The sequence below is a fragment of the Prevotella sp. genome, assembly GCF_036570325.1.
In the GTDB taxonomy this organism is placed as follows: Bacteria; Bacteroidota; Bacteroidia; order Bacteroidales; family Bacteroidaceae; genus Prevotella.
Genome location: NZ_DATCYK010000055.1, coordinates 1 through 57,671, shown reverse-complemented (window position 1 = coordinate 57,671; position 57,671 = coordinate 1). Strand labels below are relative to the sequence as shown.

The window sequence follows — 57,671 nt, the reverse complement described above, 5'->3', positions numbered from 1 at the left end:
CCACGACCCGCAGGGGCTCATCAACCTCATGGGGGGCGATGAAACCTTCAATCAGATGATGGACTCCGTATTCATCGTGCCTCCCATTTTCGACGACAGCTACTACGGCGGTGTGATTCATGAGATACGAGAAATGCAGATCATGAACATGGGTAACTACGCGCATGGCAACCAACCCATACAACACATGATTTATCTCTACAACTACAGCGGCCAACCTTGGAAGACCCAATATTGGCTCCGTGAGGTTATGGACCGCTTATACTCGGCCAATCCCGACGGATATTGTGGCGATGAGGACAACGGACAGACCTCGGCGTGGTACGTGTTCTCGGCCATGGGCTTCTATCCCGTGTGTCCCGGAAGCAACCAATACGTCATCGGAACGCCTTATTTTAAGCACATGACCCTCCATTTAGAGAACGGTAAGAAGGTAACCATTGACGCTCCACGCAACAGCGAGGCCAATCGTTACATCAACCGATTGACGATGAACGGGGCGGAATACGACAATACGTTCATCGACCATCAGGAACTGCTGAAAGGCACCAGCCTTGTCTTCGACATGACTGTCACGCCCAATCAACAGAGAGCTACCGCCAAGGAGAACCGACCCTACAGCATGAGCCGCTGATAGGCCGGAGGTAAGAACATAAGAGTGGCCCTTTTGCCCGGTCAAAGCAGCCCTTTCACGTGATGAAAGCAGGCGTTTGACGAGGCAAAAGGGCCACAATTGTTTTATAGAAGTAAAGCCTTGATGGTCAGGCTTTTGTGCTTATACCAAGAACATGACGATGATTTGGGCGATAATCACTCGGATAAACATGCCCAAGGGATACACCGTGGCATAGCTGACCGATGGCGAATCGCCGTCAATCGTGTCGTTGGCATAGGTCAGGGCCATGGGGTTGGCCATGCTGCCGCAAAGGATTCCGCAGATGGTTCCGAAGTCAAACTTGCGCAACCGCAGCGCTATGTAGCCCACGATGAGCACCGGCAGGATGGTCAGCAGGAAGCCTATGCCCACCCACATAAGGCCTTCGGGGCGCATGATGGTGTCGAAGAATTGGCCGCCGGCGTCCACACCGAGGCATGCCAAGTAGAGGGCGAGGCCCAGCTTGCGCAGCATGAGGCCGGCGCTACGGGTCATATAAGTGATGAAATGCACCCGCGGACCGAGGGCGCCGATGATGATTCCCATGATGATGGGGCCACCCGCGATACCCAAGCGCACGGGGGCTGTCATGCCGGGAATGGAGATGGGAATGGTGCCTACGGCCACGCCGAGCAGCATTCCCAAGAAAATGGCGCCCAAGTTGGGCTCGTTGAGCGTCTGGACGGCGTTGCCCAAGAAGGCCTCCACGTGGTCGATGTCCTCCGGTGGGCCCACGATGGTGAGGCGGTCGCCGTACTGTAAGCGCAAATCATCGGTGGCCAAGAGCTTTATGTCGCCACGGGTGATGCGGCTCACGTTGACGTCAAAGGTGCTGCGGAGCTGCAATTGAGCGAGTCGTTTGCCGTTGAGCGCCGTCTTGGTCATGACAATCACGCGGCTCTCTACCTTGGAATCAATGGCGTTCCAGTCTATTTTGGCCTTGTTCCAATCCTTTTCCACCTTCTTGCCGAATAGGATTTCCATGGCCGGAACTTCCTCCTTGTGGGTCACCACGAGCAAGTTGTCCTCCACTTGCAGCACTGTCGTGGCATGGGGCATGATGACTTGACCGTCGCGCCACACACGGCTGATGATGAAATGCCTATGAGTCATCTGCGAAATGGCCGCTATGGTCTTGCCCGAGAGGGCCGGATTGACCACGATAAACTGCCCCACGTAGGTATGATCCTCATCGCTTGGCGAGTGGGTGAGCAGGTGGTGGGGCTTTACGAAGAGCTTTCGCATGATAACCATGGCAATGATGACGCCCACGACGCCCAACGGATAGGTCACGGCACAGCCCAAGGCAGCCCGCCCGCTGGGCAACCCCATCTGTTGCAAGGCCTGCTGGGCCGCGCCAAGTGCCGGCGTGTTGGTCGTCGCGCCGCACAGAATGCCCACCATGTCGGCCACGTTCAACGGGAAAATGTAGCAGAAAGCAATGGCCAGCAGTGTACCGGTGAGGATGACGGCGAGGCCCCATAGGTTGAACTGAATGCCCTCGTGGCGCAGCGAACCAAAGAAGTTGGGACCTACATACAGTCCTAAGGCGTAGACAAACATCGACAATCCGAAGCTCTCGGCGAAGAGAAGAATGTCATGATCGACCGTAAAACCGTAATGACCGGCCACGATTCCGATGAAGAAAACAAAGGCTATACCCAAGGATATGCCCCTATAATGGAGTTTGCCAAGCGCCAACCCCAAGGTGCAAACGGCCGACAGAACCGCTACGGCCTGCACGGCAGAGTGAATACTGAATAAAGAGTCAAGCCACATAAATAAGAAATGATTGACCGATAAAGGGCCGCGCGGCTTGTCAGACATGCCGTGGCGGCCTCCATCTTACTGATTGAGAACGTCGAGGTATTGCTCTAATGGAATACCGCGGTTCTTGTCTTCGTTGTCCTTATTGAGATTAATAAAAGTGTAGACAGCGTCCATGGCTTTGCGGGTGCTGTCCTTCAGGGGCTCGTCATCGAGCAAATGACCGATGAGAACGGCTGAGAATATGTCGCCGGTGCCGGGAAAGTGCACCGGAATTTCGTCGTAGGGAAGTTGGAAATACTCCTCTGTAAGGTGGTTGAAGCCCATCACCGACGGCTGACCGTCGACCGTTATGCTGGTGATAAGCACCGACTTGGGGCCTATCTTGCGTAAATGATTGAGCAATCGCAGGGCTTCGTCGCGGCTGACGCCCTCCTCTCGGTAGGTGGTTTCCGTGAGATAGCAGGCCTCCGTGTAGTTAGGATAACACAGATGGGCCACACTGAGCATGGCCCTCATCGAGTTGATGGCGGCCGGAGTTACGCCGTTGTACAGCTTTCCCTCGTCTCCCATGATGGGATCGACGAAGATGGTGGTGCCCTTGGCGGCCTCTTGCAGGCAGTAACGGGAGATAATGTCGGCTTGAAGCTCGGAAACGATGAAGCCGGTGGCTATCGCGTCGAAAGAGAAACCTAACTGTTCCCAAACGGGGAACACGCCTTTGATGTACTCTGTCGTGTCAAGTATGTTGAACTTTCCGTAATCCAACGTGTTTGAAACTAACGCTGTAGGAAGGTTATACGTAGGATGTCCAAAGTAAGAAAGTATCGGAAGCATGGCCGCCGTGGCCACTTTACCATAGCCTGCCATGTCATTGATCAGGAGAATCTGCTTCTTGCTCATGTCGTTTAAACTAAAATTGCGCCGTATCTATGCCGATATTGTATCATATTTCTACTGATATTGTATCGTATCTATACTGCTTTTGTTTTGTATCTATACCCAAATCACACATTATTTATATATACTTCTCGCGGTGATGATACGCTATTAACCTTGTCTCTCTATAATTATCATGCCGCAACTCTATAAATTCCGTGTCGTAACGATACCAAAACTACGCTATGACTATACAAATTTGCGCTGCAAAGGTAGTTCAATTAACACACAAACCAAAGGGAAACGGGTTTTTATTTAAAAAATCATTAATTTTCTTTTTCGGCCCATTGAATTGCAGTAACTTTGCCAATCATTTTATAATTGTAAGCAAGAGATAATGGAGAAGTTACCCAACGACCCTATGATTTTATTCAGTGCTGTTAACATGTTGCTGCGTGACGACTACCGTTCGCTCGACGATTTGTGCGACGATATGGACGTTAATCGCCACGATTTAGAGCAGAAACTGGCAGCGGTTGGCTTTGAATACAGCGAGGAAAACAATAAGTTTTGGTAAATATATAGTGTAAAGCTCTCACCGACCGTGAGAGTTTTTTGTTTCCCATGCGCCAATAGTGCTTTCATTTTTCGTATATTTGCCCTCGTAACACGATATTACACACATTTAAAACAATAGAATTTATGTCGAACTTGAGATTTGAAGTCGTAGCAGAAGCCTTCAGAAAGCGTCCCATAGAGGTTCCCGAACCTACCCAACGCCCATCGGAATACTTTGCGAAGTATGTATTCAATCGTCAGAAAATGTACAGGTATCTGTCGGCCGACGTGTATAATAAGCTGATAGATGTCATCGACAACGGTACACGACTTGACCGTAGCATAGCCGACGCCGTAGCGAAAGGCATGAAGCAGTGGGCCGAGGAAAACGGTGTTACCCACTACACGCACTGGTTTCAGCCACTGACGGAAGGCACGGCAGAGAAGCATGACGCCTTCGTGGAGCACGATGGAAAGGGCGGAATGATAGAAGAATTCTCAGGAAAGCTGCTCGTTCAGCAGGAACCCGACGCCTCAAGTTTCCCCAATGGCGGCATTCGCAACACCTTCGAGGCCCGCGGCTACAGCGCATGGGACCCTACCTCGCCGGTATTTATCATTGATGATACGCTCTGTATTCCCACCATCTTCATATCCTATACGGGCGAGGCGCTCGACTATAAGGCGCCTTTGCTGAAGTCGCTCCATGCCATCAACGTGGCAGCAACCAATGTTTGCCACTACTTCGACAAGAAAGTGAAGAAGGTACAGACCAACTTGGGTTGGGAACAAGAGTATTTCCTTGTGGACGAGAGTCTTTATTCGGCACGCCCTGACCTCATGCTCACGGGCCGAACGCTCATGGGTCACGACTCCGCCAAGAACCAACAGATGGACGACCACTACTTCGGTACCATTCCGGAGCGTGTTCAAGCCTTCATGAAAGACCTTGAGACACAGGCCTTGGAGTTAGGTATTCCCTGCAAAACCCGTCACAATGAGGTGGCCCCGAATCAGTTTGAGCTGGCTCCTATCTATGAAGAGTGCAATCTGGCGGTAGATCATAACATGTTGTTGATGAGCCTTATGAAGAAGGTTGCCCACAAACACAGCTTCAGGGTGTTGCTTCATGAAAAGCCGTTCGACGGCGTCAATGGGTCGGGAAAGCACAACAACTGGAGCCTTACGACCGATACGGGCGTGTTGCTCCATGCCGCCGGCAAGACGTCGGAGGACAACCTGCGCTTCGTGGTGTTCATTGTGGAGACGCTCATGGGTGTTTATCGCCACAACGGACTGCTGAAAGCAAGTATCATGAGCGCCACCAACGCCCACCGCTTAGGGGCCAACGAGGCGCCACCCGCCATCATCTCATCTTTCTTGGGACGCCAACTGACCGACTTGCTCGACCATATTGAGAAGGCAGACAAGGACGAACTGTTCAATGTGGCTGGCAAAAAGGGCATGAAACTCGACATTCCGGAAATACCGGAGTTGATGATTGACAACACAGATCGTAACCGTACAAGTCCGTTTGCGTTCACCGGAAACCGCTTTGAGTTCCGTGCCGTGGGGTCAGAGGCCAACTGTGCCAGCGCTCTTATCGTGCTTAACACGGCCGTAGCTGAGGCCTTGACCGATTTTAAGCAGCGAGTGGACGCGTTGATAGCCAGCGGTGAGGACCAGACAAGCGCCATTATTGACGTCATTCGTGAGGATATAAAGCGTTGTAAGCCCATACGCTTCGACGGGAACGGCTATAGTGAGGAGTGGAAAGCCGAGGCTGCTCGCCGCGGACTCGACTGCGAAGCCGCTTGTCCCATCTGTTTCGATCGCTATCTCGACGCAGAGAGCATTTCGATGTTTGAAAAGATGAACGTCATGAGCCACAGTGAGCTTGAAGCCCGCAACGAAGTGAAGTGGGAAACTTACACCAAGAAGATTCAAATAGAGGCCCGCGTGATGGGTGATTTGAGCATGAACCACATCATACCCGTGGCCACCCACTACCAAAGCAGGCTGGCCAAGAACGTCGAGGGCATGATAAACATCTTCGGAAGGGAGGAAGGCAAAGCCCTCACCGCACGCAACGTGAAGATTATTCGTGAGATAGCCGAGCGCACACAGATTATCGAAACGGGCATAGAAGAGCTGGTCAACGCCCGCAAGGTGGCCAACAAGATAGAGAACGAGCGCCAAAAGGCCTTGGCTTACCACGACACCGTGGCCCCAAAGATGGACAGTATTCGCTATCAGATAGACAAGCTCGAGCTTATCGTGGCTGACGAACTGTGGACGCTTCCCAAGTATCGGGAGCTGCTCTTTATACGCTAAAAAAGCGCAATTGGGCGCCAACGAAAGTGCCCATTGATGAAAACGAAACAATAGAAAGCCCTTTCCGCACCCTGCGGGAGGGGCTTTTTAAATGTTCTCATTTATCATTTTTCCTTGGGATGGAGCAAAAAGAAACCTGCCAAGACATTATGATAAGAAAATCATAGCTTAGTTGCGAATTTAACATTGTGTGCGAACACAACGCTTGATATAGGTCAAGAATAATAAGGTTTTCGCACGAAAGCGAAAAAAATACATTGCGTTATGGCCGAAATGTGCCTATCTTTGCAATGTCAAAAAGAAACAAGGGTTAGTTACTCTTAAGGTTGACAAATAGAGATTGTTATAAAAGATCAGGACGATAGGTTTAGTTAAGGTAAATAAAAGATTGTTTAGGTAACGAATAACGACATAGGATTAGTTTAAGGTAAAGAAAAGATTGTAAAGGAAACGTTTATATAGGATTAGTTCAAGGTAAAGAAAAGATTGTTTAGGTATCAGGATATAGGTTATTAGTTAAGGTAATAAAAGATTGTTATAAAAGGAAACATATTTATTCATGTTTTTGTTTTTAGGTTTTTAGTTATTAGGTATAAGATTGGTTAGAGTAAATGGTGGAGCCGAAAGGCGGCCCCACCTGATGATCGGAGGGACGTGAGTTTCTGCGATTTTTTTTACCCTTTAAATTGTCATTTTATCGCTCCAATGCTTCAAAAACACGCCATCAGCCGTTTATTTTTAGGCATTTTATTGATTAGATGAGTAGTTGTTAAAAATCGGACGAGTCGGACCGGTCAGACCGATACGTTGTTTCAGATTTTTTAGTGGGCAATGTGGCGGCTTAATTTATCTATGGTTTCTTGAGCATTGGTTGTTGCTGTAGTTTTTTAGCGGGTAATGTGGAGGCTCAATTTGTCTATGGTTTCTTGACCATGGGTCGTTGCTATAGTTTTTTAGCGGGTAATGTGGAGGTTACAGCTCTGTGGACTGGTAATCTACATGGTTGTCTTGGATTTTACCAAAGTTATTCTTCGGATAAATCATTGTGGGCTTTTGGTCGGGTGAAAGCGGGCTTTTGACCCCATCAAAGCATAGCTATTGCGTGGTCAAAGCAGGCCTTTCACGAGGTGGATGGGCTGCTTTGGGAAAGTGATTATTCCTTTTTATCTATTTTTCTTCAGCGCTTTTATAAGGCATAAAAAAAGCAGCAATCCGCTGGAGGGATTGCTGCTCGATAAGCAGAGGGGTTAGGTTTATGCTTCCAAGCGGCGTGAGCCATCGCCGATGACTACGTCGTAAACCAATGGTTCCTTGCCGAAGCGTGCGTTATATTTCTCCTTGGCCGTGGCGATGAAGCTATCGTAAAGCTCATCTTTCACGAGGTTGATGGTGCAACCGCCGAAGCCGCCACCCATCACACGTGAGCCAGTAACACCACACTCACGGGCAATATCGTTGAGATAGTCGAGCTCGTCGCATGATACTTTGTAATCCTTGCTCAGTCCTTCGTGGGTAAGATACATCATTTTGCCCACCGTCTCGTAGTCACCGCTGTTCAACGCGTCGGAAACGGCAAGCACACGGTCCTTCTCACCCAGCACATATTTGGCGCAACGGTAGTCCTCTTCGGGTATTTCGGCTTTGATTTCCTCGAGCCATTCCCATGAAGCGTCGCGCAAAGTCTCCACTCCGGCATGGCGGGCGGCGATGTGTGCCACGGCATTCTCGCAACTGCGGCGTCGATCATTGTAAGCCGATGAGGCCAACTCGTGCTTTACGCAGGAGTTGAGCAGCACCAAACGATAGCCTTGGGGATTGAAGGGGAAATACTCGAACTCGCCCGAACGGCAGTCGAGGCGCATAAGATGGCCTTTCTTTCCGAAGACAGAAGCGAACTGGTCCATGATACCGCAGTTCACACCGATGTACTTATGCTCGGTAGCTTGGCCGGCACGAGCCAGCTCGAACTTCTCAACTTTGCTCTCACCGAACAGCTCATTGATGGCGAAAGCGAAGCAACTCTCGAGCGCTGCCGATGAAGACATGCCCGCACCTAATGGAACATCGCCGGCAAAGGCCGTGTCGAAGCCTTGAACAGTTACGCCGCGGAGCATCATCTCACGGCAAACGCCATAGATGTAGCGGGCCCAACTGGCCTTGGGACCTTGCTCGTCGTTGAGGTCGAAGGTAGCCGTTTCGTTCAAGTCGATGGAGAAAGCGTTGACAGTGGCGGTGCCATTGACCTTGATAGCGGCTATCATGCCTTTGTCAACGGCGCCGGGGAACACGAAACCTCCGTTGTAGTCGGTGTGCTCACCGATAAGATTGATACGACCGGGCGAGGCATAGAATACGCCTGCGGGTTGATGAAAATGGTTCTCAAAAGCTTCTGCCACGATGGCGGTGGTCAGTGTTGTTGTCTGATTTGTCATATTTCTTCAGGTTTTTGGGTTATAAATTAAAATAAGATTCTATGGTTTTGGGTCGTCTGTCAAAAGCTTCTCAAAGGCCAGACGCATGCCTTTGTCGCCGTAATCTATCTCGCCGCAGGCGGTATATCCCATGCTTTTCATCATGGAAAGCATTTGGGTATTGTCGTAATTGGTGTCAATCTTGATGCTGTTGACGCCCCTTTGACGGCTGTGGCGTTCGGTTTCCTCGATGAAGCGGTGGCCCCATCCCCGTCCTCTTTCGTCCACGCTGACGGCCAATCGATGGATAACGAAGTAGTCGCCGTGGCTCAGCCAATGGGCCGAGGGCTGACTGTAGGCCGGTTCGGCGTTGATGGCTATGACGCCATAGGTCGTTATTTTCCCCTCGTTTTCGATGACGAAAGCGTGTCCTTGGTCGATGTCGTGGCGGATGATGTCGGGCGATGGATAGTCGGATGTCCATTGGCAACGCCCGTCACGAATCATTTTCCAGCGGGCTTCATCGATGAGTTGCCAGCAGGAATCAAAGTCTTCGGGAGTCGCTTTTCGGAACGATGTCATGTAAAAAATCAATCGGTTAACAACATGTCGGCCATTTCATCGGCGGTATTGAACGGCATACCGTCGCTAAGTTCGTCGTCGGTGAAGCCCTTTAGCAAGGTTTGGGCTTCTGATTCCTCTATAATCGGATTGCCATTGGCGTCGGTTTTGGTAATCATAGCTTGGAGCACGGCGGCCCGATAGTTGTCAATTTCTTCTTTGGAAAACATGGTTTTGGGTTTAATGAGTTACAAATATCTGTATTTTTGTTGATATAGCCAAGCGAAAAGGGTCAATTTATGGTAAACCATCAGAAATCGGGCGGGCAATCGATCGTTATACTTTCGCCCGTCAGGGGATGGGCGAAGCTGATTCGGGTGGCATGAAGATACATGCGGTTGGCCTGCTGATGGCCGTAGAGAGGGTCGCCGAGGATGGGCGCCGACAGCCCTTCGGTGTGGGCACAGTGCATGCGCAGCTGGTGAGTGCGGCCCGTCAGCGGTTGCAAAGCCAAGCGGTAGAGTGGCCGCCCCTCGGCGTCTTGCTCCCGGCTGATGACCTCGTAGCGGCTGATGGCTTCCTTTCCGTGGTCGCGGTCGACCCGTTGGCGCGGTCGGTCGAGGTAGTCGGGCGATAAGGGAAGGTTGATGGTGCCTTGGCTGTTGCCCCGGAGCAGCGGCGAATGGGGCTGCGGCGATACCACGGCTATGTAGGTTTTATGGATTTGGTGGTGCAGGAACAACTCTTGCAGGGCATGAAACATGCGGTCGTTCTTGGCAATGAGCAGAATGCCGCTGGTCGACATGTCGAGCCGATGGGGCAGAAGCGGGCCTTCGGCCTTGGGAAACATGCGGCGGGCGATGGCATATACCGATTCGGCAGCTTGCTTTCCGGGCACGGAGAGCAGGCCCGCGGGCTTGTTGATGGCGGCCAGCGAGGAGTCATCGTAGAGCAAGGGAAGTGAAGATGTGGGCTGTGGAGCGGATGGCGGCGGGCCTTGCTGTATCTCATGGGGCCGTACGAGGGTGTCGGGAAGCAGGTTGCCAAGCATGAACCGCAGGATGGGTTTGCACTTGCCGTTGCAGGCCGGATAGTAATGGAGGTGATGACGAATTTCGTCTTTCGGGCTTTTGCCCCACCAAAACATGGCCATTTGCATGGGACGAAGGTTGTGGGTGAAAGCGTATTGCAGCAGTTTGGGCTCACAACATTCGCCGCTTCCGGCCGGCGGAATGTCGGTTGGCGTGTCGGCTGTGGCCCAAATGGTGAGCAGGTCGGCCACGTTGCCGTCCTTATTGCGCATGCGGAATTGGCTGAAGAGCCATTGTTGCAGGCTGTCAGAGAGCTGTCGGCGTAGTTGGCGCAGGCGTTTCAGGTTGTCCTCGTACTGTCGGTATTCCGTTTCCAAGGGCGTCGGCTCGTTCAACGATAGCTTCAGCCGGCGCAGTTCGGCCTTCATGAACTGGCTCTCCCTGATGAGTTGTTGCTCTTCTTCGGGCGTGAGCGGACCTGCTTTTCTTCGGGCGTCACGGCGGGCCTTGGCCTCTTTTATTTGTGATTGATAGTTGTGGAGGGTCTGTCGGCGGGTTTCGTCAAGTTGTTGGATTATCTTCTTGGCCTCCGTCATGGGCCGGTGGTGCTCCAATTGGTCTATGGAGCGGTTGATACGGCTGATTTCTGCCTCGTGTAGTTTGAAGTAGCCATCGGGTTGGAGGTAGTCGAATACGGGTGGAACGAAGCCTTCCCAGTTGGCCCTACCGCCCACTTGTCCCGAGTAAGCGGCCAAGTAGCCTACTTGTTGGGTCGTTTCGTCGGCCACGATCAGCACGCCGAACATCTTGCCTTGGGCTATCTCCTGCCTAAACTCGTCATTGATGGCGTATTCATGGCCCTCATAGGCATGGCTTAAAGCCTGCTGCAAAAGGGCGGCGGCCGCTTTGCAACAGGCTTCGGGTTCGTAATCAAAGGGATTATTGAACTGTGTGGGATAGGGCGCTTCGGTGCGCAGGGGATGGAACATCACGACTCCGGCAGTGTGGTTTTGCCACTTTTAGAGCTGTGAAGTTTTGTTTTGAAGCGATCGAAGCCCAAGCCGTAGACGCCGATGACCGCGCTTTGCGAGACGAAAGCCGTGGGGTCGATGTCTTGTATCAGTCTGAAAATGGTGGAAGACTCGCTTTGTCGGGCCAGCACAAAGAGTATCTTGACGTCCTTGCCGCTATAAAATCCGTGGCCGTCGATGACGGTGCAGCCTCTCTCCGCGTCGACATTGATAGCTTTTCCTATCTCCGCGCTCTTGTCGGAAATGATAAAGAACTGGACGGAACGGCGCATCATATTGACTACCTGATCGACAAAGAGCGACGCGATAAACAGAAAAACATAGCCGTAGATGACCGTTTCCCAATCGCGTAAGACGAAGTAGCTCGATGTAATGATGATGAGGTCGCATACCAAGATGATGCGACCTAAGGATAGATGGTAGTACTTGTTGAGCATGGCCGCTACCGTATCAGAGCCTCCGGTGCTGGCATTCGAGGCCAGTCCCAAGCCCGAGCTGGCACCCATGAAGCACGCACCGACCACGGTAGCCATGAAAGGTTGGTCGCTCAAAAACTGTCTGTCGCCCATGTAGTGTTGCACTACGGTGAGCGTTCCGGCGAACACGGCGACGGCATAGATGGTCTTTGCGCAGAATCTCCAGCCTAAAATGCGCAGTGCCACGGCCAATAACGCAAGATTAACGATTAAGTAACTGACGCTGACGGGAATCTTAAAGCCCCAATAAAGGATGGAAGCTATACCTCCTACGCCGCCCATTGTGATGTGGTTTGGCAATAAAAAGACGCCAAGCCCCACACTTCCCATCATCATGGCCAAGGCTATCACTACGTAATCGAGCCACTCTTGATGTTTTCTCTTTTTACCCATATATCATCAATTTGGGACCAAAGTTACAAAAAAGTCATGAAATCATGGAGGTGTCGTGCAGGATTTCGCCCAAAGTGGGGTGGATATGGACCATATCACGCAGTTGTTCTATCGTGACACCCATGCACATGAGTGAGCTTATTTCTTGTATCATGTCGGCGCTATGGGCACCGAAAGCGTGACAACCCACCACTTTGCCGTCGCTATCGGCTATCAGTTTCACCATGCCTTCGGTCTCTTCCATGGCCATAGCTTTGCCATTGGCTCGGAAAAAGCCTTTTCGGCAGGTGTATTCCATGCCTTTCGCCTCGCAGAAGTCCTCTGATAGGCCTACGGAAGCGGCCTCGGGATAGGTGAAAATGGCTGAAGGCATGATGGAAAGGTCGATATGATCGGTGCGGCCAAGGATGTTGTTCACGGCTATGATGGCCTGCATGGAAGCGGCATGGGCCAACATGGTTTGCCCGTTAACGTCACCTATGGCGTAGATTCCTTGACAAGAAGTGCGCATTTGCTCATCCACGGTGATACCTTTGGCCGTGAACGCTATGCCTGCGGCTTCCAACCGGAGGTTTTCCAAGCAAGGTTTGCGTCCCGTGGCTATCAATATGGCTTCGGCCGAAACGGTCTGTTGTTTGCCTTTGCGCTCAAAAGTAACGCCGTTAGCGGTGATGGCTGTCACGCCGGCTTGCATGTGGAAGTCTATTCCCCGCTTCTCCATGGACTTGCGAAGGCGCTTGGCGATGTCGCTGTCGAGCGTGGGTAGGCATTCCTTCAGGTATTCGATGACCGTTACTTTGCTACCAAAGGTTTGGAAAATACTGGCAAATTCCATCCCGATAACGCCGGCGCCGATGATGACAAGGCTCTCCGGAACATGGTCAATGGCCAAGAGCTCGGTAGAAGTCATGACCCTTTGCGTGTCCGTTATGGCTATGGGAGGCATTTTGGCTTCGGAACCTGTGGCGATGATGATGTGCTTTGCCTCGAATGTTTCCTCATCGGTAGCCACCGTATGTGCATCGATGAAGTGGGCTTTGCCCTTGACTAAGCGGATGGAGGGGGCTGATAGTAGGGTCTCCACGCCGTTGCGGAGTTGTTCTATCACTTCTTGTTGGCGCCGACGCACCCGTTGAAAGTCAATGGTTGCGGTCGGATCAGCCGTTCGGCGTGCCCGTAGAATGTCGGCTTCGTGGCTCCATGTCTTGGTAGGTATGCACCCCACGTTGAGGCATGTGCCACCCACGGACGCTTGTTCTATAACAATGACGTCGAGTCCAAGCCGTGCGGCGTACCCGGCAGCACCATAGCCGCCGGGTCCGCCACCTATAATAATAAGGTCGGTTTTTGTCATAAAATGATGAAATCAGTCTTTATCATTCAGAAGTTGTCGATAAGTGACAACCGGATGTTTGGCAGCCAGCACGTCATCCACTCGGCCAATGGGCGTGTGATGAGGTGCGTTTTTCACGAGGTCGGGCTGCTCCGACGCTTCATGGGCTATCTGTCGCATGATGGCAATAAAGCTATCCATCGTTTCCTTGCTCTCATTTTCGGGTGGTTCTATCATCAACGACTCATGGAAAAGCAAGGGGAAATAAATCGTTGGCGCATGATAACCGTAGTCCAACAGTCGCTTTGCCACATCCATCGTGGTGACTCCCGTTGATTTATCGGCCAATCCGTCGAAGACAAACTCATGTTTGCATAGCCCGGGAATGGGCAATAAGTACAAGTCTTTCAGTCGTTCTTTGATGTAATTGGCGTTCAGCGTGGCCAGCGGACCTACCTCCTTAACGTGTTCTTTGCCCAAAGAGAGAATGTAAGCGCAGGCTTTTATCAGCACGGCAAAGTTCCCTTCATAGGGACTAACCATGGGAAAGAACGCTTCAAGGCCCTTTCTGACGCCCACGGGACCGGCTCCCGGACCGCCACCGCCGTGTGGTGTGGCAAATGTTTTGTGCAGATTGATGTGCATAACGTCAAATCCCATATCGCCGGGACGGCATGCTCCCAGCATAGGATTGAGGTTGGCGCCGTCGTAATACATCAATCCGCCGTGTTCATGGATAAGTTCGGCAATCTCGGGGATACTCTTTTCAAAGAGTCCTAAGGTGTTAGGATTGGTCATCATCATAGCTGCGACCTCCTCACCTTGCTCGTTCAGTATGGCTTTCAGGTGGTCTACGTCGACCGTTCCGTCGCTTCGGCTTTGCACTTCAATGACTTCGAGTCCGCAAACGGCCGCCGAAGCGGGGTTGGTTCCATGTGCCGAGTCGGGAATAATGACCTTCGTGCGCTTTTCATCATGGCGACTTTCGTGGTAACCACGTATCACCATCAGTCCGGTCAGCTCACCGTGGGCGCCGGCAAAAGGCTTTAGGGTGAACGCATGCAGGCCGGTGAGTTTGCAGAGGAGTTGCTCCAATAGTGTACATACAGCCTTGGCGCCAGTCACGGTGGGCTTTGGTTGCAGTGGATGGAGGTTAGTGAAGGCCGGCATGGCGGCTATTTCCTCGTTGATACATGGATTGTATTTCATCGTACAGCTACCTAACGGATAGAAACCGTTGTTCACTCCGAAGTTATTGGCACTGTGGTTGGTGTAGTGACGCACGATGGTCAGCTCGTCACATTCAGGCAACGCGGCGTCTGTTTGTCGGCAGAGAGACTGTGGAAGGTCATAATCACCCACGTCATTCTTTGGGAGCGAATAGCTGCGACGGCCCTCTTTGGAGAGCTCAAATATCAAATTTCCGTATAGTTTGTTGTTCATAAGGCAGCTATTTTTACAAGATGATCCATTTCTTCTTTCGTTCTTTTCTCGGTGACGGCTATCAACAGCATATTGTCTTCCATCGCTATACCGCCAAAGATTCCCTCTTCCTCGCAGCGTTTCAGTAGTTCGCTGACATCGCCATCGTACTTCAGACAGAATTCATTGAAGAAAGGATGGCGATAAACCTCCATGAATCGGCCCGTCGCCAATAGCTTTTCATGCAGGTAGTGGGCATTGTTATACGATTGGAGGGCAACTTCCTTGAGCCCGTTCTTACCCATCAGCGCCATGTAAATGGTGACAAAGAGCGCCATGAGCGACTGATTGGAGCAGATATTTGACGTTGCTTTCTGCCTACGAATGTGCTGTTCGCGGGCCTGAAGGGTCAGTACGAACGCCCGCTGGCCACGATTGTCCTTGGTCATACCTACAATACGTCCCGGCATTTTTCGGATAAGTTTTTCCTTGCAGCACATATATCCGATGTACGGACCGCCAAACTGCATCGGTATTCCGAGGCTTTGTCCGTCGCCAACGGCAATGTCGGCGCCCCATTCCCCGGGCGTTTTCAAGACTGCCAAGTCAGCGGCGACACTGTTCATGATAAGCAATGACTTGTTGTCATGGCAGGTATCGGCCAATCCGGTGTAATCTTCGATAATGCCGAAGTAGTTGGGTTGCTGCACGATAACGCCCGCAACGCCGCCTGCCGCTAACTTCTCTCGCATTGATTGCATATCGGTGACACCGTCTTTATGGTGTACCAATTCTATCTCAATGTGCTGGAAATGGGCGTAAGTGTTAACTACGGCGATGGTCTTTGGGTCCACCGTGTCGGAAATCAGTATGCGATTGGCCTTCTTTCCTGCGGCAACGGCCATCAGCGCGGCCTCTGCCGTGGCGGTGGAACCGTCGTACAGTGACGCGTTAGATACGTCCATGCCCGTCAGTTCGGCCATCATGCTTTGATATTCAAAGATGTAGTGCAGCGTGCCTTGTGAGATTTCAGCCTGATAAGGCGTGTAACTTGTGAGGTATTCTGACCGAGCTATGATGGAAGGAATCACGGAAGGAGTGTAATGGTCGTACACTCCGGCTCCGGCAAAGCAAACCAACTGTCGGTTCTGTTGCCCAAGTTCGGCGAACAGTTGCCTGAGTTCGAGCTCGCTTTTTTCAGAAGGAATATCATATTCTCCTTGGAATCGAATGCTTTCCGGCACATCGGCATAGAGGTCTTCCAGCCTTTCTACGCCGATGGTAGCCAGCATTTCATGAATATCCTTCTCGGTATGAGGAAAATATTTATAGTCCATTACTTATTTATTACAGAAGTTTTCGTAAGCCGTTGCGTCCATCAGGTCCTCTAATTGAGCCGTGTCTGACAGTTTCACCTTGATAATCCAGTTGGCGAAAGCGTCTTGGTTGATCAGTTCGGGACTGTCTTCCAAGGCTTCGTTTACTTCTACTACCGTGCCACTTACGGGGCATATCAAGTCGCTGGCGGCCTTAACACTCTCTACGGCGCCGAACTCTTCGCCGGCTTCCACGTCGTCATCAACATCCGGTAAGTCCACGTAAACGATGTTGCCTAACTGTTGTTGCGCGAAATCTGTTATGCCGATGTAGCCAAACTCGCCCTCAACTCTTACGTACTCGTGTGACTCTGAGTAGCAGAGTCCTTCTAAAACCTTTGCCATATTGATAAGTATTGATTGTTAAACGTTGTGTAATAGATTTTTATTCGGTTATATATAATAATGTATATAGTTATTTCTTATAATGCTTTTCGTAGAATTTCTTTTTGACAACCCTGCCCGGAAACACTTTCTTACGTATCTGAATGTCGAGCGGCGTGTCGAGTTTGGAGTGCTCAAAATCGACGAGTGCCATGCAAACGCTCTTGTCCGTCGATATGGTATGGTAGCCCGTGGTGACTACTCCCACCTCTTTGCCATCCTTCAGTACGGCATATCCATGGCGTGGAATGGCCTTGTCATTAAGTTCTATGCCAACCAGTTTCTTGGCAAAGCCCTCGGTTTTCTGCTTCACGAGTGCTTCCTTGCCGATAAACTCGGGCTTGTCGAGCTTGCAGAACATACCGAGTCCGGCCATGACCGGTGTTATCTCGTCGGTCAGTTCATCGCCATAGAGCGGCAATCCCACCTCAAATCGCAGCGTGTCACGGCAGCCTAAGCCACACGGTTGTACGCCCGCGGCCATCAGTTGGTCCCAAGCCTGCCTGATATAGTCATGGTCTCCGTAAATCTCAAAGCCATCCTCACCGGTATAGCCGGTACGACTGACGATGATGTTGCCTATGGTTTTCACGGTGTAAAAGGCCAACTCATCGCATGGAAGCTGCAAAACATTCTCCATAACGCTAACCGCTTCCGGTCCTTGGACGGCCAATTGCCCGTAGTTTTCACTGCAATTCCGCAGCGTTATGTTGAAACCATCGGCATGTTCCTGCATCCATGCCCAGTCCTTATCGATGTTTGCCGCGTTGATAACTATGAAAAACTTGGCCTCATCCATTTTATAGACCAGCAAATCGTCCACCGTGCCACCATGCTCATAGAGCATCATGCCATAAAAAATTTTGCCTTTAGGGGCGTTGGTCACGTCATTGGTGAAGATATGGTTCACCCATCGCTCGGCGTCAGGCCCCTCTACGGTCACCTCCCCCATGTGACTCACGTCGAATACGCCGCAGTGTTGGCGCACGGCTTGGTGCTCCTCAATGATGGTGGAGTATTGGATGGGCATGTCGAATCCGCCGAACGGCGAAATCAGTGCCCCTTGTTTCACGTGTCTGTCGTAAAGACAAGTTCTTTTGTTTTCCATAAGCTATTTATTATAAGAGAGATAATGCGTAAGTTAAAAATGACCGTCAGCCGTTTGAAATTAGGCTTCGTCGAGCAACAGACCGATGAAATCGTCTTTCTTCAGGTTCATGATGATGGTGCTGATGTCGTCGGGTAACGCGGCCTCGAGGGCTTCTCGTTCAAGCTGAACGCCGTGAAGTGGTAGGAGCAATTGGTCGTCGAGGGCGCCTGTCAGGAAGTAATCGCCCATGAGGTTGATGTCTTTCACGCAGTTGTTCTTTACTTCCATCCTCACCTCCAGCTCGCCCACGCCGTCTATGCGCTTCTTCCTGATGACGGTATAGCTGGGATTTTTACCATAAATAAATGAGGGGGCGAGGTATTCCTGCTCTATTTCCTCTATACCTTTTATATCATTCTCGGTCAGGACTATCTCGCCGTCGCACAAGTTTTCCTTCACAAAAGCCATGAAATCGGCCAGCGATATGTCAACGTAATCCTTGAGTAAGGCTATTCGTTGGCGCACGCTGCTGACGCCTTTGCTCACGAGTTTGTCGTTACTCGGCGTGATGGCGCCCACCATGTTGCGCATGTCGGTATCGTAAAGCATGGTGCTGTGAACAATGCTTCGCCCCGGTAGGCGGTAGAAAGCCGACCCACTTACCTTGCGATCGCCTATCATCACGTCGTTACGGCCGCTGGCCCTTGCGTCGACACCGAGCTTTATGAGCGTCAGTACCACCATATTTATATAGCGATTGAACGTAAAGTTCACGTTATCTTCGTCGGTAATGTAGGAGAACATCACGTTTTTCCAATCGGCATAAACGCATCCTCCACCGCTTTTTCGGCGAAACGTTTGGATAAGGTTCTCACGGCAATAGTCCAAATTCACTTCGTTTTCGATCAATTGGTTGCGACCGAAAATCACACTTGGCTCCACCTGCCACATAAAGAAACAATCGGGTTCCATGATGTGACGGGCCACGTACTCCTCCATGGCTAAATAAAAAGATAGCCGGCGTACACGTTTTTCAGGTAAGGCTATGTATTTCAATGAAGCAGGTTATTAGTTAATAGATATTGCAAATATAGGAATAAAATATTTACATTCAAAGAAAACAACGGTATTAAGATATGTTATTTTTTCATTAAAAGCAGCTCTTTCGCCACCCAAGATGAGCCCTTTTACCATGGAAAGGGGGACGTAAGGGCATAAAAACCACTTTTTTATGCAAAAGAATACCTACGAATAGGTATTGTAATAAAAGCTAACGAGTGTTAACTTTGCACTCGTCTAATTTTTGTTTAGTAAATAAAATTCCATAATGAAAAAAGTTTTATTGTTCATGATTGGCATTCTGTGCGCGCTTCAAGTGAGTGCTCAGAATACCGACGCTATGCTCTTTGGGGATGTGAAGAGCAAAGAAACCGGAAAACACTTGCCTTATGCCACAATTAAAGTGAAGGGTTCAAAACGTCAAACCATGTGTGATGGCACCGGACACTTTAAGTTGGTGAATCTGCCGGTAGGCAAACTCACCGTCGTAGCTACGATGGTAGGCTATAAGGATCAAGAGTTGGTTGTGACGATGCAGCGCGGTAAGGGTACGGAAGCCTACTTCGAGCTGGATGATGATCAGCTCTCCTTGAATCAGGTTGTCGTGACCGGCACACGTACCCAGCACTATGTAAAGAACGTGCCTATCCGTACCGAGGTGCTCACTTCGCAGGCCATTGTCAATAAGAACGCCCAAAACGTGTTCGAGGCATTGGAGAATACCCCGGGTATCCGTGTGGAGCAGCAGTGTCAGTTCTGCAATTTCTCCATGGTACGCATGCAGGGTTTAGGTGCCGAACATACACAGGTGCTCCTCGATGGTGAGCCTATCTACTCGGGATTGGCCGGCGTTTACGGCTTGCAGCAGATGAATACCAACGACCTCGACCGCATTGAGATTGTTAAGGGTGCGGGTTCGGCCCTCTATGGCAGTAGCGCCGTGGCCGGTGCCATCAACCTTATATCCAAGGAACCCAGCTTTGAGCCCAGCATAAAGGCCGACCTCCAATTTGGTAACTTCGGCTATAAGAATTACAACGCGTCAGGTTCGTGGCGCAATGACCGTATCGGTCTCAACATCTTCGCGCAGCGTACGGAGATGGATGCCATTGACGCGACCATGGACGGAACCACCCGTAAGGAGGTAAAACATAAGGACGGCGTGTCCGACCGTGTGGAAAACAAGGTGAACAACCTCGGTTTCGGCCTCTATTTCTTCAGCCCCTTTGCCAAGAACGATAAGCTGATTCTCCGTGGTAAGGCCACCGATGAAATGCGTCGTGGTGGCGTGCTGACCGATGACCAGTACATGAATCCCTTCACGGAGACCACAGAGAACATCAATACCAAGCGTCTCACATCGGAGCTTACCTATACTTTGCCTATTGGCGAGAAGTCACAGCTCGACTTCGCTTTGGCCTATGTGAACCACCGTCGTGAGGCTACCAACGATACTTACTTGGGTTCTTACAAGGAAACCCATAACGATGAAAGCCCCGCCGTAGAGTCTATGCGTCCCTACTTGGCCAAGGAAAACACGGTGACTCCTTCGCTTACCTTCGGTACAAAGTTAGGAAATCATAACCTGCTGATAGGCGCGCAGGGCTATTTCACACGCTTGCGTGAGACCGGTCTGTACGCTATCACTGGTAAAGAGACCGATCCTTATTATGGCACAGCCTACACCTCTATCGGTAAGAAGCACGCCAACGAGTTGGGATTCTTCCTTCAGGACGAGTGGGATGTTACGCCCCAATTGTGCGTAGTGCCCGGTGTGCGTGTCGACAGCCACAACTCCGGCGAGGAATATACATCGAGCAAGAAAGTCTTTGACGGCAATTTCCCCGAGACAAAGTTCAATGAGACCAGCGTCAATCCTCGTTTGGCAGTGAAATATTCTCCCTCTTCCAACTTCGTGCTCCGTGCCAATGTGGGTACAGGTTTCCGTGCTCCGTACGGTTTCTCTGAGGATTTGCACCTCTGTTCAGGCTCTCCCCGTGTTTGGAAATCGTCTGACCTGAAAGCCGAGAAGTCATTGAGCTTCAACGTGTCGGCCGACTACTATGGCAAGAACTACCAATTGAGCGCCAACATTTTCCGCACAAACCTGAAGAACAAGATAGCCTTTGGCGACGCCGATGAGAAGGTTCGGGGCTTGGGTTACACCTATCAATGGGAAAACAAGGGCGATGCTTACGTGCAAGGTATAGAGCTTGGCGCCAAGGTTAACATCGTTCGCAACCTTACAGCCAACCTTAACTGGACTTTCAACCAAGGCAAGTACAAGGATGTTCGTGACGAGTGGAAGTATGACAACATCATCAGCGACCTTGAAGACGCCATCGTTGAGGCCGGCGACGACGCCGAGGCAGTCAATAAGGCCAAGGCTAATTTGGCCAACGTAAAGGGTCGTGAGGCTGAATACAAAGCCTTCGAGAAAGATAGCAAGCAGATTTCGCGCTTCCCACAGATGACCGGTGACTTCACGCTTGATTACACTCCCGGCACTTGGACCTTCACCCTGACCAGCTCATTGCAGGGCAAAATGTACATCGACTACATGGCCGAGGGCGGCATGCAGGACTCTAAGATAAAGAAGACCGATACCTTCATGCTCTTCAACTGCCGTGTTGCCAAGAAGTTGGGTCAAATGTTTACCCTCTACGCAGGTGGAAAGAACATCTTTAGTTACATACAAGATGAGAAGCATACCGATGATGCGGCCTTCATGTATGCCCCCGTATTCGGCGCTACATGGTACGTTGGTGCCAGCGTTCGCTTCTAATCTCTCGGTTTAAATAAAAACAATAAAGTCCCGACAGCCTATCGGTTGCCGGGACTTTTTACGTTTCATGCCGTTGTCCTCCTATGGAAAGGCCATCTTGGCCTTTAACTTTCTTGTCGTGACGGGGCACAAGCCATGCTTATAGTTTCATGATTCGCTTCATCTCCAAGTTCTCATATCCCTCGGGACAGTGGGTCGATAGATAGACCGTTGGTTGCTTTTTCACGAACTCACGCACACGGTCGAGCGTCTGCCTCGCTGCTTTCAGATCCTCAAAAACTATGCTTAGCTTGTTGGCTTTCAGTGCCGCGTCGCAGTAAGTAACGTCACCATGGAAGAGATAGAACAAGCCCTCGTCCTCCGCTATGACGATACTGTTGCCGTTGGTGTGGCCCGGCGCCTTGATGAAACGCACGCCCGGGACTATTTCCTGCGTCTCGAGAAAATTGTAATAGGGTCCGTCCGAATAGTCGGGACAGATGATGTTGTCGCCCTCGAGCTTCATGGCTTCGGCGTCAGCACGGCCTATATAAATCTTGGCATTGGGAAAATAGCCCAGCGCGGCCGCATGGTCGGGGTGCTTATGGGTCAGGAGAACGCGGGTAACCTGCTCGGGTTTGTAGCCCAAAGCGGCCAGTCCGGCCATGTAGTCCTGCACCTTTTCGCCCATATAGAGCGGCGCTCCATACTTTTTGGCCGGGGCCGAGAAGTCGTCCTGAAAGCCGGTATCGACGAGGATAACCTCGCTTCCGGTGTCGATAAGGAAGTTTTGCAGCGAGCTGCGATAGATGATTTGGTCATCGAAAACTTCCTTGCCCTCTTCACCGCCAAAGGCAAACGCCTGCGTCATGAAGCCGCCGTCAAACATGCGGATAGCTTTAATTTCCATCTAATATAGCTTTTGTGTATCGATTAGAACTTGATGGTTTCCACTTCCTCCATCATCTTGAAGAAGGTGGCAGTGGCGTCCTTGAGGTAGTACATGACACCCTTTTCGCCATTCTCGCCGAGCATGGGCTTCAGCACGGGCATTTTCTCAATCAGCGCCTTGCCTACCTCGGGACGGTTGTCCTCAACGAGTTGGCAGGCTATGCGGAGCGTTTGGCCCTTGAAAGCGCATATCTCTGCCTTGGCATTGGTGGCTATCTGATGGGTGGCATTGGTCTCCCCGAAGGCCATGATGTAGATTTTTCCCTCGAAGAAGAGCATGGCTCCATAGGGGCGTACACGTGGTTGATCGCCCTCAACGGTGGCCAGATAGAACGTCTTGGCGCTTTCCAAGAAATCGTAAACCTTTTGTATAGCTTCCATATCGCTTAAAGTTGATTGTTCAACCAGTTCTGTTTGCCAATCTTCTCAATGAGCTCCAATTGTTCCTGACTCCAGTAAAGGTCTTCCTCTTCGTCGGCAAGATAACCCTTCATGATGTCGTATGTGGTAGGATCTTCGTTGAGAGTGGCCACGCATTTGTAAAGCAATTCCACGCCGGCTTCTTGTATGGTCAGGTCTTCCTTGATGTAGTCTACCGGGTCGTTGACCAGCTCGCGGGCCTCCATGGCTTCTACTTTCACCTCACCGCCGAGGTCGATGATGCGCTCGATAAACTTCTCTACCCAGCCCATTTCCTCCGTGTAGTGGCCGAGATACTTATCGCCCAGCTTGGTAAAGCCCTGCGACTTGAAGATGTGACCTTGTACCTTGTGCACGAACGCGCCTTCTGTCAAACCTGTTACAAAGAACTGCAATGCTTCGATTGATTTTTTCTTATCCATAATTTTTACGTTTTTAATGTTTATACTTTTGTTTTATTTTTCTGTTGCAAAGGTACATATAAAAGGTAGTTAGGGGCAAATCCGCAACAAACCAAAACTTATCCGAGACGAAACAAATTATTTTTTATATATTTGCAGCACGTAAATCTACCTATTATATATATGTATAAATTGACCGATCTCTTACCCGTTGTCATGGGAGTTGACATGGCTGACGGAATGGAACCGGGCCTTTACTGTCAGGAAATGACCTTTGACAACACCTTTGAGGGCAATAGAATCATGGGGCGGTGTGCCTGCAACGTGCTCACATTGGTGGAGCGGGGATGGCTCTCGCTGATTTATGACGGGCGGGAACTGCTCCTTACGGCCAACGATTTCTTCGTTTACACGCCCGGATTTACCAGCCATATCCTCTCGGCGTCGGAAGATTACCATGCGCTTTGCCTACTGGCCGACGAGGATTACACCATTGACACACCGGCCATGCGCACCCTTGTGCGTACGGCTTACATGCCCGCGGTGGGCCGAAGCGAGCCGGTGTTTGCCCTGAAGGCCGACGACGCGGCCTATCTGGCCGAGCTTATGCGGGTCATTATTCGCTATATTCACGCCGACCATCTGTTTAAGCAGGAGACGCTGCGCCATCTTTACTCGCTCTTTTTGCTCGATGTGATGAACGCGCAGGGCCATGTCATGTCGCATGAACGGCTGCCCGAGCGGGTGGAAGAAATCTTTATCGCCTTCATGCGGTTGCTCCCTCATCACTTCGCAAGCCACCATGATATAGCCTTCTACGCCTCTAACCTGAACATCACGCCTACCTACCTATCGCGTGTGGTCAGGCTGGTGACGGGCCGCACGGTGGTAGACCATATCAACCAAATGCTCCTTATGGAGGCTGTTTTCCTGCTTCAGCAGTCGGAACTTAGCATTGAGCAAATATCCGATAGGCTGTCCTTCGCGGCTCCGTCGGGCTTCACGAAGTTTTTTACCCGCATGAGGGGGCTGTCGCCCAAGGAGTTCAGAAAGCGCTCAAAGTAAGGAATCATGGCGTAAGTGATAGGAAAACACATCTTGTTTACACGTTGGATCAGGGCTTCTATATGGGCGAACACGGATGGTTCGATAAGCGTTTCATGTACGAGGAGTCAATGAACACGCCGCTATCAGTTGACTCCGGGTACTCGTGAGCACCGTGTGTTCAATTATTTGAAGAACGCCAACTACCTGCAAGATGACAAGGAAGTAAGTTATTATGAGCTTTACGACCTTCAGGTCGATCCGAATGAGTTGAAAATATATATGGAAAACCGGGTACGGAAAAGGTTACCAAAGGACTGATGAAGGCCTTGAGAACCTACCGTAATAAGCTCCGGGTATACGAATTTTAAATAAACAAGCATAAAATGAATACAATTTCTCCTTTTGCAAGGCCCCTCTATGTAATGCTAAAGCCCGTGGGCGCTTCGTGCAACCTTAGGTGTAAGTACTGTTATTATTTGGAAAAGGCCAGCCTGTATAAGCATTCTCCCACCCGTACACTTACCGAGAGCCTCCTCGAGAGCTTCACGAAAGAGTATATCGAAGCCCAGTCTATGAACGAGGTTCTCTTTACGTGGCACGGTGGCGAAACCATGATGAGGCCGCTGTCGTTCTTCAAGAAAGCGGTGGAATATCAAAAGAAATACGGTTTCGGACGACGAATCAGCAATACCATTCAAACCAATGGCACGATGATCACCGACGAGTGGTGCGAGTTTTTGAAGGAGAATAACTGGTTGGTAGGTGTTTCTATCGATGGTCCGGAGGACTTTCATGACGAGTATCGTCGTGGAATCAACAATGCGCCGTCGTGGAAAAAGGTGATGAAAGGCATTGAGAAACTCAATAAGTATGGGGTTCAGTGGAATGCCATGGCCGTTGTTAACGACTACAATGCTGACTATCCATTGGAGTTCTACAACTTCTTTAAGGAGATAGGGTGCCACTATATTCAGTTCGCGCCTATCGTTGAAAGGATTGTAAACCATGCTGACGGTCGTCATCTTGCCTCGTTGCAAGACCCGGAAGACGCGCCTTTGGCCGATTTTTCGGTTACTCCCAAGCAGTGGGGAAACTTCCTTTGCGCCATCTTTGATGAGTGGGTGAAGCAGGATGTGGGCAAAACCTATGTTGAAATCTTCGATTGTACGCTTGCCAATTGGGTCGGTGAGACGCCCGGAATCTGTATTTTCGCCAAGGAATGTGGCCACGCCGGCGTGATGGAATTTAATGGCGATGTCTATTCCTGCGACCATTTTGTGTTCCCTGAATACCGGTTGGGTAATGTCAAAGAGAAGAGTTTGATAGAAATGCTCTATGGAGAACAGCAGCAAAAGTTCAGCTTATTGAAGCACGCTTCTTTGCCCAGACAGTGTAAGGAGTGCGAATGGGAGTTCGCATGTCACGGTGAATGTCCCAAGAACAGATTTGTTCGCGACTGCTATGGCAATCCCGGCCTCAATTATCTATGCGAGGGTTATAAGATGTTTTACAAGCATGTGGCGCCTTATATGGACTTTATGAAAAAGGAATATTTGAACCAGCGACCGCCGGCAAATGTCATGAAGGTCGTTGACCAAATAAAAAGAGAAAGACTGTTATAGTAAAATTATCAACAAATAGCTATGAAACATACCCATAAACAGCAGAGCCGATGCGCAGAGCATGGTTCCCTTATTTTGTCAAAGCTATGCTTTGGTCCGCTCAAAGCAGCCTTTTTACCGTGTCAAAGCAGCCCTTTCATCGCCCCAAAGGAGGCCTTTGAGCAGGTGGAAATAAGCCTTTGAACAGTTTGGTATTTATGAACGATAATTTGTAAAGATAATTCACTGTGAATAATAGGTGCATGATAACACTTTTGCTTGTTTGTATCTATAATGTATAAATGTGTGTTAAATTTGTTATTATTTGACGTGTAACTATGATAAAGGTGGAAAATAATGCTAAATTTGCAGTTAATAATATTATTATTTGACATTCTATGATCCTAAGAGTTACGATTGGTAATCTGTATTCTTTCAATGAAGAGACGGATATTTCGTTTGTTGCCGGTAAGAGTTCTTCGCATAGTGAGCAGGTCAGTCGTGCTGAAAAACGCGATGACATATCGGTTTTAAAAGCGGGAATCATCTATGGCGCCAATGCTTCCGGTAAGAGTAACATTATAAAAGCGGTGTCCGTACTGCGTAAGATAGCTTTGGGCAGTGTGCCGAAGAAACATGTTGAGCCTTTTAAACTAACGGAACCCAACAATCGACCGTCAAAGATAGAGCTTGAATTTAAGATAGGTACAGCCTATTATGCCTATGGTGTCGACTTCACGATTCGAGGAATTGTGGGTGAATGGTTGTACGAGATAAACAGTCGGACCGACCATGAGATATTCACCCGTAGAGTAGTAGATGGTAAAAATGAGTTTACTTTTGGAACGATAGTCGGTGATGACGAGACTCGCCAGCTGATAAAATTTATCAGTCAGAGCACTCCCATAACCGATAGTTTCCTTTCTGAATACGTAAAACGTAACGGAGAAGGTTTGCCATCGGTGGCAAAAGTACGTCAGTGGATGGATGATGGTCTCAAGATTTTGTTCCCATCTTCGAGGTTTAAGGGTATTTCTATCCGAGCAGAGAAAGATAAGGATTTTGCGAAAGCAACGAAGTCATTGCTTGAATATTTTAATACGGGAATCGTGGATGTACGCAGAATAAAGACAACTAAGGAGGAATTAGACCTTCCGCGTGATATGGTAAGCGACATCTTATCGAAAGCTGAGCCGGGAAATATCATGATGATAGCCTCTTCTTCAGACTCTGCTATTTATTACTTTGAGACCAACAGCGAGGGTATTACCAGTATTTATAAGCAGAGTACCATCCATAGGATGAGCAATCATGAGGAAGTTCCTTTTGAAATGGACGAGGAGTCAGATGGCTCTATCCGTCTGTTGGACTTTATCCCCATGCTGATTGATTTACGATTAAACGACGCTGTCTATCTGATAGATGAGATAGATAGGAGTATGCACCCCATGCTCTCGCAGAAATTATTGGAATATTACTTCAAGACTTTGGAGGTTGGACGTGACACGCAGTTGATTTTTACGACCCACGAGTCTAATCTTCTTAACTTGGAACTGATACGTGCGGATGAGGTTTGGTTTGTAGAGAAAGGTGTTGACGGAGCTTCTCGCTTTACTTCTTTGGCTGAATATAAGCCTCGTCAAGACGTGCGTAAGGGGTATTTGCAAGGCCGCTATGGGGCTATACCGTTCTTTGCCTCGTTGGAAAACCTAAAATGGTGATGTGGTTATGAGGCAACGAAAGAGTTTTGAGCGCTTGGAAGGCGTCAGGCCTGCCCGCCTTATTGTCATTGCCGCCGAAGGTCGATATACCGAGAACATTTATTTTGAGGCGATGAAGACCGCGATGTGTGCGTCGGATGTACATGTTGAAGTGCTACGTCGTGATACAAATGAGTCTAATCCCGATAATGTTCTTCGGCAGATTCTTAACTTTCAAAACGTGTATGAGCTGGAAGATGACGATCAGTTGTGGATAGTTATTGACCGAGATCGTTGGCCCGAGCAAATGCTTGCGGCTGTGGCACAACATTGCGCGCAAGGCAATCATCTGTTCTTTTGCGTGAGCAATCCTTGTTTTGAGCTGTGGCTCCTGCTCCATTTGGAAGATATAGCCGGGTATTCTAATGACCAATTGTGTTTATTGGCTGCTAACAAAAAAACGACAAAGCGTAGTGATACTTGGTCAAAGAACCGTTTGAAGACGTTGATGGGGAGCTATCATGAGTCCGATTATGACACAAGTAGATTATTACCCCATGTGAATAAGGCTGTTGAGCGTGCGGAGCGATTGGATGTGAAGCCTGCTGACAGGTGGCCGCAAACTATCGGGACGAGAGTTTATCTGCTGGTAAAGAGTATTATGGGAGACCAAAAATAAACGTTTTTATTTAAATATGAGCACACAACTTTATCTTCCTTCCAAGCCTCGATACGAGATATTGGACGGTTTGCGTGGGGTGGCGGCGATGATAGTCGTGGCCTTCCACTTGTTTGAAACCTATTCCGAGGGCCCGATGTTTCAGATTCTGAACCACGGGTATTTGGCGGTTGACTTCTTCTTTTTGCTGTCGGGATTTGTCATCGGCTATGCTTATGACGACCGATGGGACCGCATGACGGTGGGAAGTTTCTTTAAACGCCGACTCATCAGGCTCCATCCCATGGTCATCATGGGTAGCATTGTGGGGGCGTTGCTGTTTTATTTGGGCGATAGTTCGTCGTTTCCGATGATAGGACAGACGCCTTGGTGGCAGGTGGTACTGATGATGTTGCTGGGTTTCACGATGATTCCGGCGTCGCCGGGGATGGATATTCGTGGCTGGCAGGAGACCTATCCGCTCAACGGACCGGCATGGTCGTTGATGTGGGAGTACGTGGCTAACTTGTTGTATGTGCTCTTTATCCGTCGTTTTTCAAAGACATTGCTAGCCGTGATGGTAGCTTTCTCGGCGCTGTTGACGCTGAATTTGGCGTTGAACCTCAACCTCACGGGCACGCTCAACCCGCAATCGTCGACCGCCTACACCGTTATCGGCGGATGGTCGTTGGCCCCCGACCAGCTCCTTATTGGCGCCACGCGGCTTCTTTATCCTTTCTTCATGGGCTTGCTGCTGTCGCGTATGGGCAAGACGGTGCGCCTGCGGGGTGGCTTTTGGTGGTGTTCGGCCCTGACGGCGCTGCTCTTGGTGGCGCCCCATGTGGGCGGTGAGGCCCATCGTTGGGCCGATGGCGTGTATAACGCCGTATGTATCTTGCTGTTGTTCCCGCTGATTGTGACGATGGGAGCGGGCAGTGAGGTGAGTGGAAAGTCGGCCGAGGTGTGCAAGTTCTTGGGCCATATCTCTTATCCTTTGTACATTACGCACTATCCGTTGATATATATGCAGATGGCTTGGGCAGCTAATCATCAGGACGCTCCTTTGTCGATGCACGTCTTCATGGGCGTGTGTTTCTTCGTGGTGGCTATCGGTTTGGCCTATGCCGGCTTGAAACTTTACGACTTGCCCGTGCGTGAATGGCTGAAAGAAAAGTGGCTCCATAAACAGCCAAGCAGCCGTTAGTGAAGATAAGAAATAGTATGAAGCGAAATAACCGCCATGTCCTATGCGATGGATATGGCGGTTATTTTATGTTGGGAGGTAAATGTTTACCTTGTATGCGGTGGGTATCAGAAGACGTATGTGGTCGAAACGATGAAGTTGCGGCCGGCCGCCGATATGCCCGAACTGTAGTGGCGATAGCGTTTGTCGGCTATGTTCTCGAGTCCGGCGTTGAAAAGGAAGTGCTTTCCTTGCTTGTATTGCGCCTTCAGATTGAGCGTAAACCAAGCCGGGGCGTACACATGTCCGTCGCCGTCGAGGGCATATAGCTCGGTCTTTGACTTCTCCGAATCGGGCATGTCCTCATAACTCCGCTTGGCTTGGAACTGCGTGTAGAGTTCCATGGTGAGCTTGTCGTGGCGATAGGTGAGGGCCGCGCGGCCGAAGAAGGGGGCCGCATGGCGGATGGTACTCTTGTCGCCGTTGTCAAGTTCTTCCTTTCCGTGTTGCAGGTTGAGCTGCATGTTGTAGCCAAAACCCATCGGCAGCGTGGCGTAACAGCCCAGTTGGAAGCCTGCCACATAAGCCGATGCGGCGTTCTGTATGGCCAGTATCTTGGCCTCCTCGCCCTTATAGGGCATGTGGTCCTTGCCGTTCACGGTGAAATCGCGGCGTACCATGGCGTTGCTGAGGTGGGTGTAATAAGCCGAGAGGTCGAGCTTGAGGAAAGAACCAAAGGTTTTCACGATACCCATTTCCACGTTGTGGGCGTATTCGGGCTTCAGTCCGGGGTTGGGAACGACCACCGATCCTTCTACCGAATCGAAGAGTTTGCCCATGTCATCCACGTTGGGTGTGCGGAAACCACGGCCCGCATTGAGCGACAACAGCCAGTCGGCAGCGGGTTGGTAGGTAAGTCCTACGCTGCCCGATAGGGCCCCTTTGCGGTTCGTTTGCTTGGGAGCGAATCCCAATTCCAAGTTGTTGTTGCTGAAATCGGCCGTAAGGTCATAGTAGTTATAGCGCAATCCGGCTTCCAAGTTGAGGCGTGGTGTCAGTCTGAACAAGGCTTGCACGTAGGCCGCATACGACGCCCAATGGGATTGGGGATAGCGGGCGAGGCCCTTCTTGGTTTCGTTCGAGGTGATGTCGGTCTCCGAACCATTTGAGCGAACGTCGTCGTACACGTATTCAAGGCCGTAGTAGAGCGTGTGGCGGGCTATGTTCTTGGTGAAGTCTATGCCTGCCGAGTAAGCGTCGACTATCTCCTTCGTGGTGCTTCGGGTGGGCTTGTTAAATCGTCGGTCGATACGACTTTCCTCGAAACGCTGTATCGCCAAGCGCACCGCCATGCGGTCATAGAACGTTTGTTGGCCCATGTGTTGGGCGGTAAACTGGTTGAGCATCCACACTTGTGGGCCGTAATTCCACTCTCCATATTGAGGTAAGCCTTTCTTGATGCGGGTGTGTCGGTCGTAGCGAGCGTAGTCCGAGGTCTCCGAATAGTGCAAGGCATATTGCAAATCCCAGTTCTTTGATGGTCTGAAACCTATCTTTTGCATGAGGTTTATCTGCGAGTAGCCCGATGGAGACTGCACCAATGGATTGGGATTGGTGATGGCTATGTCTTCCTTGTTGTTATGTCTTTGTACCAAGAAGGGCTTCAGGTAGTCGATGGGACCATGCGAGCCTTGTTTTAAATCGTCGAAGGTGAATGAGCTGAAGCTGGTGAGGAAGGCCCATTTACGGCCACCCACGCTCACGTCGAAGTGGCCCGTGCGCTCGTTATTGGCCGACGAGTAGCGGGCTGTGGCGCTGCCTTGTACTTTTACTTTGCCCGCTCTTAAGGAGAAAACGGGGTTCTTCGTGGTGAAGCTCATTACGCCTCCCATGGCGTCGCTGCCGTAAATGACCGAGCCGGGACCGAACAATACCTCCGTGCTTTCCATGGCAAAGGGGTCTAAGGATATGACATTTTGCAGGTTGCCCGACCTGAATATGGCGGTGTTCATGCGAATACCGTCAACCGAGTAGAGCAGTCTGTTGGTGGAAAAGCCGCGTATCATGGGGCTGCCTCCGCCCAATTGGCTCTTTTGTATGTACACTTGTCCGGATAGTTCGAGGAGGTCTGCCGCTGTTTGAGGATTCTCAAAGAGGAATTGTTCAGGCTTGATGGTACTGATACGCTTGGGCTGTTCGCGCATGTTTTGTTTCCACTTGCTGGCTGATACCACCACTTCGTTGAGTTTGAAGGTCGTGGTGTCCATTCTACCTACGTTATTAGCAGCCACTGAGGTGACTGCCAACAACGCGAAAGATACTACTTGAATACGTTTCATTTGATGATTAATTTACCTGTTTTTCTAAATGATTTACTTGTTATTAAATAAAAATAAATGCCTGATGCGAGTCGGTCGGTGGCGATGTGGGTCGTTCCCGTGGCGGCGATAGTCTGCGTGCCGACCTGCGCTCCTTGTGCGTTGAACAGTTGCCATTTGCAAGCTGCGTTGATGTTTTGGGGCTCCAGCGTAATGGGTTCGCCCTTCGTATAGGCATTTCCTGCGAGAAGAATGTCGCGCTTGAGCACTTCCTGCCCCGCGATACTGGTGGGAACGTCTTTCTTTCCGACTATCATCTTCTTGATGGTCTTGGTGTCTGAGCCCTCCGGAGTGGTGACTGTAAGCGTCACGTCGTAGCTTTGGTCGGCTTCGATGCGCACGATGGGGTTGCGGGCTGTCGGATCGGATACTTTCAAAGGCTGTGGATTAAACTTCCAATTCCATTTAGCGTCCTTTTGATTCACGATAGAGTAGCTGTCGAAATACAAATCTACACTGCCTTTGTTGTCGGGAGTTCCCGCATTCAAGATTAAGGGTTGGGCTATAGGTTTGAACTCCGGATCTACGAGGTCTCTCTGCCATACGCCATTGTTGGTAGCAATTCTAATCTTACCTTTCTTATAGAAAGGAAGCATACGCACGAGATTAATTACCTGAGGAAGCCCCTCCGAATAGTCTTGCCAGCCATCGGTGGTGTTATCACGATAGAACACGCGGCCACGAGAGATGTAGGTATCAGGCTTGCCTGCGGGACGGATCACATAGCCGATGGCATACACTGCGTCCTTCTCATTGCCAGTGAGGAAGAAGCGATGGATAGCTACTTTCTCCCCCGGAGCATTATAAAGACCACTGGAAGAAGGAAGTTCCAGTCCCTTGTCCATCAACTCCCATGTCTTGCCATTGTTGAGGGTACGGTAGATACATGCCGGGTTGTCGAGCGCCGAAATCCATATCTCATCCTCGTTGCGGGGATGAATGGCTGTAATCAGTTGCATGCTGTTGCGCACGCCATCGGGAATGGTGGCGAAAGGCTGGAATGTTTTACCGCCGTCAAGCGATTGGTAGAAATTGTCAAGCGTGCTAACCACTATTTTATCGGGATTGGAGCGCGAGATAACGTGTGAGTTTATGCGGCTGGGGAAAGTGTATAATTCTACGAAACTCTGACCATCGTCCACGGTCTTCCATAACACCCGTCTTTCATCACCGTGTCCTTGGAAGATAAGAAAACTCTTGGCATAGCGCGGATCGAACTCCATACCCATGCCGTAAAGAGAAGATTCATAGGGATAGCGCAAGAAATCAGGGAAAGACTCGAACGGTTTATGCCAATCGTCGGGCAAAATAACGTTCTTGGGATTAGCGTCGGAGAAAGCCACACGGTGTGGGTCGCTCAGTAGCACATAACCAGTATATTGCTCGCCGCCGCCCAAATGGATGGCAGCACCATTGTACTTGTCCATCTGAGCCATGTCGCCATTGTGATAGCGGCCGCCCACGATGACGTCCTCATTCCAACCCTGATCGAACCCAAGGAACTCGGAGGCGTAGATACCGTTGATACGTGCATCGTAATGTTTGGTGAAAAAGTCGGACGAATAGACTAATCCGCCGTCCGACGAAACCCACGCGTCATCGTCCACGATGTGAACGTCCTGCATGTCGAAGTGGATGTTGAACTGCCCCGAGTAGCCGCCCTTGTGCATAATTGTCTTGCCGCCATCGTCTGAGCGGTAGAAATCGATCATTCCAAACAATACCTGCTCGGGATTCTTCGATGAGGCTGAAATCATCATGTCGTAGTAACCTTGTCCGCGAGCCATTTCGTAAGAAGCCATTCCATCCTTGAGGTTATCGTTGTGTTCCCAGTTCTGACCACCGTCGGTACTTTTGAACAGTATTGGAGTACCAAAATAATAGGGGGCCTGAAACGCATCCGAATAATTGTCGAACCTACAGGCAATGATGTAGATATACTCACGTCCTGTAGGAGCTGACGACAGACCTATACGTCCAGAAGCCAATTGGTAGCCTGCCGGTGTCTGTTTTTGGAAGTTTTGTCCTCCATCGTTGCTCACCATGAATTCAACATATCTCCCCTGTCTAATCAAAGTGTAGATGACATTTGGGGCGTCGTGCTTGTATTTTATGTCGAAACACATGCCCGACAAAAGCTGCGTCCAAGTCTCACCGTTGTCCGTACTCTGATACAAACCCTTGTCGTTGCCAACAATCATGCGCTTGTCGTCGGTGGGATGAAACACTGCATCGCGTATCATCGCATTGACATTGCGCAATTGCTTGGGCGTGATGTCTTTCCATTTGTTACCTCCGTCGGTGGTAAGCCATAGGAAAGAACCTGCTCCGATGACCACTTTATTGGGATCGGTGTAGGATATTTCCACCGTTTTAAGGTCGCCGCCAAAGAAGAAGTCAGGCGTACATGAGGTCCAATTCAGGCCTTTGTCAGTGGTTTTGAATATCATTCCCGTCTCTGCTCCAGCATAGAGGATGTTGGGATCCTTCTTATAAACGTCAAACCGCTGTATGTTGGCTTGCCCGTTATAGGGCTCCTTCGTTTTTGGATGGTAGGTCATGAGGGGCGAGAGCACCTCCCACTTGGAGCCACTTGCGGCTCGTGTGAGCTTCTGTTGTTGCCCTTGGGCGTTCATGTCTTCCACGAACTTCCGATAGTCCTTGAACGCCGGCATGGCAATCTTGCCACTTGGGGTGACGTAAGGGCGGTAAGTTTTCTGCCACCTCTTGAAGTAATTGATGACAGCTTTGGTCATGGGAGTCTTTCGACGCATTTCCGGATGGTCGTGCTTGAAGGCCTCAAAGGAGTCGACCATCGCATGATAGTTTACGTTTTCCACATCGGTCAGGCGCTCCATCCACTTTGGTGCACCATTAGGAATACCTACCGGGGCGTATGGATGGTATTGGGTGGCGTCGACGTCTTGGGCAACGGCCTGACCTCCTAACAGCAAGAGGCTGAAAGAGAGGCATGCTGTCTTGATTTTATTAATAATGTATGGCATATATATACTTTTAAATTAACATGATGAAAGAGGCTCGCCTGATTTATTTTTTCAGGAATTTTCCGAAGTATTTATTGTGCTTCGTATTGATACGATAGATGTAAATGCCTTGTCCCCACTGCTTAAGTGAAATCTCGGTCGTGTGCTCATTGGCCGGAATCTCTTTCTGATAGAGCAATACTCCCTTAATATCATGAAGGGTAAAGACTTTCTTCTCGTTCAGTTTCTCGGTCTGGAGAATGAGCACCGGCGTGTCTCCGTCGTAGCGTATGCCGGTCTCTACCTCGGGCGTGGTGGGCTGTTCGATGGCCGAAGGCGTATTGATGCGAATCATTTCGCGGATGGTTCGGCTGTGACTTCCTTGCGGAGTAGTGACCGTGAGGGTAACATCGTAGGCGCCATTGTTGCCAAAGACGACCCTCGGCGTGCGCGTGTTCTCACCCCTTACCTGCTTAGGTTGGGGCGAGAAGGTCCACTTCCATTTGGCGCCCTCGTGGTTTACGATAGAGTAACTGTCGAAAAGTATCTCCTTGTTGGGCGTGGAGCTGATGTCGGCATTGCCGATATTGAGGGCCATGGGCTGCGCTACGGGCACGAATTTCTCACGATACAAGGGTATTTCCCATATACCTTGGTTGGTAGCCGCGCGCAGTTTGCCTTCCTTATAGAAAGGAGCCAAGCGGGTGATGCGTGCTCCCGGCGGGAAACCTGCGGAGTAGTTGACCCATCCGTTGGTCTTATTGTCCTTGTAGAAAATGGCCGACTCGTCGGAAGTCGTCAGGTAAACGCCGTCTTCTTCGTTGCCGGTGAGCACTATCCAATTGATTTTCCGGTTCTTCAAATCGGGGTCGTCGGCCACGGGATAGGTCCATGTGGCACCGAAGTCGGTGGTATATGCCACGTGGCCGGGGTAGTAAGGAATCGAGCACCACAGCTTATTTTCGTCCTTGGGATCGACGGCTATGGTCATCATATCGCCCGAAGAGCTGATGTCTTTAAAAGGTAATGACTTGAAAGATTCCCACTTCTGACCGTTATCCACGGAGTGGCGAATGCTCAAGAAGCAAGCTACATAGATGTGATTGGGGTTGGAACGTGAGAACTCATACGACGAAATAAACTCTCCATCGGTGTCCAATACCTCGCGAAACGACAGTCCCTCGTCCTCTGAAATGAACAGTTTGTAAAAATCTTCGGTCGAAGTCATGATGAGCCTCTTGGCATAACGAGGATCAAAGCCCAGCTCCTTGCTGGTCTGCACGGACTCTATGGGCTTCTTGTCGCGGAACTGGTCGTAGGTGAAAGTGGGCTCGCCACTTAGCTTGTTGGGGATAATCGTCATGCCACCGTCGGAGAAGTACACCTTGTTAGGCTCACTGAACATGACGTAACCCGTTGACTGTTCGACGCCGCTTACGTGCAAAGAGTTGCCCTCGCCATAGTTGTTGGTGATCACGGCGTTGCCGTTGTGCCATCGGCCACCGGCCATAATGTCTTGGTTCCAGCCCTGACCAAAGCCCACATAGTCGCTGGCATAGATACCGAAATGGCGGTCCTTGCCCGGCGAAGCGAAGAAATCATCGGAGTATTTAATGCCTCCATCGGTCGAAATCCACGTGTCGTTGCCACATGTAACGATGTCTTGCATGTCGGGGTGCATGCCTTCTTGCTTCTGATAACCGCCGATAGCGGTATTCCGGTACCAACCTTTGCCACCCTCGGTAGAGCGATACGACGAGCACAGACCGTAGATGACATGCTCCGGATTTTGCGCCGACGCACCCACGATCATGTCGAAATAGCCCTGTCCTCCTTGCGGTTCGTCCACAAACGGGGTAAATGTCGTGTCATAATTATCGTGCTTTGTTTGGTCTTTCCATGTGTTTCCGGCGTCTTTGCTCTGCAGAATGTAAGGCTTGCCTTGGCCTCCATAGGGGCCCACATCAGAGCCATAATACGAGGCATTGACGATGGCGTACACGTAATCTTGCCCCTTGGGAGCCTCGCTAACGGCCAGTCTGCCGGCCACGACGCTCGATACCGGCAATTCTTTCTTTTGGAAACTGACGCCTTCATCCTCCGAAACATACATGTAAAACTCGTAATCATTGGCCGGCTTTCCTAACATGTAAATGCGCTTGGGGTTGCCGGGTTGCAGCTCATGGTCGTGACATATACCGCCAAAACGCAAGTGGAAACTTTGTCCTCCGTCGGTAGAGGTGTAGAAACCTCCGGCCGTTCCCTTGATAATACCCGTGCAAAGGCTGATATGATTGGTGTTTTCGGGCGATATACGAATGCTGTTTACCCGTCCCACGGGCCCGTGGAGCAGTTGCCAAGTGTTGCCTCCGTCGATAGATTTCCATAAGTTTTGGCCGCCACCGGCGTACACTATGTCGGCGTTTTTGGGGTCCACTTGCAGCGAGTAGATAGGTCCGCCGAAGTTGTGGAGGGCATTGCAGGGCTTCCATGTTACCCCTTTGTCGTTTGTTTTGAAGACAACGCCCGTCTCGGTACCGCAATATAGAATGTTGGAGTTCTGTGGCGACACGGTCAGTCGGAACACGCAAGCCTGCGAGTCCTTGGGTTTGTTGCCCCGGCCCGTGGTGGTGTTGGGGCCGATGTTGCGCCATCGGCGCGTGTCTCCCGCACGGGTCACCAGCTCGTTGGCCGTGCGTCGGTTCTGACGTTCGAGCTTTTCGATATGCTCTCGCATGGTAGGCAGGTGGATAAAGCCGTCGGGTCCCACGTACGAACGGTAGGCCTTCATCCATCGGCGATAAAAGTTGACGGCGGGTTTCTTATCGAGTGTCTTCACACGAGCGTTAATGTCGGTGGCCAACCACTCGTTAAAGAGCGTCTCCATCTTGCGAAAGTTCACGCCCGAAGGGTCGTCCACGATGGCCCTCATCCACGTTGGAGCGCCTAAGGGCAGCGGTTCGCGGGCGTAGGGGTCGAACATTAATGGCGCTTGCGCCCTCATGCTGCTCACCGTAAAGAGTGCGGTGAAAAGGCTCATGTAAAGAAATTTCTTTGGCATGTCTGTGAAATGACTTGGCATGTCTGTGGTAAATATTAATAAATTGATAAAATATAAAGTTTTGTATGACTGAAAATCAGCGAGTCAAATACCGATTGCAAAATTATTACTTTTTTATGTATAAATCTAAAGAAATGGCAGATTTGTGCGCTAAAAAGCCAATTCTTTGCCCTTTATCGCGGCTTGTCCTTTTTATCTTTGTGCGTGGTGGGGCGATGGAATGGGCTGTTCGCGTGGCTTTTTTATGGGTCGTGGCTTTGTAAATAGGTGGGTTTGCGTGGCGTTTTAGTACGTTGTGGCTTTGTAAATGGGTAGGTTTGCGTGGCGTTTTAGTGCGTTGTGATTTTGTAAATAGATAGGTTTATGTAGCGTTTTAGTGCGTTGTGATTTTGTAAATAGATAGGGTTATGTAGCGTTTTAGTGCGTTGTGATTTTGTAAATAGATAGGGTTGCGTGGCGTTTTAGTTACCATTTTCATTCTTTATCATCCCATTCTGTCATCTCGTCTTCCCTCATCCTATCTGCCACTCGTCTTTCCTCTCTTTCTCAAAGTAGGCTTTTGACCCGATGAAAGGGCAGCTTTGACCGCCTCAAAAGGCTGCTTTGAGCGGGTGAAAGGGCAGCTTTGGCAAAGCCGTTTGGCGGCAGTTGTGAAATGGCAGCTGGTCATTAACCTTGGCAGTGGCAGGAAGTGGCTTCGCCGTGGTAGGCATGGGGGTAGTGGTATGGTTGTTTGCTTTACCGTTAAACTATGCTAATGGGTAGGATTGTGATGGGTATTTTGCTATATTTGCTTTGATGATTTGTGAGAAAACAGAGACTGATTCATGAAACGACATGGGCTTAGGCGGCCGCCTTTTCATGGCTTTTGAGTGATGAGAAGTGATGGGGCGAAATAGCAGTATAGGCGTTTCGGAGTTTTTGTATTTCTCTATTCAGATGAAAATAAACCTAAATAATATTGTTGATAGTATAGAGTTTTCGCATGAAGAGTAAAGTGATAGCTTTGTCTTTTGTAGCCTGCCTGACGGTGTTCGGGGCGTGTATCGTAAGGTGTTCTCGGCAGAAGGAGAGAACGGTGTCCCTCTGCTACACCGGGCGGAAGCTACTTTCAGATTCGAGTTCCATTGTTTTGGAGCTTAGTTTATATGAAGATATGAGTGGCTTTTTGAGTGTTTTACATCCCGTCAACGCAGAGGGTAAAAGGGTGAACATAACCGAATGGTATCTCGTTTGGCTCGATTCCGACACGTTGAGGCTGTCCGGTTCGATGGTATATGGTGGAAAATATCCGGTCAGGAAGACTGCCGATAGTCTATATATCCATGCAAATGGGTTAGGCGCCGATGGCGCTCTGTTTTGGGACAGTACGTATTCTACAATAGCGTTGGCCCGGAGGCAGGAGTTGGCAATGAACTTTCGGAAAATTTTCCACCATACTTTTGAAGGTAGAGAGTGCTTAAAGAAAGCCAAGATTGATGTTAAAGTAAAAGATTGTGTTTAGTTTTTGCGAGGATGTAACGCTGACAAGCATAGATCTTTTTCAGGTAAAACGTTTAGCCATAGGATAAGTTCAAAAGCCACGTACATCTGCCCGAGAAGGTAGACGTGCGTGGCTTTTCTATTTGGAGATAAACTTACATCTCCCGAAGTGTGCTTCAAGCGTTTTATTTTACTTGTACTTTGATAGATCCTTTTCTGACGCCTTTGGCTGAAGCAGTCAATGTGAGTTGTCCGGGAGTCATGTTAGAACGGAGTATTGCGGTAGCGGCTCCGCTGAAAAGTTTCATTTCAGGATTTTGAAATGGTAAAAGACAAGTAGGGTCTCCGTTTGCTGTTGCTTCAAAAGTGCCGCATCCCTTAACGCTGAATTTTACAAGACGAGCGTCGGTAGGTACAATATTGCCATCCTTGTCAGCTATTTGGACTGTCACGTAAAGTAGGTCATCTCCATTTGCTTTGAGTTCCTTTCGGTTCGGAGTTAAAACTATATGATGGGGTTTACCGGCCGTCCGAATTGTTTTTTCGGCAGCAATATTGTCGTTTGAATCGTAAGCGACCACTTTAACTTCGCCCGGTTGATAGATTGTTTCCATCCACATCAGACGATAACGGTTGTGGTATGTTGAGTCATTCTTCGTTCTTATTCCCTGACTTTTACCATTGATAAACAGTTCAGCTTTAGGGAAATTGGTGTAAACCATCACGGGGGTGATTTTCCCTTCACGACCTTGCCAATTCCAATGTGGGAGAATATGAAGAGTAGTGTCTTTATCGTTCCACTTAGAACGGTAAAGATAATAACGATCTTTAGGTAAAGATGCGAGATCTATGATTCCAAAGAGAGAGCTATGGCTTGGCCAAGCATTGGTATCGTATGGCGATGGTTCGCCGAGGTAATCAAAGCCTGTCCAGACAAACTGTCCGAGCAGCCATTCGTTATCATCATCACGAGCAAAATCAATATCCGGAGTATTCGACCATGAACATGTTTCATTATCATAACTTGATGACTGGTTATCCGGATGAGATTCCGTGTAACGAGAGTTTTGATCGGGCATTGTGACCGGATAATGATATACACCCCGAGAGGAAACCGTGGAGGCTGTTTCTGAGCCCAGCACTAATTGTTGGGGGAGCTTAGCGTATATGTCATTGTAGAATTGCGGCTTGTAATTGAACCCCGGGATGTCAAGTGTAGCGGCGAAGCCATTGTCCAGTACCGAACCTATCTGATCCATACCACAAGTTACAGGTCGGGTAGGGTCAAGTTTATGCACGAGATCCTGAAGCATGAGGAGTTCTTCCATCCCGACAGCGCCCCACTGCGAAGGTACTTCATTGCCTATGGACCACATCACGACCGAAGGATTATTACGAAATCGCTTAACCATATTGGTAATATCACGTTCGGCCCATTCCTTGAATAAAGCTCCGTAGCCATTGGGGGATTTCGGTCGGAATCCCCAATCATCAAATGGTTCAATCATAAGCATTATGCCCATTTCATCACATAACTCAACCAGCTCCGGGGCCGGCATATTATGAGCCGTGCGGATGGCGTTTGCGCCCATGTTCTTAAGTAAGTTGAGCTGATGACGTATGGCAGAACGATTGACTGCTGCGCCAAGTGGTCCTAAATCATGATGATTGCATACGCCTTTGAACTTAGTCGGTTTTCCGTTAAGGAAGAAACCTTTTGAAGGAACATACTCGAGCTTTCTGATTCCAAACCGAGTGATGTATGAATCTACTTCTTTGCCATTTTTTGTGAGAATAGTCTTTGCCGTATATAGAAAAGGAGCGTCAATATCCCATAATAGCGGAGTTTTGACAATGAAATTTTGTGAAAATTCTTGTCCTCTTGCGATGTAAGTAGAATGGTTTGCCCCCACTTCTTTCCCTTTGGGATTGTAAATGGTGGTTTTAATGTCTATCTTTTCACCGTATGGAAACTCATGGAGCGGATGTGTACCGCTTATCTTTGTACGTAGATTAATGGTGGCATAATCTTTAGTAACGATGGGAGTGGTTACGTACGTACCCCATAGGGGAACATGGACTTTACTTGTTTCAATAAGGTGTATGTTTCGATATAATCCGGCACCGGGATACCAACGCGAAGCTCTTTCAAAGTTTTCTAACTCAACTATAAGTTCATTTTGACCTATCTTGAGATTTCTATTGTTAAGCGGTACTTCAAATGAATTATAGCCATAAGGCCAAAAACCAATTTCCTTCCCATTGATTTTAACATGAGCATTACTCATGGCACCATCGAATAACAGTGTAAAAGCGCGATCAGTCGTATCAGATATTTCAATCGTTCTTCGATAGATACCTTTACCTATGAATGGGAGTCCTCCTGTACGGCCTGTTTTCCATGTCTTCTTGGTTTCTCCATTTTGTTCTACGGCCACTTCTTGCAGGTCATGTGTGCGGTTAAAAGGCCCATAAATAGCCCAGTCATGGGGTACACGAATTTGTTGCCATTCCTTAACATCTGATAGGCTTCCCTTAGAGAATTGCCAACCGTGATTGAATGTTGTGACAGAGCGTTGCGCGTATGTATTTAAAGCAATGGCTCCCGAGAGAGCCATTACTATTATTTTTACACATCCTTTCATTAACTTCATTTTGTCTGAAACTTAAATGGGTCAAGAGCTGTTGTAGGAGCATTATTATCGAAACATCCCAAATTATAACCATCGTTGTAACCATTTGCAGCTTGTGGTTCCCAATAAAAGATACCTTCTACCGGTGCTTCCATCATTTTAGAAATAAGTTGTTTGCATGCTTCAGGTTGGTTATACGGCATACCTATTTCACAAATCATTACGGGCTTGTTGTATTTTTGCTTCAGATGATTAATATTGGTGATACAGTCATCTGCCACCTTCATCCAGCCACCGGCTTGTCCTTGCTGTTCTGCCCAATATGGATAAAGAGACATGCCGATCATGTCGTATTTACCACCATTTTTTTCAAGGACATCAAACATTCTGTCGTATCTCCATTGGTCATTGCCTCCGTCAAGATGAACAATAACTAAAGCTGTAGGAAATACGGCTTTTACGGCTTCATAACCAGAGTTGTTGAGTTGGGTTAATTGGACCGGATTATTTACCACGTCACCAGCAGGTAACATCATTCCCGGCGTGGTTTCATTACCAATTTGAACCCATTCGGGAGTAACATTGACATTCTTCAGGGCAGTCAGTACTTCTGTGACATGGGTTGCCATCGCTTTTTTCAGCTCCTCAAAAGATAATGCTTTCCACGCTTTAGGCATCTCTTGATGACCGGGATCAGCCCAAGTGTCAGAAAAATGAAAGTCGATCATTGTACGTAGTCCGAGTTTTTCTGCACGCCGAGCTTTGAGAACCACGTCATCGATGTTGTTCCATCCGTCTGTTGGATTAACCCAAACACGCAAACGTATAGAATTTACGCCACAGTAATCATGCAGAAGTTGCATACATTCCATTTCTTTTCTATCCGTTCCGGGGGTAAAAAACTTATATCCTTCTGATTCCATTTGCGTAATCCAGCTGACATCAGCTCCACGAGCAAACCCTTTTCCCTTTTCTTTGTTGGATGTTGTCGTTTGTCTCGGATTCGTGATAGGACCATCTTCCGTGCATGAACCGCATAATAAGGATGCGGCTAATATAAATGCAGATATTAATGTTGGCATTTTCATTGATGTTCTTTATTTAAGAGTATAAGTATATGTTTGCTTTCCAAGGTCTATAGTGAGAATATAGGTTTCGCCTACTGTAAGGTCATTGTCGCCATCAAAACCAGTAGTAGCGTCTGAATGTCCTAAAAGGAGCGTGCCGTTACCACCACCGAAGAAAAGTCCCCAATTGTGATTGATCAGTACTTTAACGCCCCAAGGAGTCTTTTTCTCTTTAACAAACTCCGCCGTAAAGATTTCCGGATTCGTGCTCGATTGTTTCATTTCATGCTCTGACCAATCATCATTTAGTCCCGTAAAAGTAACCGTTTCAATTTTAGTTAGCGAGTAGGTAAGTTTTTTCATGTTGAAATCCATGACATATAGACCGCTCTTGGGGGCAGGAATATTGCCATCATTGCTTGATTCCGCAAGGATTAAACTTCCTGATAGTCCCGTGGCACTGTTCTCTCCCTTATAGGCTACAGCCCAATCTGCTTGAGGATAAGCTCTATACCCCCATTCAGAATTTATCCAATGGGCTCCTCCATAGCTCAGAGTTTCCTCATCGTATAAGGTAATGTAATCATCAAAGCCATTCCAATTGACGATACCGGAGAAATAGAGGTGCGGTTCAGGAGCTGGCTCTGGTTCAGCTTCACCTGCCGCAACGGTCAGGGCCAGTGGATTGGATAAGTCAAGAATAAGAGTCGTCTCACCGGCAGGAAGTTCAACGGAGATAGCCGTACCGGTTTCTCCAAATGTCAATTCTTGACTATTACCTCCGAAGGCAACTTTTTGTTGTGTTGCCGGTCCCATGTCTGTAGTCTCTTTATTATAAAGACTACCTTGGCCGCTAATGGTTATTGTGACAGTTCCCGCAGTAGCTCGATTGACCGGCATTGTCCATTGGTTAGCCTTTTGGTTATAGGTCATTTCTCCATGAATGTCGCCTGAGATGGTTAAGTTATCTATATGGAGTCCACTCCACCATCCTTCGACAGTGTTAAGTGTTGTATAATAGCAGCCTGTAGGATTGGGGAACCAAAAGTTCCAATGATCGTCAGCGGACGAAGCATGGAATGTCTTTCCCGTTGTTCCAAGGTTGCCCCATACAACATTATTTGCTTCTTTGAACCACCATTGTGTCCAACCATTGACTCCCATAAAGCCTTGGTAAATACCATTTTCTTTTGGAGAAGCCAGTTGCATGGTCGTTTCGCTCTTATCAGAATTAAGAACCGTACCCAGAATGAGGTGTATTCGGTATGACTGGACCATAACTTTCAGCGTTTTTGAATAGGAGGGTTCTATATTTGCCGCAAGGACAGAACGTATCCGAATATATAATGGAGCTTTTTCGTCAGCGATATAGCCTAAACGTCCAAGTAAGGAGTTTAATTCTTCGCAAAGGAATTGACGAGAGCGGACACCCTTTTCCACACTAAGGTCAATTGTGGTAGAGAAGTCCTCGTCTTTAGATAATTGGATGGTTTCATCGGCAGCATTCAGTGGTGCTTGCAGAAGTGGGTTGCTCAGGGCAAGCTCTCCGTCACCACTCCAATAGATGGTCATTGCGAGTGATTGGGGATTATTTGGACTTAAAATAATATCACCTGTAGCCCCGCCTAATGAAATATCATTGGAAGGATTGACATATACCGTGTCTATGTCACTATTACATGAAGCAAAGCTTATTGTAATGAAACCTGACAATAGAGCTATTTTTATACTATTATAAAATTTCATATTCGATGGTTAATAAAGTGAGTTAGTTAGATTAGGATTTGCAGTCAAATCAGTGGCCGGTATAGGATAAATATTGTATTTGGCATTGACAGCTCGGCCATCCAAGACTCCACCTTTCCACTGCCAAATGTATGAGTCGGTTGTGAATTTATCAAACCGTATAAGGTCTGTACGGCGTATTGATTCAAGATAGAGTTCGCGACCTCGTTCGTCAAGGATAAAGTCAAGTGTTAATTCGCCATCTGTAATTTTACCTTTTTCATCATTTTTATAAGCCCGCATACGTACTTTATTTACAAGTTCAAGAGCTTCAGTCCTTGAAATACCGGCACCACCACGTAACAGTGCTTCGGCAGCCATAAGATAAACATCAGCTAATCGAATCATAGGATAATCCGTAGAACATCCTGTCGCCGCAGAGTTAGATGCAGCAACCCCTTCGTCTGTTAAATTTGTAAATTTTTCAAAGAAATATCCTTCAGACTGATTATCAATGGCACCGGTAAAGTATTGCTCTTGCCCATCGGTATAGAACATGGCACGAGAATCTAAGGTGGTAGATAGGTCACCAAATTTTGAGGTAATCTCTCCTCGGGCACGAAACATGCCCCAGCCGTTTGTTAAACCATATTTTTCAGGATTCTGAGAGCTGGAATTGCCACAAGAACCACATACCAAATAAGTACCACCACCCCATGTGACAGAGGTTGTTGCATCACAAACCAATGCAAACAATATTTCATGGGTGCGTTTGTGATTGTCCGCATTAAACAGTTTTGCATAATCCGGTTCAAGATAGAATGTAGGGTTTGATATAATTTTGTGACAGGCAGTGATACATTCTGTATAGTATTTAGTGTCAACTTTACCACGATACACGGAACTGTTAAGATATAGGCGGGCAAGAAGAGCCCATGCTGTCGGTTTACTTGCGCGTCCATATTCATTGGTGTCCGGAAGGGAGTTTGCCCCTCCTTCTATTACCAGTTCCTTTAACTCTTTTTCAATGAAATCGAATAGTTCTATCCCGTCATAGGCTTCCGGGATAAAACCGGTTGCAGGTGTTGTCTCGTCTACTTTAGGTCCTTGACGGTAAAGGTCAAGAACCATCCAATAACTGAATGCTCTCATAAATCTTGCTTCAGCCTTGAAAGCATGAATCTCATTTTGTTCAGCAGGGGAAAACTTGGTAAGCTCACTGTCTGCACAGTGGCGAATGAATTCATTGCAAAGCGTGATATTGAAAAATAACCAATAGTAGGAATCTGAAGCCCATGAATCTTTAGAACTCCAATTCATATAGGTTAAGTCCACGAGGTTGTTTCCAGAGAGCCATGTGTTTGCGACTTCATCTGTTCCTGCTTCTTGTAAATTGAAATATCCACGAGAATAGTCTTGACCATTAATGGTTGTCAAGTCGCCATTGTCACCACCTTGTCCCTGACCGGCAAGGATATAAGAAGCATATATTTTGGCAAGGACACTCTTATAATTGGCTGCTTTTGCATACACATCCTTAGATGTTGTTTCTGTTATAGGCAACTGGTTAAGATCATCAGTACAGCTGCAGAAGAGCAGGTTGATTCCCAGTATGAAGCCAAATAATATATTTATTTTTTTCATAGTATTCGTTTTAGAAATTGAGACCGATAGTTACTGAATAAGTGCGAGGCCGTGGATATATCGCTGTGTCAACTCCATTGGATGTTTCCGGGTCTACACCTTTATATTTAGTGATTGTAAATACATTTTGTATCATAGCAGAAACCTGAAGATTCATTTTTTTATATATATTCCCAAAGTCATAGGTGAGTTGTAAGTTGTCCATTTTTAGGAATGAGGCATTCTCAAGGTAATAGTCGCTCAAGAACTGTCGGCGTGTAAAATGGGTGTCAAGAAAGCTTCTGTTTAAATTATTAAGCTGATAATCATTATAGCTCATCGTTTCCCATGCGCCGGTATTCATAGCCATTCCATTAAATATATAACCACCGATATTGGATCGTATAGATGTCGATAATGCCCACTTCTTATAGCGTACATTCGTAGAAAAACCAAGAATCCAATCGGGGGCAGGGGAATGGGTGTGGTATCTGTCGTTATTTGTTATTTCGCTATCACCATCAAGATCGGCATAAAGGCCTTCTATTGGGCGACCGGTCTTTTCATCATATAATTGTTTATAGAGGAAGAAAGAATAAGGTGCATAGTCTGTAGAGAATACTTGCATCTGATACGCATCGATCCAAGGTCCAACTTCTGTGTCAGGACTTGGGGCGCCGGGAGTCAGAGTTAGATTCTTGATACGTATGCGTTGCCATGCCGCATTCGCTGTTACAGACCAAGCCCAATTTTTATTGCTGATGAGATGAGCTGTAAGGGCAAGTTCCAAACCTTTGGATTCAACATTACCAACATTTTCAAGCATTAATTTATCGAAGTTTGTACCTGCGGGAACAGGAACTGTAGCAAGTAGATTCTCTGTGTTGCGCGTGTAATAATCCGCAGATAAAGTGAATCTATTATTCATAAAGGACAAATCAACACCGTAGTTCCATGATTTAGTGGTTTCCCATTTTAAATCAGGATTGTATGCTTCCGGACGATAAGTATAAACTGGATTACCTCCAAATCTGTATTGTGCTCCGTCAAGTCCATGGGTATAAACCGGAATGTATCCATAATTTGTGATACCATCCTGCTGGCCGGTAATACCATAAGAAGCACGAAGTTTAAAATCATTTATGAAATTACGGAGAGGTTCAAAAAAAGTTTCTTGGGACAATCTCCATGCTAAAGCTACAGACGGGAAAGTACCCCAACGGTTGTCTGGTGAGAAACGAGAAGATCCATCTCGTCTTACCGTTGCAGTTAATAAATAGCGTCCCATCAATGTATAATTCAATCTACCATAGTAAGAAATAAGTGAATGTCTTTGGTCAGTAGCGGCTGAAGTTGACTGCTGTACTCCATCTACATTGAGAACCGCATAAAAAGGTGTTGTATATTTCCAATACTGATAATCATACCCCATAGTAACATCCAAATTCGATTGTATAGTTTCAAAATCCCGGTTGTAATTAGCGTACAAAGTCAATAGTCGGTTGTAATTTTTTTGTGGTCCATATTTATAGTCACGTCCACCGGTAGTATAATATGATATAGCCTCACTTGGTACATATATTTTTCCTTCTCCCTTTGACCAGTCATAGCCTCCTGTAGCGTGAAGCCTAAGACCTTTAACCCAATGGATATTCCAATCTACATCTATATTGCCAATAAGCCGATATACATCTGATGTTGACTGGTACTGATTCAAGCGTCCTACAGCGTTTGCAAGTGCCCCTGTAACCGGAATCCCATTAGCATCAATGGCTTCATTATATCCTCCAAATGTATCATTACCGGAAAAAACGGGTATAGTGGGATTAAGCGTAGCTCCACCCCAAATCGCATTAGTGTCTGCAAATCGGTTTTTCGAATATGTTCCTTTCAGGCTAAATTGAAATTTAAGAGCATCCTGAAAGAAAGAAGGTGTAAGATTCAAGTTTCCGGTAAAACGCTTGGCATTATCTGTTTGGAGGATGCCGTCTTGATAATAAACTCCGGCAGAAACTCGGAAAGGAAGCCAAGAGGTAGCACGCCCTGAAACACTTAAATTATTATCTGTACCAAAGGCTGTCTGGTATATCTTATTATTCCAATTTGTCCGGCTATTACCAATAAGGGATTTTTGTCTGTCAGTGCCAAGTTCATTTACGATTCCGATAAACTCATCTGTTGATAGCATATCAGAGGTCTTGGTTTTTGTAGAAAGAGAATTGGTTGTTTGAAACGCAACTTTTATTCCATCTCCTTTTCCCTTTTTTGTGGTAATAATAATGACACCGTTAGAAGCGCGCGAACCATAAATAGCTGTTGACGATGCATCCTTAAGAACTGTCATACTTTCAATGTCGTTAGGATTAATCAGACTCAAAAAGTTTCCGCTTCCACTGACAGATCCACCTACTTCCATCGGTACTCCATCAAGTACGATAAGGGGATCGTTAGAAGCATTCAAAGAAGCTCCACCACGTATACGTATAGTAGATCCTGCAGTTGGTGAACCACCACCGTTTACAATTTGGACACCGGCAATTTTCCCATTAACCAAGTTTTCAGGAGAGGAAATCATGCCTTTATTAAAGTCTTTCTCACTTACAGTGGAAACAGAACCGGTCAAGTCATCTTTTTTGCGAACACCATAGCCTATTACTACAATCTCATCCAAGATTTTAGAATTCGGTTTCATAGTAATGTTCATTACATTTGACGTAATATTTACAATCAGGTTGTTGTAGCCAACATAAGACACTGTAAGTTGTTTTGCGTCGGCTGGGATTTTAAGGGTGTAACGCCCATCGAAATCTGTTGCGGCACCTATAGGCTGACCTACAACTTTGACGGTAGCCCCAATGAGAGGCTCTCCAGTTTCATCAGAGACAGTTCCTGTAACTGTCCGTTGGTTTTGTGCGAATGCTGAAGCGGGTATAAGGAGTAAGATCAGAAGTCCCAAAAGCCAGCCCCTTATTTCGGAAGCACTAATTGTTTTGTTCATAGGAATTGTATGTTGGTTTATATTAAGTTTTCAATTTAAAAGTTATTTAAATGGTATTAGCCACTTCTATGAAACCTAAAACAATCTTTCTAACCTATATTTGTAGCTGTTTTGTAAGCGCAAAGGTATATAACATTAGGCATAGGGAGCCTTAATAATCGGACAATTGATGCAACATTTTGGACCAATAGTTGGTTGGTGTCTAAAAAGTTTGCAAAATGTCCTATGCCTTACTTCGTTATTTCTTTTTCTTCTTGGTATAGACTTGGTTTCACACCAAATTGAATTTGAAAACACTTGGCAAAATAAGAAGGAGTCTTGAATCCTACCATATAACTTATTTCAGATACAGTAAATCTTTTTTGACTAAGTAACATTGCCGCTTTCTGTAATCTAACTCTTCTTATATAGTCAAGTGGAGCTACCCCCATATATTTTTTGATCATTCTATATAACTGTTTTTGTGGAATACCACTTTTTTCACATAAAAAGTTTACATTCAGGTCCGGATCAGAAACATTGTCCTCTATAATTTTTGCAATTTTTGCAAGCTGTTTCTCCGTGGCTGATTCTGCTTCGATGGGTCTTGCTTCTGTTATCGTTTGGATACGAACTTTCTCCTTAATTTCATTACGCGATTTAAGTAGATAGTTGATTCGACCGAATAGAACATTCGGTTCAAATGGTTTGGGCATAAATACATCTATACCAAGTTTTATACTTTCATTTTCTGTTTGATTGTCACTCTTTGCTGTTAACATTATTATTGGAATAGATGCAAGCCGTGGTATCTGCTTCATACGCTGACACATTTCCAAACCTGTCATTATGGGCATCATTTCATCTACTATTACGAGGTCTGGCGAGAATGAGGATGCAATGGCAAGTCCGGAACGGCCATTATCTGCTGATAATAAGGTATAATTATTGTCTAATAGATTTGAGATAAAAAAGGATATTTCTGAGTTATCTTCCACGATAAGAATCTTTGACTTCCCTTTATTATCATTATATGGCTCTTTATTTTTCTTAGTAATCTCCTTATTTGAAATAGGTAATGTAACGGTAAACGCTGTGCCTTGCCCCTTCTTACTGTAAAAATCTATATTCCCTTTCATTAGTTCTAAATACTTCTTTATAAGGTATAGACCTAATCCTGTTCCCTCTTGGAGCTTGGCTGTGGATGGGGCGCGGAACATTCTTTGGAATACTAATGGTTGGTCAACCTCTTCAATGCCCATACCATCGTCAGAAACTACAATTTCAACATTATCATCTTGCTTACTGATTCCACATGATATAGTAGCCCCTTCTTCTGAATATTTGCATGCGTTTGATAACAGATTGGTTATAATAGATTCAAATTTTACAGCGTCGCCCTCTATAAATAGGTCGCTGCATGAAGAATGAAATATAAAATTCTTTTGAGGATGATTCTCTTTAAAAGTCTCAAAAACTCCTTTACAGAATTCAACAATATCAAATGTAGATAATATCAGAAGAGAATCTTCATTATCTTCTAAACGATGAAGTTCTAATGTTTTGTGAATCATATTGTTTAGCCGAACCGCATTGTTGTAGATCGTTTCAAGTGATTTTTGTGTTTCGGGATCCCGACTACGCTCTTTCATGAGGCTTACCGGACCTAATATCATAGATAATGGTGTTTTCAGATCATGGGATATGTTGGATAAGAACGTAAGTTTCTTTTCTACGCTTTCAAGGTTTTTTTGACGTTCCTTTTCTTGAAAAATACGTTGATTCCTTCGATGTAAATACATTACAATTCCATAGATTACTCCGGCAGCAATTAAGATATAGCCTAATATGGCCCACCATGATAATAACAATGGTGCACTCACCTCTAACGGAATAGAAATAGGGGAGTCTGCCATGCCGACCCTTTTTATAAGAAGTTCAAAGGACCCCATCTTTAATTCATTAAACGAGATGGTATTAATACCCTCCGGTAATATAGTCCAGCCTCCGATCGTATCAGTCTTGGATTCAGCCAACTTGTACATATACCTATGCACTGTCTCCGGTGAATAATCTAAAGAGCTTACTATTAAAGAAATACTTCCGCCGTAAGGAATACTGATGGGAGAATTTTGTTTATTCAGGTCATACCGAGTAAAGTTCGTATTCTCGATGTTTATCAAGGCGAGTTTGATACTTTTAAAACCGGATGTCCCGACAAGGTTTGATAGGTCAACCTCAAGAATTTCATCCTTTCCCCCTAACAGAACTCTCTTTGTCAGAGTATCCTCATAGATGGCTGTATATGTTTTTTGTGGTATAGGCAGTATCTTAGCTTTTAATGTTTTCCCATCAATCTTCCAGACATTACTTTGGGTACTAACCCACATGTCTTTCCCTACAGGCCCCAAAGCTATTACGGCTTCATCTTCGCTTGCTTTTGCAAAACGAATAATCTTATAATTCTTTTTATCACTGAAAATAATAGCTCCTCCATTAAAAGTACACCAGATTCGTCCTTGGTTATCTTTTTTTATCATGGAAGGATAATTACCACATAATTTATATATGTTGAAGCGGGTCATTGTTTTATTGCCGGGATTATAACATGTTAATATATCATCTCTGAAAAGTAATACCCAGATATTGCCCATATTATCTTTTACAATATCGTTAACAAAATTATTAGCCAAGCGATTGTTTTTAGTCGTACCTAAGTCTCCGTCGGCATTGATTGCTATGTTAGAATGCACGATACCGCCATTTGACTTGAACTTTGATTTAGCTACTTGATGCAATCCTCCTAAGAATCCACCAATCCAATATGACGTGGAGTCCTCTTCCATTGCGTAAACCCAATTAGTATTATGTCCTCCTTTAGGATCTACCACATGAAATACATCAAATGTATTTGAAGTACGATTAAACCGATTTAAGCCGCCATCAGTTGATAGCCAAATGTCGCCACTCATATCTTCTCTTATCGCACGAATTCTATTGTGCGACAAGGATTTAGGAGATTTATCATGTCTAAACCATAAAGGGCTACCATGTTTTGGTAGTTTTAAAATGCCGTTTGTTCCGCCAAGCCACAAACAACCATAGCTGTCTCTCAGTATATTGTGAATTTCATTTCCATCTCCTGTATGTGCCAAAGTGCTCAAGCGTAAGGTTCGGATAGTATTGGAATGCGAGGAAATGGAGAAGCCTCTGTTATGCCCAACCCATACATTGCTGTCATCATCTGTCAACAAACACCATATTTCATTGTCGGCTAAAGTGTAATCTTGTCGGGAATCATGTCTATAATGCCTTATCGTATTGTTGGCCACAGTTTCATAGACACCATTGTCAGTACCAAACAAAAGATGTTCATTGTTGATTCTTGCCAAACTTTTTATATTATTGCCATCAAACGAAGAAATGCGTTCCCACTTATTTTCTGCTATCATATATTTATATATAGCACCTTCACACCCGACATATAGAAAGTTTCCGTCATTAGATTCTAAAAGGCAATTTACAAACAGATTATGTGATTTTTGCAATTCTGAGCTCATCTTAATGGGGATAAATTTCTTCTTTGCTGGATTCCATCTAGCCAAACCATCATAAGTTCCGGCGTATATCATTCCTCTAGAGTCTCTTAGCAAGGAATAAGTTGATTTATGCGGAAGTCCTATGGATAAATCATGAATATTCCCGTTTGCTAAATCTAAAGAATATACTCCATATAAACTTCCTATCCATAGAGTATGCTCAAGAAGTAGCATGCTTCGGATCTCCTTGGGGGTACGATTGATAATGTCAATATTTCCGTTATCACGATTAAAAGACAACAAACCATTATTTGTACCAAGAAGCAATATGTTTTTGTATTCTATTATAGCATATACTTTGGCACCGGTAAGCTTCTTATCGTTGATTGGGTGTGTTATCATCCCATCATAAAAATATAAGCCATTATCAGTGCCGGCCCACATCATACCTTTACTATCAAGGTTTAGGCAATAGACAGTTGTACTATGACCATTTATGGAAATGTTTTTCCAAGCTAAATCAGATACAGGTAAATTGGTCATACCATTAGTTTGTTGCAATATGCTTGAGGCAAGGAGCATAAATATCGCAATGATTGACTTTAGGATTTTCATTGGCATTAACTAATAACAAAATTATTTATTTGCATGCAAATGTACTATATTTTAAGCATGTTCCCTAATTGCAATCTGTTGTATTGTGCAACATTTTAGACTATATATGCAACATTTCGGACGTATATTAATAAAAATCCCCATACCAAAATCAAACAACTGTTGATTAAAGTATGGGGGAGTATGTTTGAAAAGTGTGAGTAACTATTCTTTTCCAAATGTTTTTGCAATCTTCATCCACGAATCAGAGGTTGAAATGTTATAAGTTCGATCCTGCTGCCATCCATTAATATATTCTCGACTTGTCCATGTTGAGTCTGATAGAAAATAAAATTTGCCAGTCTGGTTTTTGCTGAGATGGGTGTTGAAGTAATATATTGAAGAACCTTTTTCTGCTTGTGTCATAGGTATAATTTGCCAATTCCCAAATCCATCATCTGTGAAGTCGCCTGTGATATATGCTTTTTTATCAGCGCCTTCGTACCACATATTAACTTCAAAAGTGACTTTTACGTTATCCTCACGAAAAGATTCCATTCCGCCATGGGAAAGAAGATTGTTGTGAAAATCAAAGAAAGAAACGTTTTCCCAGTTAGAGCCTACACCCCAAAGCGTTTGGTTGTTAGCAGATACCCAGAATGGTTCCCATGCGCAGAACCCAGCTCCACCATTGGCAATGAGTGCTTCTTTGACTTCTATAAGGAAGTCTTTCTGTAACTGAGGGCAAGGTGTTTCCGGATAGCCTATACACATTTTAATCATAAGATTGATGTTATTATCATTCCAAGCACGAGTCCAAATATGACCAGTCTCTGCTACAAAAAGACGCACACCATAGGTAGAACGTAGTTGTGCGGCGAAATCTCCAAGTTGGGCTGGTGTATAATCTTGCCATTGTGGATAATAAGAAACCCCTAACATATCAAATGACTGCAATCCATATCGTTTATGATTGGCAATCCAAGACATCGCGTCATTAGGGTTCATGGCAACATGAAGAATCGTCTGGATATTCTTTTTATTGTGATGATTGAAATCTGCTACAGCCTGCAATCCTGCATTGAATAATTTCGCATTCCGGACAAAGTTAGTGGGCAAAAGGTCCGCATTATCCGCTACCATGATTGAATTATTAGTTTCATTTCCAATTTGCACCAACTCGGGCAATAGATTGGTATTCATCAGGTGGGTCAATGTCTGATAAGTATAGTCGTACACGGAGTTAGCAAGAAGATTGGAATATTTTACAAAAGGTCTCCAAGCTTCGGGTACAAGGTTTTTCTCAGGGTCGGTCCAAGAATCAGAGTAATGGAAATCAAGAAGAACGTTAAGCCCTGCTTGTTTAGCTCTTCTAATGCTTCGCTTGACATCTTCCAATGTAGAGTAATTAGTCCAAGAGGTCGGATTATGCCAAAGACGAAGTCGTACAAGGTTGCCACCATATTTCTTGAGCATATTATAAGGATCTATCTCAGTTCCATCCTTATAATATTTCACTCCACCATCTTGAAGTTCATTGACATAGGATAGGTCAGCCCCTTGAAGAAAAGGAAGATTTGACGTAGCTCTACTAATAGCATGTGTTATTGTAGGTTGTTTCTCAATAGGTTGCATGGTTGCAACTTGATCCTGACAACTAACAAACCCCATTGTCAAAAGGATAGAGAAGATTCTAAAGAATGTTTTTGTTGAAATAGTTTTCATTGGTTTCAGTTTAAGTTAATTATATTGTACTTCGCAAAGTTAAGTACAATTATATAGAAAGTTATTATATTATAGGACAAACAATGCCACATATAGTAGCTTTTATGGTAAAGGTCCGGTTTGTAGTGGTAATTGTCTTTTCTGTTGTTGTAGGTGAGAATAATGGCAGGAAAACGGTATATGGTGAGTAAATAGTATGAGAAGTAACACGCAACTCTGACTGAACTATTTTGAGATTACATTGCAATAACTTTTCTGAGGTGTTGTTTGAAAAGGCTTACAAAGTGAGGAAAAGGGAGTTAAGTAATGTTAGCTATTTATTTGTATACTATTATAATATCTATTATATTTGTAACAAAATAAATATATTAATATGCGTAAAATAAGTGTTCCTATTATATCTGTAGATCCTTTCCTTGGGGACAAAGAAATAAAGTGGGATAAAATTTGTGAAATAGAATCCGTTGCATATCCAATGCAAGCAACTTCTTTTAATTTTAATAACCAACTCCAAATTTATTTATCTTTAGAATACAGAGGAGGTAATTCATATCTTGTTTTATATTATGATAAAAAACGTATCAAAGCTTCAAAAGGTGACGAACTACTCTTACTTCTTGATAATTCAAAGAGTATAAATTTATTTTTTGACAGCAGATCTCAGGCTGTTGTGAACGACACAATAATTCCTATTGTTTCAGAAAAAGAAGAAAGGATTATGGACCGCAATTATATTTTGTATGAATTTGATAATGGTAATTTTAACCAAATTATGAAATCGAACATAAGATGTATGAGCTTTAGCTTGGAGCAAAGTCAATTAAAACTTTTATGGAAACAAAAAGTAACTAATTGGCGTATTATTTTAAATAATGAAGGAGGTACTTGTATTGACGGAAAGAATGAAAATAGTTGGTATAACTATGACATATCTTGCAATTTTTTCCATGAATATGTAGATGAATTTATTAAAACTCTTATAGGAAATAATTGCAAAATAGATGTAGAAAGTCTACTTGTCAATGAAAAAAATGTAGAATTTACATCAGCAAATGTTGCTTTTGAATGGTGTTCGGTTTATTTGATGGAAGATAAGTCAAATGGGTACTATAAAATAGGAGTATCAAATAACCCACATTACAGAGAGTACTCTGCAAAGTGAAAAGCCATCTATAGAGTTGCTTTGTGCACATAAATATCCCTCACGGAAAATAGCTTTAGCAATTGAGACAGCTTTGCACAATACATTTCGAGATAAGCATATACGTGGAGAATGGTTCTCTTTAGATATTTCAGATGTTGCATTGTTAAAAGAAACTCTCAAAGAGTAATGAAATTAGAAAATATATATTGGGTAAGTTTTTGTGTAGTAGTAAAGATTTTTCTGACAGTAGGCTTACTCTCGAACGCAAAGAAGTATCAATAATCATTTGTTGCGAATATGAATTAGTCACGACTTAATCTGACAGTTACGCATAAAAAGAATAATTTTGTAACAGAAAACAGATTGAGTTATGACAACATCAGAAAAGGTCATCAAGAACAAACTGGGATTGCTTGAACTCTCCCAACAGTTAGGAAACGTATCACGTGCTTGCAAGATTATGGGCTACAGCCGTGACAGTTTTTATCGTTTTAAAGAGTTGTATGAACAAGGGGGTGAAGTCGCCTTGCAAGAAATTTCTCGCCGTAAGCCTATCATAAAGAACCGTGTGGAGGAACATATCGAACAGGCTGTTGTACAAATGGCAATAGACACCCCTGCATTAGGACAAGTCCGTGTATCTAATGAACTCCGTAAGAAAGGTATTCTTATTTCTCCGGGCGGGGTGCGCTCCATATGGCTACGGCATGATATGGAAACTTTCCAGAAACGCCTGAAAGCATTATCCGCTAAAGTGGAACAAGAGGGTATCATCCTTGACGAGAACCAGGTAGCAGCATTGGAAAAAGCAAAAGAAGAAAAACAAGCACATGGAGAAATCGAAACCTATTATCCCGGTTTTCTAGTCTCACAAGATACTTATTATGTGGGATATATTAAAGATGTAGGACACATCTATCAGCAGACTGTCATAGACACTTACTCCAAAATAGGGTTTGCCAAGCTGTATGATAGGAAGAATGCGCTTGTAGCTGCTGATATGCTCAACGATAGGGTCATTCCTTTTTTCGAACAACATGACTTGAAGTTGATGCGCATGCTCACTGATAGGGGCACGGAATACTGCGGGAACAGAGAAAACCATGAGTATGAGCTGTATTTGGCTGTAGAGGATATAGACCACTCTAAAATCAAGGCAAAAAGTCCACAAACAAACGGTATCTGTGAACGGTTCAACAGAACCGTGCAGAACGAGTTCTATGCCATCGCATTCAGAAAGAAAATCTATACCAC

General features: G+C 46.7%; 40 protein-coding genes and 1 pseudogene (1 of these 41 running past the window's edge). 15 read left to right on the top strand and 26 right to left on the bottom strand.

What is annotated here, in order from left to right; all coding sequences use genetic code 11:
• Nucleotides 1–634 carry the end of a GH92 family glycosyl hydrolase gene (locus VIR50_RS04015; RefSeq protein WP_331933851.1) on the top strand. The gene continues 1,640 nt to the left of window position 1, outside the view, so only the last 634 of its 2,274 coding nucleotides appear in the window; the start codon falls outside the window, past its left edge; it ends in the stop codon at nt 632–634.
• A gap of 141 nt (nt 635–775) precedes the next feature.
• Here the strand turns inward: VIR50_RS04015 and VIR50_RS04010 are convergent, their stop codons facing one another.
• Nucleotides 776–2,434: a putative transporter gene (locus VIR50_RS04010; protein WP_331933850.1), complete on the bottom strand. Its 1,659-nt coding sequence runs from the start codon at nt 2,432–2,434 to the stop codon at nt 776–778.
• Nucleotides 2,435–2,500: 66 nt separating this feature from the next.
• On the bottom strand, nt 2,501–3,325 hold the full coding sequence (locus VIR50_RS04005; protein ID WP_331933849.1) for a pyridoxamine kinase: 825 nt from the start codon (nt 3,323–3,325) through the stop codon (nt 2,501–2,503).
• A gap of 373 nt (nt 3,326–3,698) precedes the next feature.
• Here VIR50_RS04005 and VIR50_RS04000 point away from each other — a divergent pair, with 373 nt between their 5' ends.
• On the top strand, nt 3,699–3,878 hold the full coding sequence (locus VIR50_RS04000; RefSeq protein ID WP_331933848.1) for a DUF4250 domain-containing protein: 180 nt from the start codon (nt 3,699–3,701) through the stop codon (nt 3,876–3,878).
• A gap of 125 nt (nt 3,879–4,003) precedes the next feature.
• A complete protein-coding gene (locus VIR50_RS03995) occupies nt 4,004–6,193 on the top strand; it encodes a glutamine synthetase III family protein (protein WP_331933847.1) in 2,190 nt (729 codons plus the stop codon).
• Between the two features lie 1,253 nt (nt 6,194–7,446).
• Here the strand turns inward: VIR50_RS03995 and galK are convergent.
• From galK to VIR50_RS03940, 11 genes are all read right to left on the bottom strand, one after another.
• A complete protein-coding gene (gene galK / locus VIR50_RS03990) occupies nt 7,447–8,625 on the bottom strand; it encodes a galactokinase (protein WP_331933846.1) in 1,179 nt (392 codons plus the stop codon).
• Between the two features lie 39 nt (nt 8,626–8,664).
• Complete coding sequence (locus tag VIR50_RS03985) at nt 8,665–9,186, bottom strand: GNAT family N-acetyltransferase (RefSeq protein ID WP_331933845.1); 522 nt, start codon at nt 9,184–9,186, stop codon at nt 8,665–8,667.
• 8 nt (nt 9,187–9,194) lie between these two features.
• Nucleotides 9,195–9,395 (bottom strand): hypothetical protein, encoded by a 201-nt coding sequence (locus tag VIR50_RS03980; RefSeq protein ID WP_331933844.1) that lies wholly within the window; start codon nt 9,393–9,395, stop codon nt 9,195–9,197.
• Nucleotides 9,396–9,475: 80 nt separating this feature from the next.
• On the bottom strand, nt 9,476–11,185 hold the full coding sequence (locus VIR50_RS03975; RefSeq protein WP_331933843.1) for a pseudouridine synthase: 1,710 nt from the start codon (nt 11,183–11,185) through the stop codon (nt 9,476–9,478).
• Nucleotides 11,185–12,096, bottom strand: a complete 912-nt coding sequence (locus VIR50_RS03970; protein ID WP_331933842.1) for a YitT family protein — start codon at nt 12,094–12,096, stop codon at nt 11,185–11,187. Before VIR50_RS03970 ends, VIR50_RS03975 begins: the two co-directional genes overlap by 1 nt.
• 34 nt (nt 12,097–12,130) lie before the next feature.
• A complete protein-coding gene (gene lpdA, locus VIR50_RS03965) occupies nt 12,131–13,450 on the bottom strand; it encodes a dihydrolipoyl dehydrogenase (protein ID WP_331933841.1) in 1,320 nt (439 codons plus the stop codon).
• Nucleotides 13,451–13,462: 12 nt separating this feature from the next.
• The gene (gcvPB, locus tag VIR50_RS03960; protein WP_331933840.1) at nt 13,463–14,872 is read right to left on the bottom strand and encodes an aminomethyl-transferring glycine dehydrogenase subunit GcvPB; all 1,410 of its coding nucleotides are present in this window, start codon (nt 14,870–14,872) and stop codon (nt 13,463–13,465) included.
• A complete protein-coding gene (gene gcvPA / locus VIR50_RS03955) occupies nt 14,869–16,188 on the bottom strand; it encodes an aminomethyl-transferring glycine dehydrogenase subunit GcvPA (RefSeq protein ID WP_331933839.1) in 1,320 nt (439 codons plus the stop codon). The genes gcvPB and gcvPA overlap by 4 nt, the downstream gene beginning before the upstream one ends.
• Nucleotides 16,189–16,191: 3 nt before the next feature.
• The gene (gene gcvH, locus VIR50_RS03950) at nt 16,192–16,572 is read right to left on the bottom strand and encodes a glycine cleavage system protein GcvH (protein ID WP_331933838.1); all 381 of its coding nucleotides are present in this window, start codon (nt 16,570–16,572) and stop codon (nt 16,192–16,194) included.
• Between the two features lie 70 nt (nt 16,573–16,642).
• Complete coding sequence (gcvT, locus tag VIR50_RS03945) at nt 16,643–17,719, bottom strand: glycine cleavage system aminomethyltransferase GcvT (RefSeq protein ID WP_331933837.1); 1,077 nt, start codon at nt 17,717–17,719, stop codon at nt 16,643–16,645.
• A 60-nt stretch (nt 17,720–17,779) separates the two neighbouring features.
• Nucleotides 17,780–18,757 (bottom strand): lipoate--protein ligase, encoded by a 978-nt coding sequence (locus VIR50_RS03940; RefSeq protein ID WP_331933836.1) that lies wholly within the window; start codon nt 18,755–18,757, stop codon nt 17,780–17,782.
• 271 nt (nt 18,758–19,028) lie between these two features.
• On the opposite strand from VIR50_RS03940, the gene VIR50_RS03935 reads away from it, so the two are divergent.
• Nucleotides 19,029–21,545: a TonB-dependent receptor gene (locus tag VIR50_RS03935; protein ID WP_331933835.1), complete on the top strand. Its 2,517-nt coding sequence runs from the start codon at nt 19,029–19,031 to the stop codon at nt 21,543–21,545.
• 139 nt (nt 21,546–21,684) lie between these two features.
• On the opposite strand, the gene VIR50_RS03930 is transcribed toward VIR50_RS03935, so the two are convergent.
• From VIR50_RS03930 to VIR50_RS03920, 3 genes are read right to left on the bottom strand one after another with little or no spacing between them, the layout of a single operon-like run.
• Nucleotides 21,685–22,434, bottom strand: a complete 750-nt coding sequence (locus tag VIR50_RS03930) for an MBL fold metallo-hydrolase (RefSeq protein WP_331933834.1) — start codon at nt 22,432–22,434, stop codon at nt 21,685–21,687.
• A 23-nt stretch (nt 22,435–22,457) separates the two neighbouring features.
• A complete protein-coding gene (locus VIR50_RS03925; RefSeq protein WP_331933833.1) occupies nt 22,458–22,856 on the bottom strand; it encodes a pyridoxamine 5'-phosphate oxidase family protein in 399 nt (132 codons plus the stop codon).
• Nucleotides 22,857–22,861: 5 nt separating this feature from the next.
• Nucleotides 22,862–23,317 carry a ferritin-like domain-containing protein gene (locus VIR50_RS03920; RefSeq protein ID WP_331933832.1) on the bottom strand — a complete coding sequence of 152 codons (456 nt, stop codon included), beginning with the start codon at nt 23,315–23,317 and terminating at the stop codon, nt 22,862–22,864.
• Between the two features lie 162 nt (nt 23,318–23,479).
• On the opposite strand from VIR50_RS03920, the gene VIR50_RS03915 reads away from it, so the two are divergent.
• The 6 genes and pseudogenes from VIR50_RS03915 (at nt 23,480) to VIR50_RS03890 (ending at nt 29,506) form a co-directional block, all read left to right on the top strand.
• Nucleotides 23,480–24,361, top strand: coding sequence for an AraC family transcriptional regulator (locus VIR50_RS03915; RefSeq protein ID WP_331933831.1), 882 nt, complete (start codon nt 23,480–23,482; stop codon nt 24,359–24,361).
• A 26-nt stretch (nt 24,362–24,387) separates the two neighbouring features.
• A pseudogene (locus VIR50_RS03910) lies at nt 24,388–24,711 on the top strand (sulfatase/phosphatase domain-containing protein); the annotation flags it as partial.
• A gap of 15 nt (nt 24,712–24,726) precedes the next feature.
• Nucleotides 24,727–25,965 (top strand): anaerobic sulfatase-maturation protein, encoded by a 1,239-nt coding sequence (locus VIR50_RS03905; RefSeq protein WP_331933830.1) that lies wholly within the window; start codon nt 24,727–24,729, stop codon nt 25,963–25,965.
• A 377-nt stretch (nt 25,966–26,342) separates the two neighbouring features.
• The gene (locus tag VIR50_RS03900; protein WP_331933829.1) at nt 26,343–27,665 is read left to right on the top strand and encodes an AAA family ATPase; all 1,323 of its coding nucleotides are present in this window, start codon (nt 26,343–26,345) and stop codon (nt 27,663–27,665) included.
• A gap of 7 nt (nt 27,666–27,672) precedes the next feature.
• Nucleotides 27,673–28,323, top strand: a complete 651-nt coding sequence (locus VIR50_RS03895) for an RloB family protein (protein WP_331933828.1) — start codon at nt 27,673–27,675, stop codon at nt 28,321–28,323.
• Nucleotides 28,324–28,339: 16 nt separating this feature from the next.
• Entirely contained in the window at nt 28,340–29,506 is a 1,167-nt protein-coding gene (locus VIR50_RS03890) for an acyltransferase family protein (protein ID WP_331933827.1), read from the top strand.
• Nucleotides 29,507–29,613: 107 nt separating this feature from the next.
• Here VIR50_RS03890 and VIR50_RS03885 read toward each other — a convergent pair whose 3' ends face one another.
• From VIR50_RS03885 to VIR50_RS03875, 3 genes are read right to left on the bottom strand one after another with little or no spacing between them, the layout of a single operon-like run.
• Nucleotides 29,614–31,824, bottom strand: a complete 2,211-nt coding sequence (locus VIR50_RS03885) for a TonB-dependent receptor plug domain-containing protein (protein WP_331933826.1) — start codon at nt 31,822–31,824, stop codon at nt 29,614–29,616.
• Entirely contained in the window at nt 31,821–34,868 is a 3,048-nt protein-coding gene (locus VIR50_RS03880) for a VPS10 domain-containing protein (RefSeq protein WP_331933825.1), read from the bottom strand. The genes VIR50_RS03885 and VIR50_RS03880 overlap by 4 nt, the downstream gene beginning before the upstream one ends.
• 43 nt (nt 34,869–34,911) lie before the next feature.
• Nucleotides 34,912–37,908, bottom strand: coding sequence for a T9SS type A sorting domain-containing protein (locus VIR50_RS03875; RefSeq protein WP_331933824.1), 2,997 nt, complete (start codon nt 37,906–37,908; stop codon nt 34,912–34,914).
• 65 nt (nt 37,909–37,973) lie between these two features.
• Here VIR50_RS03875 and VIR50_RS03870 point away from each other — a divergent pair, with 65 nt between their 5' ends.
• Together VIR50_RS03870 and VIR50_RS03865 are read left to right on the top strand one after the other, a co-directional pair.
• Nucleotides 37,974–38,171, top strand: a complete 198-nt coding sequence (locus VIR50_RS03870; protein WP_331933823.1) for a hypothetical protein — start codon at nt 37,974–37,976, stop codon at nt 38,169–38,171.
• A gap of 722 nt (nt 38,172–38,893) precedes the next feature.
• Nucleotides 38,894–39,412, top strand: a complete 519-nt coding sequence (locus VIR50_RS03865; RefSeq protein WP_331933822.1) for a hypothetical protein — start codon at nt 38,894–38,896, stop codon at nt 39,410–39,412.
• A gap of 163 nt (nt 39,413–39,575) precedes the next feature.
• On the opposite strand, the gene VIR50_RS03860 is transcribed toward VIR50_RS03865, so the two are convergent.
• From VIR50_RS03860 to VIR50_RS03830, 7 genes are all read right to left on the bottom strand, one after another.
• Nucleotides 39,576–42,035: a glycoside hydrolase family 2 TIM barrel-domain containing protein gene (locus tag VIR50_RS03860; RefSeq protein WP_331933857.1), complete on the bottom strand. Its 2,460-nt coding sequence runs from the start codon at nt 42,033–42,035 to the stop codon at nt 39,576–39,578.
• 5 nt (nt 42,036–42,040) lie between these two features.
• Nucleotides 42,041–43,111, bottom strand: coding sequence for a glycoside hydrolase family 53 protein (locus VIR50_RS03855; protein WP_331933821.1), 1,071 nt, complete (start codon nt 43,109–43,111; stop codon nt 42,041–42,043).
• Between the two features lie 9 nt (nt 43,112–43,120).
• Nucleotides 43,121–44,836 carry a DUF5114 domain-containing protein gene (locus VIR50_RS03850; protein WP_331933820.1) on the bottom strand — a complete coding sequence of 572 codons (1,716 nt, stop codon included), beginning with the start codon at nt 44,834–44,836 and terminating at the stop codon, nt 43,121–43,123.
• A gap of 9 nt (nt 44,837–44,845) precedes the next feature.
• Nucleotides 44,846–46,459 carry a RagB/SusD family nutrient uptake outer membrane protein gene (locus tag VIR50_RS03845; protein WP_331933819.1) on the bottom strand — a complete coding sequence of 538 codons (1,614 nt, stop codon included), beginning with the start codon at nt 46,457–46,459 and terminating at the stop codon, nt 44,846–44,848.
• 10 nt (nt 46,460–46,469) lie between these two features.
• The gene (locus tag VIR50_RS03840) at nt 46,470–49,436 is read right to left on the bottom strand and encodes a SusC/RagA family TonB-linked outer membrane protein (RefSeq protein ID WP_331933818.1); all 2,967 of its coding nucleotides are present in this window, start codon (nt 49,434–49,436) and stop codon (nt 46,470–46,472) included.
• A 230-nt stretch (nt 49,437–49,666) separates the two neighbouring features.
• Nucleotides 49,667–53,569: a hybrid sensor histidine kinase/response regulator transcription factor gene (locus tag VIR50_RS03835; RefSeq protein WP_331933817.1), complete on the bottom strand. Its 3,903-nt coding sequence runs from the start codon at nt 53,567–53,569 to the stop codon at nt 49,667–49,669.
• A gap of 204 nt (nt 53,570–53,773) precedes the next feature.
• Nucleotides 53,774–55,273, bottom strand: coding sequence for a glycoside hydrolase family 53 protein (locus VIR50_RS03830; RefSeq protein ID WP_331933816.1), 1,500 nt, complete (start codon nt 55,271–55,273; stop codon nt 53,774–53,776).
• 373 nt (nt 55,274–55,646) lie between these two features.
• Here VIR50_RS03830 and VIR50_RS03825 point away from each other — a divergent pair, with 373 nt between their 5' ends.
• From VIR50_RS03825 to VIR50_RS03820, 3 genes are all read left to right on the top strand, one after another.
• Complete coding sequence (locus tag VIR50_RS03825; RefSeq protein ID WP_331933815.1) at nt 55,647–56,435, top strand: hypothetical protein; 789 nt, start codon at nt 55,647–55,649, stop codon at nt 56,433–56,435.
• A 16-nt stretch (nt 56,436–56,451) separates the two neighbouring features.
• Nucleotides 56,452–56,604: a GIY-YIG nuclease family protein gene (locus VIR50_RS12390; protein ID WP_414703528.1), complete on the top strand. Its 153-nt coding sequence runs from the start codon at nt 56,452–56,454 to the stop codon at nt 56,602–56,604.
• Nucleotides 56,605–56,787: 183 nt separating this feature from the next.
• A partial coding sequence (locus VIR50_RS03820; RefSeq protein ID WP_331933814.1) for an IS481 family transposase occupies nt 56,788–57,671 on the top strand: 884 nt, incomplete at its 3' end.

Excerpts from the sequence above, each read along its gene's own strand:
- VIR50_RS04010 (WP_331933850.1), bottom strand. The coding sequence starts at position 2,434 with ATGTGGCTTGACTCTTTATTCAGTATTCACTCTGCCGTGCAGGCCGTA.
- VIR50_RS04005 (WP_331933849.1), bottom strand. The coding sequence starts at position 3,325 with ATGAGCAAGAAGCAGATTCTCCTGATCAATGACATGGCAGGCTATGGT.
- VIR50_RS04000 (WP_331933848.1), top strand. The coding sequence starts at position 3,699 with ATGGAGAAGTTACCCAACGACCCTATGATTTTATTCAGTGCTGTTAAC.
- VIR50_RS03995 (WP_331933847.1), top strand. The coding sequence starts at position 4,004 with ATGTCGAACTTGAGATTTGAAGTCGTAGCAGAAGCCTTCAGAAAGCGT.
- galK (WP_331933846.1), bottom strand. The coding sequence starts at position 8,625 with ATGACAAATCAGACAACAACACTGACCACCGCCATCGTGGCAGAAGCT.
- VIR50_RS03985 (WP_331933845.1), bottom strand. The coding sequence starts at position 9,186 with ATGACATCGTTCCGAAAAGCGACTCCCGAAGACTTTGATTCCTGCTGG.
- VIR50_RS03980 (WP_331933844.1), bottom strand. The coding sequence starts at position 9,395 with ATGTTTTCCAAAGAAGAAATTGACAACTATCGGGCCGCCGTGCTCCAA.
- VIR50_RS03975 (WP_331933843.1), bottom strand. The coding sequence starts at position 11,185 with ATGTTCCATCCCCTGCGCACCGAAGCGCCCTATCCCACACAGTTCAAT.
- VIR50_RS03970 (WP_331933842.1), bottom strand. The coding sequence starts at position 12,096 with ATGGGTAAAAAGAGAAAACATCAAGAGTGGCTCGATTACGTAGTGATA.
- lpdA (WP_331933841.1), bottom strand. The coding sequence starts at position 13,450 with ATGACAAAAACCGACCTTATTATTATAGGTGGCGGACCCGGCGGCTAT.
- gcvPB (WP_331933840.1), bottom strand. The coding sequence starts at position 14,872 with ATGAACAACAAACTATACGGAAATTTGATATTTGAGCTCTCCAAAGAG.
- gcvPA (WP_331933839.1), bottom strand. The coding sequence starts at position 16,188 with ATGGACTATAAATATTTTCCTCATACCGAGAAGGATATTCATGAAATG.
- gcvH (WP_331933838.1), bottom strand. The coding sequence starts at position 16,572 with ATGGCAAAGGTTTTAGAAGGACTCTGCTACTCAGAGTCACACGAGTAC.
- gcvT (WP_331933837.1), bottom strand. The coding sequence starts at position 17,719 with ATGGAAAACAAAAGAACTTGTCTTTACGACAGACACGTGAAACAAGGG.
- VIR50_RS03935 (WP_331933835.1), top strand. The coding sequence starts at position 19,029 with ATGAAAAAAGTTTTATTGTTCATGATTGGCATTCTGTGCGCGCTTCAA.
- VIR50_RS03930 (WP_331933834.1), bottom strand. The coding sequence starts at position 22,434 with ATGGAAATTAAAGCTATCCGCATGTTTGACGGCGGCTTCATGACGCAG.
- VIR50_RS03925 (WP_331933833.1), bottom strand. The coding sequence starts at position 22,856 with ATGGAAGCTATACAAAAGGTTTACGATTTCTTGGAAAGCGCCAAGACG.
- VIR50_RS03920 (WP_331933832.1), bottom strand. The coding sequence starts at position 23,317 with ATGGATAAGAAAAAATCAATCGAAGCATTGCAGTTCTTTGTAACAGGT.
- VIR50_RS03915 (WP_331933831.1), top strand. The coding sequence starts at position 23,480 with ATGTATAAATTGACCGATCTCTTACCCGTTGTCATGGGAGTTGACATG.
- VIR50_RS03905 (WP_331933830.1), top strand. The coding sequence starts at position 24,727 with ATGAATACAATTTCTCCTTTTGCAAGGCCCCTCTATGTAATGCTAAAG.
- VIR50_RS03900 (WP_331933829.1), top strand. The coding sequence starts at position 26,343 with ATGATCCTAAGAGTTACGATTGGTAATCTGTATTCTTTCAATGAAGAG.
- VIR50_RS03895 (WP_331933828.1), top strand. The coding sequence starts at position 27,673 with ATGAGGCAACGAAAGAGTTTTGAGCGCTTGGAAGGCGTCAGGCCTGCC.
- VIR50_RS03890 (WP_331933827.1), top strand. The coding sequence starts at position 28,340 with ATGAGCACACAACTTTATCTTCCTTCCAAGCCTCGATACGAGATATTG.
- VIR50_RS03885 (WP_331933826.1), bottom strand. The coding sequence starts at position 31,824 with ATGAAACGTATTCAAGTAGTATCTTTCGCGTTGTTGGCAGTCACCTCA.
- VIR50_RS03880 (WP_331933825.1), bottom strand. The coding sequence starts at position 34,868 with ATGCCATACATTATTAATAAAATCAAGACAGCATGCCTCTCTTTCAGC.
- VIR50_RS03875 (WP_331933824.1), bottom strand. The coding sequence starts at position 37,908 with ATGCCAAAGAAATTTCTTTACATGAGCCTTTTCACCGCACTCTTTACG.
- VIR50_RS03870 (WP_331933823.1), top strand. The coding sequence starts at position 37,974 with ATGACTGAAAATCAGCGAGTCAAATACCGATTGCAAAATTATTACTTT.
- VIR50_RS03865 (WP_331933822.1), top strand. The coding sequence starts at position 38,894 with ATGAAGAGTAAAGTGATAGCTTTGTCTTTTGTAGCCTGCCTGACGGTG.
- VIR50_RS03860 (WP_331933857.1), bottom strand. The coding sequence starts at position 42,035 with ATGAAAGGATGTGTAAAAATAATAGTAATGGCTCTCTCGGGAGCCATT.
- VIR50_RS03855 (WP_331933821.1), bottom strand. The coding sequence starts at position 43,111 with ATGAAAATGCCAACATTAATATCTGCATTTATATTAGCCGCATCCTTA.
- VIR50_RS03850 (WP_331933820.1), bottom strand. The coding sequence starts at position 44,836 with ATGAAATTTTATAATAGTATAAAAATAGCTCTATTGTCAGGTTTCATT.
- VIR50_RS03845 (WP_331933819.1), bottom strand. The coding sequence starts at position 46,459 with ATGAAAAAAATAAATATATTATTTGGCTTCATACTGGGAATCAACCTG.
- VIR50_RS03840 (WP_331933818.1), bottom strand. The coding sequence starts at position 49,436 with ATGAACAAAACAATTAGTGCTTCCGAAATAAGGGGCTGGCTTTTGGGA.
- VIR50_RS03835 (WP_331933817.1), bottom strand. The coding sequence starts at position 53,569 with ATGAAAATCCTAAAGTCAATCATTGCGATATTTATGCTCCTTGCCTCA.
- VIR50_RS03830 (WP_331933816.1), bottom strand. The coding sequence starts at position 55,273 with ATGAAAACTATTTCAACAAAAACATTCTTTAGAATCTTCTCTATCCTT.
- VIR50_RS03825 (WP_331933815.1), top strand. The coding sequence starts at position 55,647 with ATGCGTAAAATAAGTGTTCCTATTATATCTGTAGATCCTTTCCTTGGG.